The sequence below is a fragment of the Alloscardovia theropitheci genome (genome assembly GCF_004332295.1).
Taxonomy (GTDB): domain Bacteria; phylum Actinomycetota; class Actinomycetes; order Actinomycetales; family Bifidobacteriaceae; genus Alloscardovia; species Alloscardovia theropitheci.
Genome location: NZ_RXLP01000002.1, coordinates 1 through 57,671, shown reverse-complemented (window position 1 = coordinate 57,671; position 57,671 = coordinate 1). Strand labels below are relative to the sequence as shown.

Sequence of the window (57,671 nt, the reverse complement as noted above, 5' to 3'; positions counted from 1 at the left end):
TAAGTTTAATTCTTTAAAAAGAATCGAAAAATGGCACTCACGTGCAAAATAGTATTTTTTATACGAATTTTTTCGGTTTTGCTGAGCTCAGCATCAGGAGCAAATACGAACTAGGAGCGCTAGCCCCTATCTATCTGCTTAATCGATAACAGTAAACCCCTCGAAAGTAAAACCAGGCGAAACTACGCATGACACCAACGCATCGCCTTCAGTTGGTAGAGTTCGCTGCCATTGGCCAGCTTTTACGAGACATTGAGTTACAGTAGAATTTGGCTGAGATGGGTCTAAATTCAAGCGTGTCCGTGTGCATTGTTCTGTGAGCTGATCTTCACTTAAGGTACGAGGATCGCTATCGCATACTTCAATCTCTACAGCTGCTGGTCCATGCCACAACCACAGCTCATCAGCATCGACGAGATGCCAGTCGCTGTAATCACCTTGTGGCAAGAGGAAGTAGATAAGCGAAGCAAGTGGACGATTTGAATCGCCATGCTCGATAGGGCTTTGCCACGTTCGGCGATACCACCCGCCTTCAGGGTGCGCAGCGAGTTCAAGATGCTCAATTGTTTGCTGAGCATAGTTGCTTAATTCAGGAATAACATCTGCATGAACTGCTGTTGTTGGGTTTAAATCGCGCATTGTTGCCTCCAATTCATAATCCGATGTGAAACGACACAAGCTATTATCATCTTACGATAATAATGCTGTTCACCATGAATACTAGTCTTCCATTTCAAATGCGTCGTTGTTATAGGCAACGCGTCCAGAGATAACTGTTGCCCGATTTGTACCAGAACCTTCTCTCACAATTCGTTCGAGAGTGTGCTCATATGCTTCGTTAGAGCTTAAATCAACAGGAACATCAAGGAATGCAAAATCAGCTAAAGCTCCGGCATTGATTTGTCCGATACGTTTTGGTCCGATATTAAGTCCCATAACTTCGGCACCGCCCAGAGTCATCATACGAATCAAACGGTGGCTAAGATCGTGCCCTGTGTATCCTTGCTCGCGTGCTAGATCGTAGAGCATTGACACATCATCAAGAACGTCTAGACTTGGGCTAGATGATAGGGAATCGGTACCAACAGAAACGAGATTTCCCTCGCGAAGATACTGGGCGACAGGTGCATCCTTTTGCGTGCATGTAATACGATTACTGCGAGGGCACAAAGCTACTCCAACACCTCGCTGGCGGAGAATGCGACGATCTTCAGCATTGGCGTACACTCCATGCGCGATATGAATATCGGGTCCAAGGCTTCCTAGCTGATCGACGAATTGAATAGATGATACATGCTCACCAGAGGATTTGAGTTGAGGATAGCTATCCCAATGATGTGAGCGCCATGAACGCGAGACAGGTGAATACAAGTCATTTGCATGCGAATCATCGCCATCAATCTCAGAAGCAGATTCACTAGGTGTTTCGCCCAAGTGAATATGCAAGCGCATGCCTAGAGATCGTGCGATATCCGGCAAATCGAGTAGCGGTGCAGAATCTAACGAATATGGCGCATGTGGACTAATACCAATTTCGGCAGCTTCATCTTCTTGGGAAGCTTGTGCGAGCAAATCGCGCAACCATTCTGGGCCGCTTGCATGCCAGTTGTCATTTTCCCAACCCATAACCTCGAGATAGGTAATACCATGCATTCGCTGAGAATATAAAGCTCCGGCAGCCTCAAGATCTGTTGTAATATCTGCAGCGGCGGTGGTTCCGTATTTTACGAGTTGTCGTGCGCCATCGTATGCCCATTCTTTCCATGGTTTCTCGATAGAATCATCGTCATAAATTTCGTCGAATGCATCGCTCCATTCCTGGAAACTATTGTAATTTTTCTCGCCAACAGAAGCCATGCCCGTGTATTGAAGATGAGTATGGGCGTTAACGAGGCCAGGAAGGAGGACTCCATCCCAATGCTTTTCAACTATTCGTTTGGATCTCAAAGGCCCCTCGTTAAGAGCCTTGAGTACCCAAGATCGTGTACCGACGTGAACGACACGATTGAGATACACCGCAACAGCGCCATCAGGAATAACTGGTGCTGTTACCGGGATAACTAAAGCTGCAGAATAGACAACAACAGGATTGAGATCATGCATGAGAATTTTCTTCCTGTGACTTTGTAGATGAATGAGATGACGTACTAAAACGAGTTTTGGTCCAATCGGTTACTAATGTTTGTGACTCGTCGATTTCTGCTCCTCGAGCAGCTAGAGCTGAACGTGCAATTTGCTCATCAATATCCTTATTCATCCGAATGACGCGATGCTCAAGCTCACCATCGTTTTCAATAAGCATACGAATCGCATTAAGCTGTACAGCGAAACTCAAATCCATGATTTCGATTGGATTGCCGCTACTAACCGTATAATTCATGCCATCTGCGCTCGCTATAAGTCGAGCAGATTTGCCATTTCCTAAATCAAGCTGGGTCAATGGTACAGCCGGAGAAATATCTTGGTGTGTGATAGCAGTTAAATCATCAAGAGCTATTTCGTTTGCTATTCCGCCAATGACACCAAGAACGGTTCCGTCTTCAATCTTCTGCAAAACGGGCAAATCAATAGTGTGATACACTCCGGTGGCGCTGATAAGGCAATCGCATTCGAGAGCAGCTTGAGATAAAGGCATGACTTCGAAGCCTTCATACTGAGCTTTCAGAGCTGCAGTAGCACTTTGTTCCACTATGACGACACGTGCTCCTAATGAGCGCATGCGCCGAGCAAAGCCACGTCCCACAGGACCAAAACCGATGACCGCCATCGTGCCTGATTCGAGCGGGTAATTATCGTCCATTATCTGCAAAAAGGTAGTGGCACATGATTCGCCGGTTCCATGAACATTGTCGAAGCCGGTCTTAAGTTGAGAATCATTGGAGGCAATAACCGGATAGGGAAGTGCTTGAGAGGCTTCCATTGCCTCGAATGCACGCACACCTGAGGTTGTTTCTTCAGCGACACCACGTATTGCTGGTACTAAGTTTGGGCGTTCTAACTGAGCAAGCCGTGCAAAGCTTGCTCCATCATCGATAATAATAGTCGGTTTCATATCATCGAGAAGTTGCAATGCCGCTGCATGTTCTTGGCTTGGAGTCCATTGTGAATCCGCATATACGCCAATTCCACGTTCTTTGAGCTCATCAGCTACAGCTTGATGTACTTCTGCTGCCGTCGCATACACAGCTACTTGAGCTCCTGCTCTTTGAAGTTCAAGAAGGAGAACTGCCGTTTTAGGTTCAATAATAAGGCTAACCGCTATACGTTCGTCCTGCAATACACCCGACTTCACGTATTCGTCAGTAATATGACGTACCACAGGCATGCCATCGTATGCTAAATTGATTTTCTCTGCGGCAGATTTATCTTCAGTGCGTAAACTCTGCAAGGAGTCACACAGGCAGTCATGCGAGTAGGTAACTTTTTCTCCATCAACAGTAGCAAAGGTATCATGAAGTTCAATTGCGCATAACGAACGGTCTGAATCATTAAAGAATAACCGCATTCCCCATTCGTTGGCTGCTTCCTCAAAATTATGCGGTCGAACGGATTGGAAATCAGGCGCTACCCATATGCGTGCGCCAGCTAAACTACGATTTGTTGTCTGCGAAATTGAGCGGACAAGAGAAGAGAATTCAATCTGGTTCATATATATCCTTTACACCTAGTGCAATTTTACACAGAAGCTATCTATTTTCTTTCTTTATTGATTTTGCATGAGTACAGAGGAGTTAAAGAAGTAAAGTGAAATAGATATCGCCCTGCTATGATGGGGCGCATGACTACAATTGCAATATTGAGCGCTCTTCCACGCGAAATCGCGCTGATTCAAGAAACGTATCCTGGTGAAGTACTTCACGAGGGTGGATTAGATATAGTTCACCATATAAGTGAGAATACCAAAACGCATATTTTTAGCGCTTTCGGTGGGATGGGAACGACCAATATAGCAGCTGCTACGCAAACGTTAATTACGGTTGCAAGGTATATTACACATAGTGCCGTGGATGCGCTCTTCTTTAATGGTATTGCTGGAAATCTCAATGCTCATCTTGGCTTTGGAGATATTCTTTTATGCGAGAAATTGGTATACGAAGAAACAGATTCCGATATTATTGCTGAAGATAAGCCGTATATGAAGACATTTGCATCTACACCGAAGCTTCTTGCGCTCGCTGAAGAATTCTTAATCGAACAAGGAACAACGAAAATTCGCAATAATGCAAGTATTCATAATGCGGCTCAACTCATGTACACTGAGCAAGGTATCCGCTTAGCTCCGGCTGAAATTGACAATCACACGGATAATTTAAGCACTCATCGTTTTACCGTGGGAACCGTGGCTACAAGTAATCTGTTTAGCACCGAGCCTGATATCTTGACTCAGATTATTACACGTGATCACGCTGACGCAGAGGAGATGGAAGGCGCGGCTGTATCGCATGTATGCCATAAAAATGGTGTACCACATCTCGTTATTCGCTCAATGAGTAATGATTGTGGAGAGCCATATGAACAGCTCGATAGTAGGGAAGATGATCTCAATACTTCTGCTCGTTTGGCGGCGAAAGTGACGATTGGAGTGGTTGAGAAGATACTGAACTAGTCGTGATAGAGAAGTAAATAAATTTCTCTCCTGTATCTACTCAAAAAATGATAAAATATTGGTGTAATCGCGAAGTGGCGATTACACCACAAGAAAGCAGGAGAGAGAAATGAAAACAAATATTTTACTATACGGTTTCTCCAGCGGAACTTGCGAATTCGACAGATATCATATTACACAGGCAAGCATAATGCGAAGAATACTGAAAAGTTCTGTACTAGCAATGGCTTTGTGTATTCTCAGTAGCTGTGCTATTGCTGAGAATACACAAAGTTATACCATCTCGCCAGAAACAGAGTATGTCCTTGTGCAATCCGATCTCCTTAGCTCTCAGCAAGGAAGAATTTCTTCGTTCGATAAGAACGGTAAAGAAATTCAACATGCCAACATAACATTTCAAGATGGCGGATATATCGCTGTTGACAAGAATCGCGATTTTTATGTTGCAGGCGAACGTGGTAATGATAACGTAATTTTTACGCGAGGGAAGGCGCAATTCTTCCATCAGCTTGATGAACGCGACCGCAGTGGAGCAACTGCTATTTATCTTGACGAGACTACCTCATATGCATCTATGAATGGGACATTCTCACAAGAGGACGGTTACTACACGTTATTTGTCGCCCGCGATAGAAAAACTAACAAAACGTTGTACCAAACGCGAATCCCACTATACGCGTATTCCATACTTGAATATCACAATGATATTTATACACTAGGAGATAATCAAAGTGCGATTACAAATAACGCTGTAGTATCCATTCTTGATAAAAAAACCGGGAAAATCAAGAAAACGCATCACTTTAAGGAATATACCGGTATAACGGATGCTTATGTATACAAGAATATGCTTTTTGTAGTTGTTCAGCGAAATTATGATCCATTCGAGTATGAAATTATGAGATGGAACGAGGGAAATTTGGTTCCGTTAGATGAGACATATATCAGTCATGCGGATGAGGGGATAAAGATTAATGTCGCAGACGATATTATCTATGGAATGGAAGAATCTCGAATTTTGCCATGACTCTGGACGGCCACATCATCAAGGAATCGAATAATGCCAAGAAAGATTTCGAAAATACATATATGGAAATGATTGGTAATACCTTGTATGTAGTTAGTCGGAAGAATAAGGATAAAACGAGTTACGAGGTTATTCAAAAATTTGATCATGAGCTGAACAAAATTGAGCATGATGTAACTCTTGAAGTTCCGTGGATAGGTCAACACATGCTTGCGATTAAACCTAATACAGCCAGGAAGGGCGAAAGTTGAAATTGGATGAAATGCAAAAAGTTAGAGGCACGTGAAATCACGTGCCTCTAACTTTATCAATCGCAGAGCTTTAGTTGAATACTCGACGAATCGAATATCCACGTCCACCAAACGAGGACAGTGTAGTGACCTGAGTTCCAAGTCCTGGAGCTAAAGCGTTTACAATCTTTCCGTCGCCCAGATAAATTGCAGCATGAATTCCATTTGCAATGATGTCACCAGGCTTTGCTTCAGCAAGAGAAGCAACTGCTGTACCAACTGTTGCTTGAGCGCCAGAAGTGCGAGGAAGGCTTACGCCAAATTGTGAATAGACATACTGTACGAAGCCTGAGCAATCCCAGCCAGATGGCGAAGATCCACCCCATACATATGGTGTGCCGAGGTACTTCAAACCAAGATTTGCTACATCGGTACCAGAGCCTGATCCAGAAACTGTAATCGCAGTAGATGAACTTGAAGAGCTGCTAGATGAAGTACGTGATGACTGTGTAGCGGAAGCTGCGCTCGCCTTTACCTTGGACACTGCATCCTTCAAAGAATTGATATCAGAATTATAAGTATCAACTGAGTTAGTGGTATCAGACAAATGGGCAGAAGCATTATTTAATGCATCGCTTAAAGTCTTGAGGGTGGCCGATGATGCTGAACCATTCGAACCGTATGCTGCCTGAGCGGTGTTGTATTCCTGCACTAAAGAATCGCGGGCAGATGTCTGCTCTGGTGTCATCTCATATTTAACCGTAACTGCAGAGCTATCAGAATTCAAATTCCATTCCGAACCTTGTACATAGCTCACAGTTGCTGTTTCAGCAGTCAAATTTACACGATCAGAGCTACGAGAGACACTCAGGGTATTGCCGGCGTTGGCATTTCCTGAAGCAGTTGCGACAACTGGTGTAGCTGATTGTGCTAAAGCGATTACAAGAAGTGAAGAAACAGCGATAGTGCCAATCTTCACAGCTTTCATGTTCTCGTTCAAAGCGCGTGTCACCTTCACGAAGGCGCTGCGCGTGTTAAAAGGTGTAATTGGTGCAGCAGCTGAGCTAACTCGATGCTTTCCTGTACTCAAAGTAGTCTTCCCCTTAGGACGACATTCCTGCCCGGTATTTCCGAACATTCCAGCCGTTGGTCGGTTTAGGTGTGTAATGATTAATCGGTATATACATATCTGCATAAAGTCGCGCAGTTACATGTGTAACCGCGATGCAATACGTATATATGCAATCGATGCAAATACACAAAGTGTAATTTTAGCACATGGTGGATAGAAATATTTCTGAGAGTGTAAAAAGCAATATGATGTATGCAACGTGAACGATGAGCCAACACGGCTTTCGAATTCGGTTAAGCCCCTATGGCATAATAAATAAGATTTATGTTTATTGTTCGCAGTAACAACAGTAAAACTAATTTGTGAATAGGTGATTTTAAGTGGCACAGACTTCAAATGATATTAAGAACGGTTCTGTTATTAACCTCGACGGAAAGCTTTGGACCGTTATCGAATTCCAGCATGTAAAGCCAGGTAAGGGTCCTGCTTTCGTACGTACTAAGATCAAGGAAGTTTTGACCGGCAAGATTGTTGACAAGACTTTCAACGCAGGTATGAAGATGGAATTCGAAACTGTAGATAACCGTACCTTGCAGTACTCCTACAAGGATGGCGACAACTTCGTATTCATGGATATGACTACCTATGATCAGGTATTCATCCCAGAAACTCTTATCGGCGACTCCGAAAAGTTCCTCCTTGAAGGCACTGACTGCATCGTTTCCTTCCATGAGGGAAATCCTTTGTCTGTAGAGCTTCCAGCTTCTGTAATCTTGACCGTTGCTCATACCGAACCAGGTTTGCAGGGCAATCGTTCTTCGGCTGGTACTAAGCCTGCAACTATGGAGACTGGTGCTGAGATTCAGGTGCCTTTGTTCATCAACGAAGGTGAGCGCTTGAAGGTAGATACCCGCACAGGTGACTACCTCGGTCGCGAAAACTAAGATAAGTAGGAACATAAGGACCACACTTAAATATGGCACGTTCCACTGCTCGTAAGCGCGCATTCAATACGCTTTTTGAAGCCGACATCAGAGGTCAGGAAATTACTGACCTCTTAGATGCGCGCATTGTGCACCCGGGTGCACAGACACCACTTCCTGTGTATGCGATAGAAATTGTGCGCGGTGTAGCTTCGCATCGTCGTACTATTGATAAAGCTCTTGATGAATCTCTTAATACATGGGAAGTGTCTCGCATGCCAGCCGTAGACCGTAATTTGGGTCGCATGGCTGCATGGGAAATTATCTATAATGATGATGTTGCTTCAGGCATTGCAATTGATGAAGCAATTTCATTAGCAAAAACATATGCAGGTGATGAAACTCCTGATTTGCTTTACGGTGTGCTGAGCACTATCGAAAAGAAAGTTCAGGAAATTCGTCAAGAAGAAATTGAATGGCAAAATCAGCGTGCGGCTCTTGCTGCTGCGAATGATGCGCAGCACGATGCTTACGAATCGCATGAAGATAATGCCGAAATTTCTCAGAGTACAAAGAATTTTAACGATATTGCGTTGTCTGATTTTGATAATGAAAATACAGATAATGCTATATCCGAACAATCATCGACTGTTTCTGTAGAGGAGTCTGAAAAGAGCCGTACGGAGCAGAACATCGATAACACCGATAATATAGATAATTCTGAGCCGACGTACTTTACGCCGGCTGATGAGTTATCACCTGAATTATCACCCAGCCCGCAAGGGAATTAGACGACCTAGAATTCTCGTATAGAAAGCCAGGAGGCGCGTGTGAATCCTCAAGAATCAGTAACAATAACACCACTTAACTATTCTGTCCACAGTGCCTTATTAGTGCTTGAAGACGGAAATATTTATGTAGGTCAGCCATATGGGGCACAAGGTGCAACTACCGGGGAAATTGTTTTCTCCACGGCGATGACTGGATATCAGGAAACTCTTACTGATCCTTCGTATGATCGTCAGATAGTTGTGCAGACCTTCCCGCATATTGGCAATACTGGTGTCAATGATGAGGATGTCGAGTCTTCAAAGATTTGGGTAGCTGGATACGTAGTTCGTGATCCAGCTACCCAAATTTCTAATTGGCGTGCGCAGCGCAGTCTTGATGACGATTTATATAAATATGGAATCGTCGGAATTGCTGATATTGATACCCGAAAGCTTGTACGTCATTTGCGCTCAGCCGGTGTAATGCGTGCAGGAATTTTCTCAGGCGATGCTTTGCTTGATAACGATGGTCGTCTCAAGCGAGTTGAAGATTTGCTTGACATCGTGAAAAATTCTCCTTTTATGAGCGGGGCAAATCTTTCTCAAGAGGTATCAACTGATAGTGGCTATATCGTTGAGCCACAAGGCGAGTTTGAAGGAAAAGAACCACTCTATACCGTTGTCAGTGTTGATTTGGGCGTGAAAGCGATGAGCCCATATCGTATGGCTGAACGAGGCTGTCGAGTGCATGTATTGCCAGCATCATCTACCTACGATGATATTAAGGCACTTAATCCTGACGGCGTATTCTTCTCAAATGGTCCAGGAGACCCATCTACCGCCGATTTTGAAGTTGAACAGCTACGCAAAGTGCTTGATGCAAAGATTCCATTCTTTGGAATTTGCTTCGGAAATCAGCTTCTCGGACGGGCGCTTGGTTTCGGAACATATAAGTTAAAGTTCGGTCATCGCGGAGTGAACCAGCCTGTTCAAGATTTGACCACAGGCAAGGTCGAAATTACGGCGCATAACCACGGCTTTGCAGTTGACGCTCCTAAGGGAGAACCAGTACCGAGCCCATTTGGTAACGGACATTATGGAAGAGTTCAAGTAAGCCACATTGATTTAAATGATGACGTTGTAGAAGGCTTACAATGCCTCGATATTCCAGCGTTCTCGGTGCAGTATCATCCAGAAGCAGCTGCCGGACCTCATGATGCAGCGTATTTGTTTGATCGTTTCATTAACCAGATGGAGCAGTCAAAGCAGTTACGCGGATAGTTGAAGCAAGCCGATACATCTGATGCGCTTACCATAAAAAGTACAGGCACATCGTATAACTAAGGCTGCAATAGAAAGTACATCTTAGTTTATCGGCTGTTTACCACCACCCGATTGTCAGCAATCACATTTACACAACTTAGAATTACGAAAAAAGTACGCATATAACATTACAAAGGAAGTTCCATGCCAAAGCGCTCCGACATCACATCTGTCATGGTTATCGGTTCTGGTCCAATCGTCATCGGTCAAGCCGCTGAATTTGATTATTCAGGAACACAGGCTTGCCGAGTTCTGCGAGAAGAAGGAGTACGAGTTATCCTCGTGAACTCGAATCCTGCAACCATTATGACAGACCCTGAAATGGCAGATGCAACATATATTGAGCCACTTTCTGTACCAATCTTGGAACGCATTATTGCGAAAGAACGTCCTGATGCATTACTCCCAACCTTGGGTGGACAGACAGCTCTCAATGCTGCTATTGCTTTAGGTAATGCTGGAGTATTGGAAAAGTACAATGTCGAACTTATCGGCGCATCTTTGGAAGCAATTGATCGTGGCGAAGATCGAGAGCTCTTTAAGAAGGTTGTGGAAGAAGCCGGAGGCGATTCAGCTCGCTCATTCATTGCTCACTCGATGGAAGAAGTTGAGCATATCGTCAACGATGAATTGGGATACCCTGTAGTTGTTCGTCCAAGCTTTACTATGGGCGGTTTGGGCTCCGGAATTGCGCGTAATGTTGAAGATTTGCATCGCATTGCAGGCGCTGGTTTGCATTACTCGCCAACCAATGAGGTCCTGATTGAAGAAGGTCTTGAGGGCTGGAAAGAATATGAGCTCGAGCTCATGCGAGACCGCAAAGATAATGTGGTCGTTGTATGCCCAATTGAAAATGTTGACCCAGTGGGTGTTCATACAGGCGACTCGATTACCGTAGCTCCAGTATTTACCCTTACTGATCGCGAATATCAAAAACTTCGTGACATTGGTATCGCTATTATTCGTGGTGTTGGTGTCGATACGGGTGGCTGCAATATTCAGTTTGCGATCAATCCTCGAAATGGACGTATCGTAGTTATCGAAATGAACCCGCGCGTATCTCGTTCGTCTGCTTTGGCTTCGAAAGCTACAGGGTATCCAATTGCTAAAATCGCTGCGAAGCTTGCTCTCGGCTATACTCTCGACGAAATTCACAATGATATTACAGAGACAACGCCTGCTAGCTTCGAGCCAACAATCGATTATGTTGTTACTAAGATTCCTCGCTTTGCATTTGAGAAATTCCCAGGTGCTGATGAAACTTTGACAACATCCATGAAATCAGTAGGCGAGGCGATGGCTCTTGCTGGTAATTTCCAAGAGTCGCTTGGTAAAGCGATGCGTTCTATTGATAAACGTCATGCTGGTTTTAATTGGGATGGACCAATTCCAAGTACAGATGAAGTTGCTTCACTGCTTGAGACTATTAAGATTCCTACAGAACATCGCTACTTGCAGCTTATGCGAGCAATTTGGGGCGGCGCGACTGCTGAGCAGATTTTCGATGCGACAAAAATTGATCCATGGTTTATTGATCAACTTATGCAGATTAATGCGACTGCGCTTGAAATTCGTGCAGCAGAAGCCTTGAGTCCACAGCTACTTCGTAAGGCAAAGAAGGCAGGGCTGTCTGATGTCCAGATTTCACATTTGCGAGGTCTTGGCGATCAGGGTGAGGACGTTATCCGCGAGCTGCGAAAGAACTATGGAATTCGCCCAGTCTATAAGACAGTTGACACCTGCGCAGCTGAGTTCGATGCAATTACACCATACTATTACTCGACATATGCTGATGAAACTGAACTGAAGAAACGCGACCGTGAGGCCGTTATTATTCTTGGTTCTGGTCCAAATCGTATCGGCCAAGGAATTGAATTTGACTACACATGCGTTCATGCTGTACAAGAGCTTGGAAAAACGTATGACACTATCATGGTCAACTGCAATCCGGAGACCGTATCAACCGATTATGATATTTCAGATCGTCTGTATTTCGAGCCACTGACCTTTGAGGACGTTCTCGAAATCTATCAGGCTGAGCTCAAGCTTGGACCTGTTAAAGGTGTTATCGTCCAGCTTGGCGGACAAACTCCGTTGTCGTTGGCAGCACGTTTGAAGGCAGCTGGTGTCCCGATTTTGGGTACGACTCCTGAGTCAATTGATTTGGCAGAAAACCGTGAACTTTTCGGCGAAATTCTTGAAGAGAAGGGCTTAAACGCTCCTCGCTATGGCACTGCACTTTCGTACGATGAAGCTTTGAAAGCTGCACAATCGATTGGTTATCCAGTACTTGTACGCCCATCGTACGTACTCGGCGGACGCGGTATGGAAATCGTCCTAGAAGACTCTCAGCTTAAGGAATATGTAGGACGTGCTCTTAAGGAAGCACAGGCAGATCGAGTAGTTTCCGGTCGTCTTCCTTCGCCGTTGCTTATCGATAAGTTCCTCTCTGATGCTATCGAAGTAGATGTGGATGCCCTTTATGATGGCAAAGAGCTCTATATCGGTGGAATTATGGAACATATCGAGGAAGCAGGTGTCCATTCTGGTGATGCTGCGTGCGTTCTTCCTCCAAATACTCTGTCTGATTCGCAAATTAAGCGTTTGCGCGATGCAACCCTTGCCATTGCTGAAGGTGTAGGAGTACAGGGCCTGATCAACGTGCAGTTTGCTTTCATGAGCAATACGTTGTACGTTATTGAGGCAAATCCACGCGCTTCTCGCACGGTTCCATTTGCTTCTAAGGCGACTGGAACAGCACTTGCTAAAGCTGCTGCTCGCATTATGGCTGGGGAGACCATTGCTGAGTCTCGCCGTTTAGGGTTGCTCTTGCCTGAAGGAGATGGTGGAGATATTCGCCCAGGACAGCCTGTGGCAGTAAAAGAAGCCGTACTTCCATTTAAGCGTTTCCGTACAGAAGCAGGTCGAACTGTGGACGTAATTCTTGGACCTGAAATGCGCTCGACTGGTGAAGTCATGGGCTTCGATCGTGACTTCCCGCATGCATTTGCTAAGAGTCAAATTGCTGCATACGAAACCGGTCTTCCTACTGGCGGCAGCTGCTTCATCTCAGTGAATGATACAGATAAGCGTCAGCTTCCACTTATGGCAGCTCGTTTAATCGAACTTGGATTTAATTTGTATGCTACAGAAGGAACTGCATCTGTTTTGCGCCGCTATGGAATTGATGTACAGGTTGTAGACAAGCTTACTCGTGCATCAAGCGATAGCGATGATATGAAGGTTGTCGAGGGACACGGAAGCATCGGAAAGAATGTGGTCGATCTCATCGAAGAAGGAGCTATTGACTTGATTCTCAATACTCCAAGCTCACGCACATCGCGTTCCGATGGTTATTCGATTCGAGCTGCTGCAATTGCTGCTGACTTGCCACAGTTTACGACAGCAACGGAATTCCTTGCAGCTTTGATGGCAATTGAAGCGGTTAAGAGCAATGATTACGAGATCGCGTCTATTCAGGAGCATGCGCAGCGTTTGCATGAATTGGATGCACGTGAGTAGATAAAATTAATAAAAATCTATGGAAATGTTTGAGGGCTGGTTCACTTATGTTCAGTGAACCAGCCCTCAAACATTCCAATTATGGTGTGATAATGCAATCCGGTAGCAATTACATGTTTATGATACCTTGAGCGAACGCATTTTCTTGATAGTTACCGCCAAAATGAGCATAACGACATAAATAATTGCGGTACCAAGAATGACTATGGATTCGTGCGTTAAATGCGGGAAAACAGGAAGCGAGTAAATGAATTCCCATAACGCATAACTAACGGCACCGATAGCTGCAACAACTGAAACGAAAACGGAAATTACTTGGCTAACTAACGATTCATCGACTGCACGAACGAGAATTGCCTGGAATGAAGGACTAATTATCGCTTGTGAGAAGGAGAAGCAGAAACCGAAAAGAATAGCAATAAGTCCATTAGGTGATAGGGCCATACCAATTAGCGAGAAAATAATGAGTATATACGAGAGTGTGAGCATAGCCCAAAAACTCATTTTCTCTGCTAAACGTGGAGCTAACGCATAACTTATTGCATATCCGAGTGACATTGCACTCAAACACCAACCATAGCTTTGCGTGTCATGGAGCACATTGCTAAAGAAAAGAATAACAGCAAAACCAATACCAGACGATGCAATCGCCTCAAAGATTGCAAATGGAAAGAGCAGTCGATACGTCGAAGTTTTTGCAAAAATCTTGAGTCCAGCAAACCAATCTGCAAAGAATTCGGTGAAAGCGTTTTTGGTTGATTGAGGGGTATCTGCAGTCGTTGCTTTGTCATCGGTATCGGTGAGACTTACTGCACTCGAATTCTTGGAAACTATTAAAATCAAAACTATCGTAATGATCAAAGAGATTGTTTCTGTAAACAGAATTGAAATATACGCGTTTTTGCTACTGGCAAATCCCGCAATAGCAGGACCGACGAGAGTTCCTAAAAGGCTTATGAGACGCATCAATGAAAGGACATCTATTAATTTTTCAGCATCTGTAACCTTATTGATAAAAGACGTAAGCGCTGGGGAATAGAAAGTATCGGAACCAGTAGTAATCAAAACTAGAACGGTGAGAACCCAAAACGCGACATTATGCGATGCGATAAGAGAATTATTCGTCGCATAAATAGTGCCTATAATGCATAAACCAGCAACCATACGGGTAGCACAGGCTCCCATAATTGTCTTTAATACGCCAAAACGTTCGGCAAGAGCTCCGAAGAATAATCCTGTAATGAGAGCACTAATTGAGCACAGCGTGAGATAAACAGTTAAGTAGCGACTCGAATCTGCGAAACCGACAAGGAGCGAATTAAGTAGCCACAACTGAATTGTCGTTTCAGCAACGCTCGTAGCATAAACAGAGAAGAAATCGCTTATAGCGAGACGCCAATAGCCTCGAAAAATTTTAAATAGTTGCATCGAGATTGGCCTTTCTTGCAAAATTGCACCGTTGCTAAAATTCAATATATATATACGCTGGGAGGTTGATTGTAGCAAGCTAATATCCCGAATAGTGAGTGTGGGGCGGGAAGGTGCTGTGGGGAGTGTTTGTGAGGGTGTTATTGATGGCGTAGGAAGGGCGGTTATCGTGGAAAACTCGCATATGCCTGCAGAAAGAGTGAGCAAGAGCGGTAACAGATGAAATTTGATTGAAAATCTTATTACGTGAGGATAACAAATTGTAATCATAAATGAAACTGTATAAGGATTAGCGTTAGTAAGCAGATGCTGAATAGACGAGAGATGAAATATGTATAATGATGCGGAAGTTGGTTGTTCTCCTATAACAGGTAAAGTAGCTTGTATGGAAAAGCAACGTAATCGTCTCGTAGTATTAGCTGGGCCAACGGCAGTCGGCAAAGGAACCGTAGAAAAGAAGCTATTCGAAGCTCATCCTGATATCTGGCTCAGTATTTCCGCAACTACCCGTGACCCGCGCCCTGGTGAAGTAGACGGAGTTAATTATTTCTTCAAAACCGAGCAGGAGTTCCTTGATATGGAAGCGCGCGGCGAGTTTCTGGAGACGGCTACCGTACATGGAACTCATCATTACGGTACGCCAGTTGCTCCTGTGCTGGAGCATTTGGAGGCGGGGGATCCATCAATGCTCGAAATTGATGTGCAGGGTGTGCACAAGGTTCGGGCTCGTGCTCAGGAATTGGGGCTCAATCCAGTATTCGTATTTCTGGCTCCGCCAAGCTTCGAGGAGCTTGAATCACGCTTGAAGGGACGCGGTACGGAGACTGAGGAGCAGCAGCAGCGACGATTGCAAACGGCGCGTCATGAGCTTGAGCTTGAAGGCGAGTTTGATGTGGTGATTGTGAACGATCAGGTGGAGCGCGCGGCGCAGGAGCTGTGGCGGGTGTTCGAAGATGCGATGGGAGACGGGGAGTAAGCCTAGGGATTTATGCGAATCAGAGGCTTGTAAGCTGGCTTGGTCAGATAATTTCGGATAATTTGTGCTCGGAGGCTTACTCCGAGCGCTTTTTATTTGTGCGGATATATCTATTTTGCAAGTGAGTGCTATTTTTTTCTTATTTAATCGAAAGACCGCGCGAAAATGGTATTCAGTTGCAAAAGAGTTTTTGCTCACCTCACACTAGTTCCTCTTAACACTCCTAGTTATCTGTCGCACTCATAAAAACTGCTTTCATCCCTGACGGTTTTCCACATCCGTTCACAATGATTCTTGGATATAAGTATTTGGATTCATTTGCGCCATAATCGGCTTATGAGCGATTTTAAGCAACCGTTAATTAAGCCGTCGGATTCGAACATGCGCAGACGTTTGCAACGTCGTGAGCGTAGGGGAAAGGTTATGCGGCCATTATGGGGTCTATACGCATTCGCTGACGATTGGAATCGTCTCAATCCGTGGCAAAAGCAGCTATCGAAAATCTGCATGGTTGCTGGGATGCATCTTCATTGGCCGCTTGCGAATGTTTCTGCAGCAGCAGTTTTAGGTGCGACCTGTGACGGTCGAAACGGTCCAAAATATTTGGAACATGTTCATTTTGTAGCAGACGATAAAACTTCCACGGCTCATCGAAAGCGTCTCCCGGTTCGTTTTCACTATGCCAAGTTTTCAAGGCCTAAAGAAATTTTCGCGATGATTAAAACACAGAGAATTTATGCGAATGCAATTATCTCGCAAGATGAACGTTCAATTGCAAAATCATATACACCGATAAACAGTTATATTGGTATTGCGCACGGAATTTTAGTTACCTCACCGTTGCAAACGATTTTTGATTGTATGCGAAGACTTCCGTTCGAAGATGCGCTTAAAATTTGCGACCGGCTCGCGGCAATTTATCACATTACATACCACGATTTAGTTGAATTTATTTTCCTTCGACATGGTTGCTGGTTCAACATCCCAACGCTTTTTAAGATGAAATTCGTTGATAGACGTTCAGATAATGGTGGAGAATCGTTCTGTCGTGGGCGGATGATTCGTGGTGGTTTACAAGCACCAATAGTTCAGAAAGAATTTAAAAATTGCTTACTGAGGTTACCAGCGGATGCAGGTGCCACGTTGCAACGAACAGACACTATACGACCTGATTTTGCATGGGGAGTAAGCTCATCGGATGGTGGATTTCGCTATATCGCTGCGGAATTGGATGGTCGAGCAAAATATGTGAATAGAGCTATGATTTCGCAAGTTGGTGCGACGGATTCTATTGATGTTCTCATGCGGGAAAAAGATAGAGAAAATATCTTTGCGTTCCTTGGAATCCCCGTAGTTCGGTTCCAATTTAGGGAAGCGTACATGAATAACGGAGAAAATATGCTCATGAAGTTGCGAATGATTGGAGTACCTGAAGCGAGCGAGGGTGAGAAACAAAACCGTCGGGGGTTACTAGCGGATTGTCTGGGGCATCCTACGCTTATGATGCTGTGAGATTGCTGTTCGGTTGTTGTGAGACTGTGATTGTGCGGCTTTGGTTTGCGGGCTGTGTTTTAAAAACTTTTTTGCAGGTGAGTGCTATTAATACTAACGAAATACTTTGATTGGTCATTAAAATGGATCGCAGTTGCAAAATAGTTTTTGCTTCTCCCATCTTACGCAGGCATATCTGTAAATAGTCAAACGGCTTGAGCGGAGATGAGGGCGATAGGCCGTTTTATTCGCTCATAAGCTATATTTCCGTATGTTTGGCATGCGAAAATCCGAGAAAACCCTAAATGAGTTCCTAGGACCCTAGGGTTACTCAATCCCTAAAATCCCGAATCTCTAAACCTCTAAGAATTTCGACTCTTTCGCAGATGCCCATTTAGCTCACGTACCTGTTGGCGTCGGATAATAAAAGAGATAATCCAAATAATAAGGTACACAACTGCAAAAATGATTATAAATCCCCCCAGCTGCCGTGCGTCCCATTCAATCCATCCCGCAGCTGTCCCAATAATTATTGCAGAAGACAGCGTTACAATGAAATGCAGTGCGGTAGATTGAGTGAGACCAAGTTCCAATGGGTTCTCGTTATAAATTAAGTAGCTCGAAGTTCCAGAAACTGCTCCCATTAGCATCCATAAGCAAACACTTACGATAAAAGCTAATGTTATGGACGGAAATTGGGCTGTCCACGAAGGAGTGCTCGGTATGAAGACCTTAGATGAGAAAGATGCGTTAAAAAATATGGCCATCCATATCCCGATAAAGGCTCCGATGATTGAGCTTGTGGCTGTCACTTTGAGTGTACTAAGAATTGGTTTTTTCATGGTAAATCCTTGAGTAAATCTGTGGGACTTAAATGAATCCTTAAAAGAATCCTTAAATAAATCCTTGAGCAATTCCTTAAATAATTCCCTGATTTAAGTCTGTTTCATAATCCTCATACAAACTTTATGTATGAGAGATGAGTCGTGATTTAATCGTTGAAATGTAACGAGCAGATACTTTTACGGTTGAACCGTCTTGCAGTATTGCAAGGTAGTTTCCGGCCAAATTGAGGTCAAATCGTACAAGAGCATGCATGTTGATGATTGCGCTGTTGCTTACTCGCACGAAGTGAGAAGAACTTAGCTGCGCGGCTAACATTTTTAGAGTGAGATTGATCTGCCAATCACGTTTGCCGTAGCGTGCGAAAACTTTCTTATCAGCCGCGTAGAAGAATGAGATGCTTGATACGGGGATAAGAGAATTTTGCTTGCCGTAAACTCCAGAAATCATATCGAGATTCGCATTATTGCTAGTAGATTCGTCCTGCAAATTTTCGAGGAGATGTATGGCTGAATCTACTATCGCAGTACGTTCTTGCGCAATGATGAGCGCGAACGGTTCAATCGGCTCATTTGCTTGTTGAAAACTAGCTTTCATATGATCTCCCTTCTGCAGGCCTTTCTGCATTTTTGCGGGTAAATTCAGATATTTTCTTTAATAAAATAATACGAAAATACAGCGGTAACTTCTACTTGAATGCGACGGATTATGTAAAAGTGATGATAACTGCATCGAATTCATGGATAGAAACAAAATATCATTGAATATTCGTATCAACGAGCAACGCGTTAATCGCTTAAGAATGGTAAAAATTCAAAAACGTGGTACTCTCTAACTGTCGGAAAGAATGGGAGTTTATGCATGGTTGCAAGACAAGCAGGCCGGACAAAGCGAGCGACACTCAAAGACGTCGCGCAAGCCGCAGGTGTATCATCTACCGCGGTTTCGTTGGTATTGAATGATAAGCCCAACCGTTTTACCGAAGAAACGCGTGCGCAGATTCGAAAAATTGCTGAAGATTTGAACTATGTTCCTAATCAGTCCGCGCGTAGTCTTGCTACGAGGGCATCAAGTCTTTTAGCGTTGTTCATTCCTGATATTGAAAATTTATTTTTTGTTTCTCTTGCGAAACATCTGGAAGATGAATGCAAGAAGCAAGGATATTCGCTACTTATTGTGGATACACGCGAGGATTTGCGTGAACAAGAAAATGCTCTCAAACGAATGATCCAGCTTAATATTGATGGCTTATTTATTGTCCCTGTACGTGGCGATAAGAATGGGATTAAGAGCGAGGATAAGAACAAAAGCAGCAAAGAAAGCACAGGTGGAGATAAGGCATTTATGCGCAGTCTTGCTGAAGCTGATTTTCCTGTTGTTTTTGTCGATCGTATTCCTGACGATTTAACTGAAGAAGATATGGAAGATTCTTGGCGTGCGCTAGCTTATGATCATCGTGCTGGTGGTCGACTCGCTGCGAAACTTTTTGCAGATAGAGGCCATACGAAAATAGGTATTATTGGGCCAGTGGAATCTAAGAACAGTGAGTTTATTGGGAATATTGCGCGTTTTGAGGGTTTTGTAGATGAGCTCGGCTTGCAAAAAATTAGTCTTGATAGTAACTGCATACGTAATGGTGATTTTAACGTGTCTGTTGGGAGGGACAATGCGGATGCGTTAATTGATGCAGGAGTGACAGCTGTTTTTTGTGGGAATGATCTTATTGCAATTGGATTTACGCGTCGTGCGCGTGAACGAGGAAAACGGGTGCCGCAAGATATTTCTGTAATTGGGTATGATGACGTGATGACTGCATTTGGGCTTGATTTTGACTTTACAACAATTCGCCAGGATGTGCATGAACTGGCCGTGCGTAGTTGTGAAGCGATGCTCAATGGTACTCACTTGCAAAAAAATAATAAGGCTACGCAGATTTCAAAAATTACTATGCTTCAACCTCAATTGGTTGAACGCGATACCGTTGCAGTCGCGGTGAAATAAAGCGAATGCGTTGTGCGCTGCCTGCTGGATACAGGTACATCGTACGCAAAGAACCAAGGGTGTTCTAGGTGACTAGCTGAGACTTTCATTTTCTGTCGCAACCATAAAACGCAGTATATTCCATTACGCTCCATGAGCGACACGCTCTTGACTACTCCGTGTTTTCAAATCGACAGAAAACTGCTAAATTATATATGGTTAAGCGTTTAACCACGAAGGTCACAATGGTATCTGGTATCTTCAGATAATCAGGGCCTGAAAGGTATGAGCGTGAAAAAATGAATGGCATAACTAGAAAAATGCGCATCAAGAAACTGGTAGCGCTAAGGATTTAGTTGTGTGAATTGAACGGATTAAGTAATGTACACATGCTGTGTACATGCGAGATACGAACAAGGAATGAGCGGAATCAAAGGAGACTTCGATGGCCAAGAAGATTATTTTGGATTGTGACCCAGGTCATGATGATGCAGTTGCTATTTTGCTGGCTGTGGGCAATCCAGAGATTGATTTATTGGGCGTAACAACTGTTGGTGGAAATCAGAGCATTGAAAAGGTGACATACAATGCTCGTGCTGTTCTCGAAAAAGCGCATGCGACAGATATTCCAGTGTATCGTGGTGCTGGTCGCCCGATTGTTCGTCCAGCTCAGGCAGCTGCTTCAATTCACGGTGAAACCGGTCTTGACGGTGTAGAGCTTCCTGAGCCTACAAGGCCTCTTGAAGATGAAGGTGCAGTTCAGTTCATTATTGACACAATTATGCGTGAAGAACCAGGTACAGTTACCCTCGTGCCAACTGGCCCATTGACTAATATCGCTTTGGCCGCACGAATCGAGCCACGAATTGTTGAACGCGTCAAGGAAGTCGTTCTTATGGGCGGTGGCTACCACGTAGGAAACTGGAGCGCGGTTGCTGAGTTCAACATTATGGTTGATCCTGAAGCAGCACATATCGTATTTAATGAGCCATGGAAAGTAACAATGGTTGGTCTTGATTTAACTCACCAAGCATTGTGCACACCTGAAATCCAAAAGAAGATTGAAGGCGTTGGTACCGATTTGGCGATGTTCGTTTCGGGTTTGATGGACTTCTTCCGTTTAGCATATAGTCAAAATCAAGATTTTGTGGATCCTCCAGTACATGATCCTTGCACGGTCGCATATCTCATCGATCCTTCCGTAGTCCAGACGCGTCGTTGCCCAGTTGATGTAGAACTTACTGGAACTTTGACATTGGGCATGACTGTTGCTGATTTGCGAGGCCCTGAACCAAGTGAAGAGGAATGCCATACTCAAGTTGCTACAAAGCTTGACTTCGATAAGTTCTGGAACTTGGTAGAGGATGCAATTACTCGAATCGGCTAATAGCTTCAAGCCATTCATAAGTAATTACAGTAAATCCAAGAAAATAAACGTATACAAAGCATAGCAAGGCATGATACACATGGAAAAGAATACTGTTCTCGATATGCTCGCCCAACTTAATGGTGCTGTAGCGGTTGTCGGTTCTATGAATGCGGACTATACGGTTCGCGTTCCTCGTTTCCTTCTACCGGGGGAGACGCTTGAGGGTGGAGCTTTGGAAATTCTTCCTGGCGGTAAATCGTCAAATCAGGCTGCGACCGCAGCCAAGCTCGGAGCGAAAGTGACGATGTTTGGGGCACTCGGAACTGACTCAAATGCTGACTTCTTAGCTGGTAAACTCGAGGAAGCTGGGGTAGATACTAACCGTATCGCTCGTCTTGACGGTCCTTCAGGAACGACTGTAATTACAGTTTCCGAGGCCGACGGAGAAAATACAATTGTGTATTCTGCCGGCTCGAATCGTAAAGTTACACCTGAATATATCCGGGAAAATGCGCAGGCATTAACCGATGCAAAGGTACTCGGGTTATGCCTTGAGTCTCCTATGGAAACTGTGATTGAGGCAGCGCGTATTGCTCACGAAGCAGATATGCCTGTATTGCTCAATAATTCTCCATTTATGGCAAATCTTCCACAGGAGCTTATTGATAATACTGATATCTTGCTTGCCAATGAACATGAAACTGCTCAGATCATTGGGATGGATGATGACGGCATCGATTGGTCTACTTTCGATTGGGAAAGTATGCGCGTTCGTCTAGCTGAAATGGGCTTCCATAAGGTCATTATTACGTTAGGCGCTTTGGGATCATGTGTCATTGATGGCGAAACAATTACCCGCGTTGATGGTGTTCGCATCAATCCTGTTGATACAACGGGTTGTGGTGATTCCTATATGGGTACTGTTCTTGCAGGACTTGCTAGCGGTTTCGATTTGACTGATAGCGCACGTATGGCAGCGTATGTGGCAGCGTATGCAGCATGCGGTTATGGTGCGCAAGCGTCATATGGAACCGTAGCACAAATTCGTGAGGCCTTTTCTCTCTAACTCAATTTCTCTAGAAGGTCTCCCACTATTAGGGTTCTTTCGTTGTGTTTCCATGTGTACAACGAAAGAACCCTTTTTATGCGAATTTAGTAGATTATCGTAATAGCTTAGAATCTCTTCTAACCGCAAGAAAATATGTAATAGTACATAATGCTAAGTTGAAAATCGCGATGAAACAGTTCATATACTGACCAGTATGAGCGGTAGTAAAACCTTCAGTTATGTGATTTATGTCAGTTAGTGAATCGCTGAATAATACTGCGATACAATTTACAATCAGGAGAAGAATTCCACACAGAATCAACAGGATCCTAGACATGTGAGCATTGAAATTCCTTGCATACCATAGAAGCAATAATGAGGGTAACATACCCCCACAAAGAAGCGCGACGAGGGAATACTGCCAACTGCCAGACTCAAAAATTACAGTGCGAATGCTCAGTGATACCGTTAAAAGACTGAGAAAGAGTATTAAGCTTGCAAAACCGGCATGGACGTTATCGTCATGAGTTGTGCATTGGGTAATGATGAAAGCACATACAAGCAGAAGAACTGACGCGACTATAGATACAATTGGGGTAATTCGCGTCCCATCGGTTCCAGCATAATCAATATCGAATAATGTTGCTCCGGAATGGACAAACAAATCCACACTTTCAATAATTGTCATCGCGCATACTGAGAATAGTGACAAGTATCGTAAAAGTTATCTGAATCGTGCGCTGAGTGATATGCGATGAATATATAAGCAGTATGAGCGGTACGCAGAGGCTGCATATAAATGGTGCTATAAATGACGGGATACGTATGTAAAAAGTAGTGTTTGCATTTAGCTGATTAACGGATAGAACAATTGCTACTAGGAGCAGCGCTGCAGATATAGCAAAAGTGAAGGCCGGTATAGAAGTCAGGCTGTTTTTTTCTGGTGTGAGATATGTGACGACATAGGTCTTCACTTTCTTTTTAATTGTTGAATATAGGAAGAAGATTTATGCCATATGTGAGATACCGATAGATTGCCATGTGCTTCATCTGCTAGCAATATAGAATACTAGCAATATGGAATATGATGGCGGTGAAGCACATGGTATATTTCAGATATTCGGAAATCAAAAATCAAGAATCAAATATCAAGCATCAGGCTGTGTAGAAGGAAGCGTAGCAGAAGGTGAGATAGTTTCACCTTGAACAGGAGCTGGTGCCGGAATCGGGGCAGACGCTGGCACTGGATTTAGATTGGGAGTATGAACAACCTCTTCAGTTTTTCTCAATCGAGCAATAGCTATAGTGACAAGTACCGAACCGATGCACATTAATATTGTCACGGTTGCGTAGAGAGGACGCCATATGAAAGAGCCATAATCGTAGCGGGGGCAACCGAATGTGTTACATAATGTTTCGGAGAAGAGAAAAACGGTGACGGAAGCGATAATAAAAACGACGTTCGTAAGAGCTAACCATACTTGAGTGTTACCAGAACATACTCGAATCGCATATCCAAGAAGAATAAATGGCACTACGATTCCGCTGATGAACAGAGCGAATCCCGTGATATCGCTTTCAGTAAACGAACGCACAACCATCAGCAAAGATGCTGCGACTCCGATGATGGAGAAACATATCATACGAATAATTTGATTGCGAAGTTTCATAGTTCTCACCTTCCTCTTTAGGCATAGCGACAATCATCGGATGATTTGTTCTAACGTGTCCGTACACGAATCGTGTGATTGCGGCTATGCAATTGTTGATTTCAAAATCATCTTTATCGTGATTCTAAAATCATTTCATACACTGCTGAGTATATGAAATTGCCTCTATTGTACTAGTAAAGAACAATAGAGGCAATGAATGAGAGCTGGCCAAGTTGCGAGAATGCTCTCACACTCTGTGATAGCCGTATATCTCAGAGTGTTTTTCTTTTATAGTCTCGCGAGCAACGTTGAATATTAATCCGCCTGATGAGCCAAACGGTTAATGAGTTCAGGGTCTCGTGTAGCGCCCTTGTCGGCAGAGCGTGCGAATGCTGCATAGGCCTTGAGAGCAAGAGAAACTTGACGATCGCGATGTGGTCGGTAACCATAGCCATTTTCAATTTTCTCTCGGCGTTCAGCAAGTACGTCGTCTGGAACATCTACATTAATCGTTCGATTCGGAATATCAATAACGATTTTGTCGCCATTTTCTACTAAAGCGATTGGGCCACCGGCTGCTGCTTCAGGTGCGATATGGCCAATAGATAGACCAGATGATCCGCCAGAATATCGACCATCGGTGAGCAGAGCTACTTCCTTACCAATGCCTTTTCCCTTAACAAAGGAAGTAGGGTAAAGCATTTCCTGCATACCAGGTCCACCCTTTGGGCCTTCATAACGAATAATAAGAGCTTGACCAGGCTTTAAGGTGTCATTCAAAATGACTTCTACAGCCTGTTCCTGAGACTCGACGACAAGTGCTTCGCCTGTAAACTTCCAAATGGATGGATCTACGCCTGCGGTTTTAACAACGCAACCATCAGGAGCGATATTTCCACGAAGTACTGCAAGTCCACCTTCAGTCACAGATGGATGCTCAATATCATGAACGGCACCATTAATATAATCACGATCGAGATCATCGAAACGAGCATCTTGGCTTAAACCTTCATGCGTGCGAACTCCGCTAGGGGCAGCTGTAAAGAGATCTAATGCCTCATCAATAACAGTGTCGCGGCGGATGTCCCAATCATTGAGCTTCGCCTCAAGAGTTGGATAATCCACGGAGTGTACATCGCGATGGAGTTTACCTCCGCGATCCAATTCGCCCAAGATTCGGGTGATGCCACCAGCACGATGAACATCAGAAATTTCCCATGGTCCAGATGGGCTTGCTTTACAAATGCAAGGAACTGTATGGGAGATACGTTCAATGTCTTCCAAAGTGAAATCGACATCTGCACTTTGAGCAGCCGCAAGAATATGCAAAACGGTATTTGTAGAACCGCCCATAGCAACGTCCATAGTCATAGCATTTTCAAAAGCATGCTTTGTCACAATGGAACGTGGTAAGACGGATTCATCATCCTCATGATAGTAACGATTAGCAAGCTCAACGATTTTCGCTCCGGCTTTTTCAAACAATGCCGTACGAGCCTTATGATCTGCCAAAGTCGTTCCGTTACCTGGAAGAGCTAAACCAAGAGCCTCCATCAGACAGTTCATAGAATTAGCAGTAAACATACCTGCGCATGATCCGCATGTTGGGCATGCAGTACGTTCGTAGGCAAGCAAATCTTCATCAGAAACATTATCGTCTGCTGATGCATACATAACGTCAATCAGATCAGTACTCTTTGTCGTACCGTCTGACAGAGTAGTAGTACCTGATTCCATTGGGCCGCCAGAAACAAAAATCGTAGGAATATTCAGACGAAGGGCAGCCATAAGCATACCCGGGCTGATCTTGTCACAATTAGAAATGCAAATTAATGCATCAGCGCAATGCGCATTAACGGAATACTCCACTGCATCGGCGATGATGTCTCGGCTTGGCAAAGAGTAGAGCATGCCAGTGTGGCCCATAGCGATACCATCGTCAACAGCAATAGTATTGAACTCGCGAGGAATGCCGCCCGCCTGTTTAATTGCTTCGGAGACGATGCGTCCAACCTTATTAAGGTGCACATGTCCTGGAACGAACTCAGAGAAAGAATTCGCAACAGCAATAATTGGTTTGCCGAAATCCTTTTCATCGACGCCTGCAGCGCGGTAGAGCGCGCGTGCTCCGGCAAACATACGACCGTTCATAATTGTTTCTGATCTCATCTTCATACTTCCATAGTAATAGGTAGAGGTGTCCTTCGCGCGTTTCGTTCACGTAGTGGAAAATTAAGATTATGATTTTCGTCACAACGATGGGGAAGTCGATTGGAAGAGGATCACAACATTCGAGTAGATTAATAGAGTAAGCAATGGATAAGTAAGTGAGATGCGTGATTGCGCGGTTTTATTAAAATTCAGATGAGATTCCAATATTATTTCAGCGACGGTGCAGATGGAATTCAGGTAAAATCCACAGTGAATGCATGCGGGCACTCTGTAATAGTAAGCATTGTCTGATAACGGCGCTACCTGATAACTACAACTAACGCAGCATAACTAAGCAACGTAATAACTACGCTTACCGAATAGTTGTGTTTATACAGTGGTATGAGTACACTTATAAAGACTTGAGATAGACTATTTCGTGTATTGGAGAAAAATGGCACTGGGAACTAACCCTGAACCACAGGGACTTGTAAATCCACCATTGGATGAGCTTACTGAGCACGCAGATTCAAAGTATGCATTGGCGATGTTTGCAGCTCGTCGCGCTCGCCAGATTAATTCTTACTTTACTCAGCTTAATGAAGGCTTGTTGCAAAACGTTGGTCCTCTTGTAGAGTATCAGAATAATGAAAAGCCATTGTCGATTGCTTTCCGCGAGATTAATGAAGGATTGCTCGAAGAGACTTTGGGTGAGGACGAGTAAACTGACGAATACGCTGTCGCTTATGAACTCTGTATCGCTTACGATATTCGGGTTTGCGAACAGCAAGTAATTGGTTGAAAACTATACTTTATCCCGCGTTGGCGTTTAACAAGCTGATGCGGGATTTCTTATCGAAGAAAGGACTTCGAAAGTATGACAAAGCATGATGATTGCCAGCACGCTCAACACATTAAGCACAACGATAATCAAGATATTCACCTCTTTACATCCGAATCTGTAACTGAAGGTCACCCTGATAAGGTGTGCGATCAGATTTCGGATGCGATTTTGGATGCTTATTTAGCTGCAGACTCACATGCACACGTAGCTGTTGAAACTTGTGCAACAGCGGGGCAATTTGTTATTTTTGGCGAGGTGTCGTCTAGCGCACATATCAATGTATCGGCCGTTGCTCGAAACGTTCTAGAACGTATAGGTTATACTGATTCTCGCATCGGAGTTGATGCGGCTACTGTGGGAATTATGGAATCAATTGTGGCGCAGTCATCAGAAATTAACCAAGGGGTTAGTGCTGAAGCTAGAGCACAGATGACAGGTGCAGGCTCTGTTTCGTCGAATGAACAACGATATGAGTTACAAGGTGCGGGCGATCAAGGGCTCATGTTTGGATATGCGACGGATGAAACTGATGTATTAATGCCGCTACCCATTCTCCTTGCGCATAAGCTTGCTGCACGTTTAGCATCCGTACGACATAATGATATTGTTGCACACCTTCGTCCTGATGGTAAAACGCAAGTGACGGTTGCTTACGATAGCGATGAGAAACCGCTATACGTGGATACAATTGTGGTGTCAACGCAGCATGATCCTGAAGTTACACAAGAGTGGATTCATGAGCAGATTCGTATCCATGTAGTTGAGCCTGTTTTGAAACAGATTTGTGGCGATACAATCTCGCATGATAATTTCAGGCTACTCGTAAATCCTACGGGCTCATTCGTTAAAGGTGGTCCTTCGGCTGATGCGGGTCTTACTGGTCGCAAAATCATAGTTGATACCTATGGCGGTGCGGGACATCACGGTGGTGGTGCATTCTCAGGCAAAGATCCAAGTAAAGTAGACCGCTCTGCTGCCTACGCGGCTAGGTGGGTAGCTAAGAATATCGTTGCTGCTGGGCTGGCTCATCGCGCGGAAGTACAGGTAGCGTATGCTATTGGTGTAGCTGATCCGGTGTCGATTTATGTGAATACATTTGATACAGAGAATGTATCTCGCTCTATTATCGAAGCAGCTGTTAAGAAGGTGTTCGATTTAAGGCCAGCAGCAATTATCGATGAATTGGGTTTGCTCTCGCCGATATATTCGAGAACTGCTGCTTATGGACATTTTGGACGACCTGAGTTTAGCTGGGAGAATACAGATTACGCTGAGCAACTTCAAGATGTAGTATCTGAGTTAACACAAGAAAATACTGAAGGAAAGTAACACAGAAAGCCTAACTCGCTGAGTTTGCAGTTAATTCCGTGACGAGTTTTGAAGTTATTTATGTGCTAGGTTCAATCTCGTTCTTGAGAGGAAGAAAAATTCATGGATGATAACGCACGCTTGATTCAACAGCCTGCCTTAGATGGTTTGGCTGTTAAGACGCGTGCATCGTCAAAGAAACACACTGATGAACGCACTATCGCTCAAAACGCTCCAGCAACGCAGCTGCCTATAGCACGCGTAGTTCTTGATGTACAAACTGCTCATTTAGGACAATTTTTTGATTATATTGTTCCTCAGAAATTTTCTGAAATCGCGCAACCAGGAACTCTTATCCGTGCACGTTTTGGGAATCGACGCTGTACGGGTGTTATTTGGGAAAGAGTTCAATCGAGTAACGCTCCTCAATCTGCCTTAAAAAGTATTGAAAAAGTACTATCGCCGCATACGCATATTAGTGCTCATATGCGAGCGGATATTGAAGCGATTGCAACGTTTTTTGGTGGAAGTCGTGCAAATATCGTTCGTTTAGCTGTGCCTCCACGTGTTGCAAAGGTGGAGCAGGAAATATCGATTGCATCACGATCGGGAGCATTGGTTGATGAACTTTCTGAGGGGGTACGTTCTTTTGCACGTAACACCGAAGAAGAACTTGTTCAGTTATACAGTGGAATAACTCAAGTAAGCCGAGCGATGAGCATGACTAGCATGAGTTCACATATCATATGGGACACTTTGCCAGGGGTATCTCAGTGGGAACGCGATTTGGCGTGGATTGCTAGTACAGCCCGTATCCAGGGTAGACAAGTAGTTATGGTTCTTCCTGATATGCGACATGTGGAGCAGATATCGCGTGCTTTAGACGTGGCCGGTTTTAAACAATTCACTTCCGACAACGCTTTAGGAAAATGGCAGGGGAATTACGTCATTCTTAATGCATCTCTTCCAGCAGCAGATAGATATCGCTCATACCTTGCAGTTGCTCAGGGACTCGTTGGATGTGTAATCGGTACTCGCGCTGCAATGTATGCTCCTGTGGGAGCAAATGCTGTGTTCATTTCATTTCATGACAGCGTATATCAAAATTGGGATGGTTTTACCCCTTATCCCAATGTTCGTGATGTGCTAAGCATTCGAGCTAAGAGAAGTAACGGAATAGTGATAAATGCTGGGTACGTGCGAAGTATCGAAAATCAATGGCAGGCTGAGCATAATGAGAAGTCAGTTATCGAAGTTCATGGATTGAATGCAATTATTTCTCAAAGATGTGCATGGATACGCCACTTGAATAAAGAGGAGCTGGAGAGAATCGCTGATCCTGCAATTGGTGCACGCGTACCGTCTGTTGCAGTAAAAGTCCTACGTGATGCAGCTGAAAGAGGGCCAGTCCTTTTATCCATACCAGCGAGATCGCAATCAGCTGTATTATGCTGCTCATCATGTAGAAAAGTGGCTCAATGTCGTCGCTGTCTTGGACCGCTTATGCCAGGAAACACATCATCGAATGGACGTCCAGTATGCCAGTGGTGCGCCTCGGTTGCTATGCAATGGTCGTGTAGACACTGTGGTAATGAAACCATACGTTTGCTGCATGTAGGAACCGAAGGAACTGCTCAGGAACTGTCCACATTGGTCCCTGGAATCCCAATAGTAATATCGACTCCACATATGGCTCGTGGCATCGTGAACGAAATCAGTGATAAACCTGCTTTAGTTATTGCTACACCTGGAGCGGAACCAATAATTCGCAATCGTGAAAATGGGCAAGCAATGGGGTATCAAGCTATTGCCATTATCGATGCGTGGACGAGTTTATATGGCTCATCTCTTGATCAAAGAATTGATACACTTACCACATGGAGCCAAGTGGCTGCAATGTGCGTTCCTCGAACTCAAAATGGGCAGGTTCTTATTCTTGGAGAGGCTGACCGCAGTATCTCACAAGCATTGATGGTGTGGGATAGTCGAATACTGTCTCATAGAGAAGTTGAGCAGGCTAAGCAAACAGGCTTGCCGCCATCGACAAGTGCGGCGCTTGTCTGGGGAGAACGAGATAGCGTCAATCGTATGGTAAGCGCAGTCGAATCTGATTTTGGCGGACTTCCGCTTATAAAGACAGCAATGGGAGAATTGCCATCTGTCCTCGGTCCTGTGCCAAAGGCTGTACCGCAAACATTAAAGCAGCAGTATATCGATGGTTTGTATCAACGAGTGCAATGTGTAATCCGTGTTAGTCGTGAAAATTTGCCGCACTTAGTGCGTTCTTTGCATCAAGCACAAGCGCGTCATACTGCTGGGCGTAACGCACCAGAATTACATTTCCAAATTAATCCGAAGAATCTCATGTAGGATGATAAGAGAAATATTCTTACAGGATAATGGATGGACGGATATATTGGAAGTAGCGGTAGAAGTAACGGAACGGATAAAAAACTGAGAAATTACGAGAAATTGCGTAAAATGCTCCATCGCGGAATTGAGAAATACGGATTGAAATAATCTATATTACGATGAAAACGATGAGAGTAATGATAGATTGTGAAAACTTTCAAACGAATGAGAGACTTGAGAATAAACTTGAGAATACTGAGGAGTTATTATGACACGAATTCTTTTTGCAGGAACACCGGAGGTTGCGGTTCAGCCACTACATGCATTATGTGAAGCTGGCGGCGATATTGAGGTTGTGGGTGTATTGACTCGTCCAGATGCGCCACAAGGACGTGGGCGAAAACTTACCCCAAGCCCAGTGAAAAAGGCTGCTCTCGAATTAGGATTGCCAGTGATAGAGCATAAGCCGACATCTCCTGAGTTCTTTGAGTCACTTGACGAGCTCAAACCAGATATGGCAGCTGTAGTGGCATACGGAAATCTTCTCAAACAAGAAGCTCTCGACGCGATTGCCGGTGGATGGTACAACTTACATTTTTCCTTACTGCCATTGTGGCGTGGGGCTGCTCCTGTCCAACGAGCTATTTGGGCTGGCGATGAAATTACGGGAGCAACAGTATTTCGAATTGGGCCGGGTCTTGATGACGGGCCAATTTTAGCGCAGTCGACAGTGACTATTGGCGAACATGAAACGTCCGGACAACTTCTTGAACGCTTATCCAATGATGGCGCTTTGCTCCTTCGGTCAGCCCTTCAAGGCTTGATAAGTGGTCACATTACTCCACGCGAACAAGAGGACGGAGTGTACGAGCATGCAGCAAAAATTCATCCTGTAGATGCTCGCATACGTTTCGATGTCCCAGCGTTTGCAACTGACCGTCAGATTCGTGCGTGCACGCCTGAGCCGGGAGCATGGACAGTTCTTCATAATGGGGATGAAGAGACAATTAAGCTACACGTTATTGAGGCTCAGATTGATGCGGATGCGCAACAATTAGAACCGGGAGTACTTGCTGTAACTAAAAAGCATGTATGGGTCGGTACTGCCACATATCCGCTGGAACTTTTAGCTGTTAAGGCACAGGGCAAGAAGCAAATGTCTGCAGCAGATTGGGCACGTGGAGCTCGTTTACAAGCAGGAGCATATTGTGAGTAAAGCTAAAACTATCGCGAAATTAAAACGTCGCGGAAAAATGCCTGCCCAGCCAGCTAACGCGCGTTCAATAGCATATTCGGTCTTAACTAAGCTCGATGAGAATGACAGTTATGCAAATTTGCTCTTACCTAAAACCTTGAGCTCGGTCAATTTAAGCGATTCCGATAAAAGCTTTGTTACAGATGCAGTTTATGGGACATTACGGTGGAGACTTTTCTTAGACAGTGTTATAGAAGCTGCTCACAAGAAACCGTTGCGAACGATTAATGCAAAGTTGATTAATGTAGTGCGTCTCGGCGCATATCAATGGCTATTCATGAATATCGCAGAGTATGCGTGTGTCAATGAAACTGTTAATTTAGCCCGTAAACGTGTGGGGGCTCAAACGAGTGGCTTTGTAAATTCGTTGATGCGTAAAATCGTCTCGTACGATCATCATCAATGGGAAGTTAATATAACCTCGCGTATCCGTAAAGCTGAAGGCATGAGTGACGAAGACCTTAGAATTGCTCGCCAAGCTGTTCGCTTTTCGCATCCTCAATGGGTGGTGCGCGAACTTAAAGATGCATGGGATGCAGCTGGTTATGCGGATAATAATATTACGGATAATGCGGATGATGGCGTTGGTACATTAGGAAATCAAGAATCAGCGCGGGCATGTGAGAATCCAATTGATGCGATGCTTCGAGTGGATAATCAACCTCCAGCAGTGACTCTATGTGTGAGGCCGTCATTGGCAGATATAGATGAAGTCTATGACGATGTAGAGGAAAATCTGCATGGTAGTGCGCAACAGGGAAGTTTATCTCCTTATGCATTACGTATCCGAGGTGTAAATCCACAAAATATACAAAGCGTACGGGAAGGGCGTACAGGAGTTGAAGATGAGGGTAGTCAGATTGCGGCATTAGCATTAACTCTTGCGACGGTAGAATCCTCCACAAGCGGCGCTAATGAGCAATGGTTAGATATGTGTGCTGGGCCTGGCGGGAAAACTGCTCTTCTCGCTTCGATTGCATCTCAAAAAGGTGCGAAGATTAGTGCGAATGAACCACACGAGCATCGTCGAGAATTGGTTAAGGATAATCTCAAAGCTATAAATACGTCAACAATTGGTGAGATTACAGGAATCAATGGTGTGAAATTTGGTGAGCTTAAGCCACAATATTTTGACCGAATTCTCGTAGATGCACCTTGCTCGGGACTTGGAGCTTTGCGTCGCAGGCCAGAAGCTAGATGGCGGAAAAGTCCGGATAGTATTGGTCAGTTGTCACAATTACAGCACGACCTTCTGGGCAGTGCGCTTGATGCTTTGAAACCTGGAGGAGTTGTAGCATACGTTACCTGCTCGCCAGTTTTAGCAGAGACTAGACATGTAATTGACGCAATTCTTTCTGAGAGACCAGATGTCAGTAGGGTAGATGTGCCGTCTATTATGGCGAAGTTGAATGCGAATATTCCTCTTCCGGCAGCGAAGATAGACGACCAACCTCGCGATATGCAGCTCTTTGAACATATTCATGATACGGATCAGATGTTTATTTCAATTTTGAAGAAGAATAAGTGAGTAGATAGATAACAGCAAAGGCTGTGGAGTGCTACAGTAAGTAAACGCAGTTATCGCAATGCGGAAGCTTGGAAGCTCGGAAACGAGGAATATCTAAGCACGGAAGCACGAAATGCAGGACTTCACAGCTCATGTGCATACGTTGGATGTAAAGAGCATAAATACGAGCATTTAGCAAATGCTCGTTATGAGATGCTAGCTATGAAACCAACTACGTATCATAGAACAGCTTGCGTATCGATAATGCGCAAGGCAAGGGATAAATCCCGCTCATCAATATGAAACGGAGCGGCCTGACGGGTTATTGGTTTCGCGCAGAATGCAATTCCGATACCAGCTTCTGTAATCATAGGAATATCGTTAGCGCCGTCACCAATAGCAATCGTATTTCTCATATCTATATCGTTAAGAGCTGCCCATTCTTTCAGCTTGCGAAGTTTGGTTTCTTTGGTAACAACATCTGAAGCTAAGGTGCCATCCAATACTACGCGACCATCAACGCTCATCGTGCCTAATGAATGCGCGTAGCAATAATCAATAGATAACTCCTCAACGAGTTTATCCGCAACTTCATGGAAACCGCCTGATACAACGCCTACTTTCCAACCACGATGGTGAGCGGTGTCAATAAGTTCCCGGGCGCCATTCGTTATGTGCAGAGTGTTAAAAACATCGTCGAAGATGCTCGTAGTCAATCCTCGAAGAAGATGAACTCTTTGAGCGATAGCCTGTCGAAAATCAATTTCACCGTTCATCGCACGTGCAGTAATAGCGCTAATCTGATCACCTAAGCCGCATGTTTTGCCCAGCTCGTCAATGACCTCTTCTTCAATAAGGGTAGAGTCGATATCCATAACGAGCAGGCGTTTCATGTCATGAGAAGCGTTCGAGATGGGATTGCGTGTAATCAGTGCCATGACTCGATATTAGCTTAAACAAAGGCGAGATGGTGAGTAATTCCACATTGCGATAATCTTTTAAGAAGATAATGCGTGTACGCAGTTGTCTCTGTATAGTTAGCGTATAGTTACATATATCTAACTGGAGTTGTGATATAGCTTTACTGGAGCGGCTATGACGAGTAATTCCATGCAGTGAAATTTTACTGTGAAATCTGACTATGTAAATTTCACTGCGAGATTTTACTGTGAGACGAAACATCATGGCATGTCATAAAGCGTAAAATGGCATAGAACATTTGCCAGTATTGGAACGGCATTCCAACGAAGAAGCAGATATGCCCATCTGAAGAATCGGGAAGCTTGTACAGTGGATATGCGCATAGGAGGAATTATGCAAGCAGAAGATCAGATTAACGAGATGACCACACATATGGATCAGCTGCGTCAGCGTAATCATTCATTGGCTCAGGCGTTACGGAAGGCAACCGAGCAATTACAAGAAGCCCGTGAAAAGATGAGTGCACTGAGTAATCCACCTATGACTCGTGCTACTTTCGTACGAATTGATTCTCAGCGTACGGTGAAGGGTACTTCACTAGTTACCGCAGAGGTAATATCTAATCATAGACATCTCGTGGTTAATGTCGCGCCTCAGGTTAATGCGATGCAACTTCGAGCAGGACAAAGTGTCCTCTTAGATGAGAACATGCGTGTTGTGCGAGCTGATGATTTTCTAGCCATAGGACGTGTCGTAACAGTTGTGCAAGTCCTGGAAGGTATGCGCTTACTGATTCGTGATGTGAGTGGTAATACGAGCATAGTTCGTCGAGCATATACTTTAATGAACGAGGTAGTCGAACGCGATGATACAGTGATGCTCGATGACAGCACTGAATTCGCTGTCCAATTGATGGAATCAAATAAGGCAGAAGAGCTTCTTCTTGAAGAATATCCACAGACTAGTTTTGAGGATATCGGCGGATTGGATAAGCAAATTAGCCAAATCCAAGATGCAGTACAACTACCGTTTGCACATCGAGATTTATATGCATTTTATGGGTTACAAGGAGCTAAAGGAATTTTGCTCTATGGTCCTCCGGGCAATGGAAAGACGTTACTTGCAAAAGCTGTAGCGCATTCGCTGGCTCAGGATTCTCGCGGAGCATTCCTTTCAGTCAAGGGTCCAGAAGTTTTGAGTAAGTTTGTGGGTGAGGCAGAGCATATGATTCGTATGGTCTTTGCTCGCGCTCGCGAATTGGCTTCTCAAGGACAGCCAGTAGTTATATTCATTGATGAAATGGATTCATTATTGCGTACCCGTGGTTCTGGCGTTTCCTCTGATGTCGAGACGACTGTGGTTCCTCAATTCTTGGCAGAACTTGATGGCTTAGAAGATCTGAAGAATGTTATTATTATTGGCGCATCTAATCGCTTAGATATGCTCGATCCTGCTGTTTTACGACCGGGACGATTGGATATTAAAATTCCAATTGGCTCACCAAATAAAGTGGCATCTCGAGCTATTATTTCCCATTATATTGATGCACGCATGACAGTTGATTCTAATGTGGATTCACTGGTAGATTCAGTAATTGAGGATATCTTTGATCCTACGCGAGTCATTGCGCATTTGCACTGCGACGATGTAGTAATGCAAATTCATATGTGTGATCTGATCTCGGGAGCGCATTTAAAGAATATTATTGATCGTGCAAAAATGAAAGCAATCAAAAAATCCCTCGTTCACGATGATATGAATTCGAACATGGCGGGCTTGAGCGACACAATTGATAATTCGAAAGATAAGTTAATAGATAAGTCGAATTCCGCAGAACCATCAGAAACTTTAGACTCGCATCAACGTGTGCTTCTCGACACTCAGATTATGCATTCCGCAGTTCAAGACGAATTCGTGGACATATACAATACGTGCGCGCATACTACAACTCAAGGATGGGGAATGCTCCTTGACCTAGGAGGACGTTCGATTCGTGCTGTAAGCATGGAGGAGCTGTAAGGATGGGGGAATTAGCGTGACAGTAAAACGCATTATGGGCATAGAAACGGAATATGGAATCAGTTGTACAAGCAATTCGGCCGCTCACGAAAATCATGCCTTGCTATCTTTTGAACAGATTCAGGCAGTGGCGAAACGTAACCCACATCTTCGTCACGTCATGTGGGATTACGGTTTTGAAGATCCGGTTCATGATGCTCGCGGTTTTCATATGCCACGAGCGCATGTGAATTCTGATTTACTGACTGACCGCGAAAATTTTCGATCGACAAATGTGCCTCAACCAAATGGAGCAAGAATTTACGTTGATCACGCTCATCCTGAATATTCATCGCCCGAGGTACTGACTCCGCAACAGGCATTAATATATGACCGCGCAGGCGATGCAATTATGCATGAAGCAGCGCAATCTACGCATGACGATTCAAACGCACAATTACCGCTTACCCTTTATCGAAATAACGTAGATGGTAAAGGATCGAGCTGGGGAAGTCATGAAAATTATCAAGTTAAACGTGCTGTTAGCTTTAATCATTTGGCAACGATTTTTACGACTCATGCGGTTACGCGGCAAATCTATACGGGCACGGGGCGAGTAGGAATTGGGGAGAAAAGCGAAAAAGCTGGTTTCCAAATAAGTCAACGAGCTGATTATTTTAAGACAGACATTGGCTTGCAAACGACATATGATAGGCCAATCGTTAATACCCGCGATGAATCGCATTCGACTAGCGAATATCGTCGTTTTCATGTCATTACAGGCGATGCGAATAGAATGGATGTACCTGAAATTCTTAAATTAGGAACGACTAGTCTTCTTCTGTGGGCACTTGAAGAATGCGTGCAGCGTGAAATAAGCTATGATGATTTTTTGCAATCTATGACTTTGAAACATCCAGTGAATGCTATGCATGAGGTGTCACATGATTTAGCTCTAACCCACGCACTTGAAATGTATGGCGGTGAAGATCTTACAGCTTTTCAATGCCAATTACGATTGCGTTCGTGGATTTATAGCATTGCTGCAGCTGTGTATGAAACAGACTCGCGTGGAGAGCCATTGTGGCCAGATGATGAAACGAAAGAAATTATGGATTTGTGGGCTCAGGCCCTTAAAGATATAGCGCAACTCATTCATGCTGATGACAATGAAAGACTTACTCTTAAAGAATCTGCTGCGCGTTTAGAATGGTTCGCTAAATGGCAAATTCTAGAATCGATGCGCCGTCGAAAGGAATGTGCTTGGGATAATCCTCTTATGCAAGCAATGGATATCTCCTGGGCGCAAATGGGTACCAATTCATTATGGAATAAAATTTCATCTCGTACGCAAAAAATCGCTTCGGATGCAGCTATTTCTTATGCTATGGGAAATCCGCCGGATAATACTCGTGCATATACACGTGGTATGTGCTTGCAAAAATATGCACCTTATCTCACAGCGATTTCTTGGGATTCAGCTATTTTTTCGAATAACGAAGCCGACAAGCCAATCGTGATATCGTTAGCAAATCCGGCACAACACACGCGTGAAGAAATGACAGACACGTTTACGGCTGAGCATAAAATAGAAGAAGTTTTATCGCGACTAGCGTAGGGGATGCGCAGACTTTCAGGGAGGAATTTATGGATTTGCAGCAGATTGCTATGCAGGTAGCTAAGATTGCTCAAGATGCTGGACGCCATGCCGCACAAGATCAGCTTACTCCTCATGTTTTAAAAGCTGCGTCAGCAGATGACGAGGAATCTCAAAAGAAAAAGTATTCTTCTGATATTGACGAGACAGTTGTCCGTTATTTGCGCGAGAAAATTACTGAGATTAATCCACTTGATGGTTTTTGGGAAGAAGTTGGCTCTGAGCGTGTACCAGGACAGTATTACTGGTGCATCGGTCATATTGACGGGTCTATTAACTACATGCGGAATATGCCAGAATGGACTATTACTGTTTCTGTCTTTGAGATTGGCGACGATGCTCAGGCTACGCCAATACTTGGTGTAGTGCATGCCCCTGCATTACATGTCACATATGTAGCTGCAAAAGGATATGGTGCTATTCGTATCCGTCAATCAGCTCTCGGCGACAAGCGAGAAGCGATTATGCCAACGACGACAGCAAGTTTGAAGGATTCCGTGTTGTGCTTTGGTATGTCATATTTCCCGAGCGAGTCGATGCGCGCCTTAAAAACTGTTTCGGCACTTGCAGGGCTACCATCAGATATTAAGCGTATGGGTCCTGCATCACTGGACTTATGCAAGGTAGCTGATGGCACATATGACGCATACTTTGAGCCATCTCTTCATTCTTGGGATGTGCCGGCTGTTTCAGCTGCTGCAGTCATAGTGTGGGAGGCGCAAGGGTATTTGAGGCAGTGGGATGGTTCTCCAATTAGTTGGTATCAAACTAATGATGTCATCGCTTCTAATGGACTCGTAATCAACGAATTGCAAGATTATTTGCTTCCACAGTCATGACAGTCATGACCGTTATGACAGTCATGATGCGAGAGAAGTGATCACTAATCAATGATTGCGAATTGTGCGGTTATCATATCGAGTGCGATGATAACGCGATAGTGATCATGATGGTGAGTGCAATGGTAAAAGTAGCGAGAACGAGAAGTTAGATTATTGAGCATATGAATTAGTACATATGCGAGTCATTGTATCAACGTGGAATTGAGGGGAAGACAATGCCTGAATCTTATCAGTCAACGAATGATTTTACACATAATTCTGGTAGCGCGCAGTCTCAGAATATGTATACATCTCATCAAGAGAACAATGAATTTAATATGGACAATGAACAGATTGCTACTCAAGGTAGTGATCAATTTTCTGAAGCAATTTCAGATCTAGATTCCGTTCTTGATGACATAGAAGCAAGTCTTGAAGAAAATGCCGAGGAATACGTCAATAGTTTTGTACAAAAAGGTGGACAGTAGTGCCTCAACTTCGAGATAGTACCCATAGCCTAGAAGAGCCGACGTCTAACGAGCTAGTCGGCTCACGTGACATTACCGGTATTAATGATGGCGCCAGCGATGTGAATGCCAGCACCGTAGATGATACAGATAGTGCTAACGATGATAATGAATTAAGTAATCGCGCTCATGGTCTGCCGTTTGAGCGCATTTTCGGTATCGAAACCGAATATGGTGTAAGTGTTACTGGGCAGAGGCCTGACAGTGATATGCTTGATGCTTCCCATGTCGCATCAGTTATCTTCGAGCCAATTGTTAGTCAGTCACGCTCTACGAATACATATATTGAAAATGGTTCAAGGCTCTATCTTGATGTAGGGGCTCACCCAGAATATGCAACTGCAGAAGCTCGTACAGTTACTGATGCTGTCCGATTAGATGCAGCTGGAGAAAACCTTATGGCCGCTTTGGCACATCAAGCAGAACGTGCGCTTCGCGAACGAACAGGCAATGAAAAATTGCGTGTTCATATGTATAAAAATAATACCGACTCGCAAGGTAATTCCTTTGGCTGCCATGAAAATTATCTTGTACGGCGACATGTACGACTCAACGATTTGGAACAAAGCTTCATTCCATTTCTGGTTACTCGGCAGATTTTCGCTGGAACTGGTGTAATTCGCGCTGGTCAATTCCAGATTTCGCAACGTGCGGATTTTCTTGAAGATACTATCTCTTCGGCAACAACTCGTGCTCGCCCTATGATTAATACTCGTGATGAGCCTCATGCTGATTCGCGAATGTATCGAAGACTTCATGTCATAGTGGGGGACTCTAATAGAAGTCAGAAAGCATCATGGATGAAGATGATGTGTGCTCATCTTGTTCTATGCATGATTGAAGCTCAAGCGCGCGGAGAAGATTATCGGTTAACTCGATTTGCTATGCAAAAACCGGGTGAATGTGCGCGCTCTATTTCGCGTGATACAAGTCTTTCAGCTCAGATGACTTTGATATCTGGGATGCAAGTTACCGCAATCGATATTCAACAAGGATATTGTGATGCTGCAGGACGATTTATCGCAAGACATTACAATGATTTAGCCCAAGATATGCGAAACGATATGATTGCTTGCGTGGAATTATGGCATCAAACTCTCGAATCCTTGCGTCAAGGCAACTTTAGTGAATTATCGAGCTGGGTTGATTGGGTAGCGAAATATCAATTGATTCAATCAATAAAAAAGAGAAGTGAAAATACTCAGAAACTGAATGCAAACGATGCTACACAGGGCACGTCCGAGGGCGATGGTGAGACGAGTAGTACTTCCTCGGCAAATAATTCTCAGGTAAATAAGTCTCAGACAGATGAATCTCAGACAATTAAATCTCAGACAGGTAAGAGTGCAGTTGATGCCCGAATCTCTCAAATCGATTTCGCATATCATGATATAGCACATGATGATGTTATCGGTGCGTTACAAAAAAATGGGAAAATAACCCCTATATTTACCTTGACGGAGATACGTGCTGCTCGGCATAATCCACCGAGCGATACGCGCGCATGGTTGAGAGGAAATTTTATTCAGCAGGCGCGTAAGAATTCTGTTCAGTGGTCTGCTGATTGGACGAGCATCACGATGCTTGGCAATCGAGAACGTCAGGCGATGACAGTTCACCTGATTGATCCTTTTGAGCATTCGCCAAATGAAGAATACGATGAATTTATGGGAGAAATTTTGACTTCTCGCAAGGATGATCCAATGCTTCCGTTGATTTAATCTGAACTGAGTTGATCTGAAATAGTTTGAACTATTTTGAACCGAGTCGGACTGATTTATTTTTTGCTGTAAGAAGCTATCACGTGATATAGCCCACGTACAACACAAACTTCTACGTTTTTGTGGGCTCTTATAAAACCTTAGTGATATTATTGTATATGATTCATTTTTTAGACAACGCCTATGCTGTCTAAAGGTTTCGTATCCAGTTTCTTCTTGGTAAAGTGGACTTGGATATGACATGCCTATCGTGATGCAGAAATGCGTGGTGAGCGTCATCTGTATTGCAGAAGACATGCGGTTTGTAATAGGTTTATAGAGAGAAAGTGGGATGATGAAAGTATCGTCCATAGGGAAAAAGATTTCATTGCTTGTGGCAACTTTGGTTATGAGTGCTTTGGTACTTGTTCCTGGAGTGCGATCAGCGCATGCGGCAGAAATCAACGAGCCAATTATTACTAGTGCTTCCGTTGCAAGCACACCATTATATAGTGTTGCAGGCGCGACAGTTAAGCTCACAATGGATTTCCAACTGCCAAATAACATCATTCATGAGGGAGATACTTCGACACTTACTCTTCCATCAGGTTTTACGTTTGCGTGGACCATGGACTTCAATGTTGAAGATAACTCTGGAAATGTAGTAGCGCGTGGACATGCTAATACCACGAACCGCACGCTTGTATTGACATATACGAATTATCCAGAGACTCACTCTGATATTCGTGGTTCTATCGAAGCAGCTATGCGCCGTGAAGATGAGACAAGTAATGATTACGGTATGAAAACACTGACTATCAATGATGGTAACCATACTGTCAATGTGAATGGTCAAGTGGACTATCGTCAGTGGACAGGCGATAATCCAAATGAGCGACTTGCTAAGTGGACAACGATTGATCCTGTAAATAAGCAAATCATTTATCATGTTCGTGTCAATGCACACGGTGATAATTTGAGCAACGTAGTTCTCGAAGATACTTTGAGCACTCCAGACGCGAGGTATGCTGGACCAACTCCTAGTGGAGACGAAATGATTTCCATTCAGCGCGGAACATTCGCTCGTGATGCCGTTGGTAATTTCTACATTACGAACGAGCTGGCTAGCAATAGTCCAGAAATCACAGCCGCACGCGCAAGCATTGCCGTTAATGCTCAGCGTAATCATTTCACTATCAACCTCGGCAATCTTGGTACGGATGGTGTGGTTCTTACCTATGCCGTAGTCTTTGGTCATGAGCCAGTTCAGAGCGAAGCGATTAATAATGATGTAAAGATTACATATGGAACTCCAGGACAGGAAGAAAGCTACCATAGCAGAGTTATGTGGCAAACTGTATCTGGTCGCGCAAATGGTTACAATTACACAATTGGCATTAAGAAGACCGACAAGAATGGTAATGCTCTCAAAGGTGCAGAATTTACCGTAACACGTGATCGCTCTGGCGAAGTCGTTGGAACAGTAACCACTGATGACAACGGTGAAGCTACTATTAATGGATTGCTGCGTGATGATTACACCATCACTGAAACCAAGGCTCCTGAAGGATACACTGTTGCAGCTCCAGTTAAGATAAATGGTGCACAGTTCGACCGTAGCTCGCTTTCTGCTTATGTGAATGTTGAGGATGAGAAGGTTCCAACCTCTCCAGTTCCACCAACTGAAGTCTCCACCAAGCCAAAGAAGAAGCAACAATTGAGTAATACTGGTAGTGATGTGACAGCTCTTATTACAGGTGTAGCTATTACCGCTTCTATTGCTCTTGCGGTCTTAGTTACTCGTAAAAAGCTCGCATGATTATTTGAATAATTTATCAGCGTAAATTATTCAAATTGCGCATCGCATGGGGAAACTTATTTGAGGTTTCCCCATTTTTTGTATTAATTTATATTAGGCTGGTGGCTGGTGGCTGGTGGCTGGTGAGGGGTGAGGGGTGGTGAGGCAAGATAGGATGATGAATTAGAATAAAACTCTAGATTAAGAGCGGACGATAGAGTATTAGTATAGGCGAATTAAGAATATATATAACCTTTTTGCAAGTGCGTACCATTTTTCTGGTAAATAACTGGATCGAGCAAATAAAAGTGGTATTTAATTGCAAAAAATATTTTTTACGGTAAATAATTCGATTGGCAGTTTCATAAGCACAGATAGTTTGTGCTTGGGTAATCTAAATATAATTTTGCAAGTGAGTGCTATTTTCCTAAGAAACGGATACTGCGAACAGGTAAAATGGTATGCACTTGCAAAAGAGTTTTTAAAAATATTAAGTTAGTGCAGCCGGATAAGCATATAATTTTGGGGAAGTCTTTCCATCCGGAAATTCTCCCCCAAAACTATATCTATTATTCTACTTAGGAGTAGTGAAGACTAGTTCTCCTGTGCAGCCTTCTTCAACAAAGAACCAGCAGTGAGCTTTACACCCTTGCTTGCTGGAATCTCGATGGTTTCACCAGTACGTGGGTTACGACCGGTGCGTGCTGCGCGCTCTACGCGTGCTACGGAAAGAACACCAGTGAGGCGCAGACCTTCGCCTGTCTGAAGGGACTCTGCGAGTACTTCCTGGAATGCATTAACAGCAGCTTCTGCCTGTACCTTGGTGAGGTTGGTCTTCTTTGCAATCTTTGCAACGAGGTCAGACTTGTTATATGCCATGATATGAACATCCTTCTTGTAAGGGGCTCCAGTGAGGAGCCGTTTTCACACTCTCGATAATACCCGATTTCCTACCCAAAACCGCGTAAATAAGCCAAAAAAGTCGTAATTTTTTTAATTTTTTTACTTAAAAACAAGGTTTTCATCAATTTTTCCATATTTTTTACCCGTTTACCCAATAGAAGTGGAGAAATGAAGGAGAAAATCGGAGCAGATTATTGATTATATGGTGAAGTTAACCAATTTCACTTAAGGACGTGTTATTAACTTAAGCATGAAGCAATCTAACGTGTAGATAGCTGAGTTAATAGCTAAAAAGAATCGCTACGCGGGTCACCTTTACCTACGTAGCGAATTAATCTTGTAAAAGGGGCCCCTCGAGATAGCCCGTGCGCTACAAACCGCTATATCAAGTTCTTTTTGCCCATCCAGCTCATGGCAATTGCACCCATAGGAATACGAATCCAATATGTCATGACTCTAAAGAGCAGCGTTGCAGAAAGAGCAAGTGCAGACGGTACGCCTACGCCACTGAAAGCTACCGTTAACGAAGTTTCTACGCCGCCTAAACCACCTGGGGTTGGAGCAGCAGAACCAATTGTATTAGCAACGAGGAAGAGGAAAGTAGTTTCAATATAGTTAGCTGGCACGTTAAAAGCTTGAAGAGCGGACCAGAAACTCAAACCGAGCATCAGATTTTGGAAGATCGAGCCAGTCGCTCCCAACGCTAGTTTTCCAGGTTGATACAATAATAAAGCTAGTTGGCGTGCAAAATTTTTGATTGGGGGCAGCAATCTTGTGACGATTTGCTTTCTTACAGGTGGAATAAGCATACTTAATGCAATGACAAGTGCAAGAACTCCAAGAACTATAGCAAGAGTTCCAGTTGGCAAGAGTCTGCTTAAACCGTTATTACCAGTGAATAATCCAAGTAAGACCATTACGATAAAAGTTGTTGCAAATTGCACAGCAACGACTGCACTCATAGCTGCGGTGGCTTCAGTATTACGATGACCAGTTTTACGCAAAAAACGTAGATTGACGAAAGCTGGGCCTACTCCAGCAGGCATACTTACAGCAGCAAAACTTTGTGCAATTTGTGAGACGAAAATTCCCACGTAGTTGCGCTTATCGCGATTAGTGTAAGTGCCAAGTGTGAGTGCTGATCCTAACCATGAAGCACATCCAGCGATAAGGCTAAGAACTGCAAACATGGGATTTGCGTGTTGAACGCTTTCTATGACAGCGCGCAAATTAAGTTGAGTGAGGATAACAGACAGAGCAACGACAACGAGGAATGCAGTTATGAAGGTACGAAGATTAAAACGAGATAGTGTGACCAATTCGATATTATCGCCGTCGTCTTCAGTTTTGAGAGATGCCAAACTATTACGTAGAGTCTTCATCAGATTCCGATTCCACGTGGATGATTCGCGAACTGATGAGGGAATAAGCACTTTCTGAATGAACGGTGCGATGGCAGTTAATTTATCGTCATCCCAGGTTTGTCGAGCAGCTTCAACTGTCTCTTCTGCTCCCAAAATAGTAGAAAGCAAAGTTAAAATTTGCACTCGATCTGCAGCAATATTCGATGCATTACTTGCTACGTCACCATTCTCCCAGCCAGCCACAATTAATTCTCCGCGCGCATTGCGTGCTAACGAATTGAGCGAAATATGACGGTGGGTGATACCTCTCGCATGAACTGCATCCAAGAAAGATAAGACATTAGCCACATCATCTTTCTCGATAGTTTGCGGGTCTGCAGGTGTAAGTGCAGTATTTTCCTCAAGAAAAAGAACGGATGAACCGTTGTAATCAGTTACAGCATAAGGGGTAACTGCATCGCGATTGGCGTTGCGCACAGCTAAAAGCATCATCATATGATGATGAGTTATATCGCTTGCAGATCGATCGTGACGAAGAGACAGGCCAGATAATTGTATCCATTGCCACAATTGACGAAAATAACTTACGCCATGGCGTTGTGCGTCAGCAATGGAAACGGTGAAGTGGGAATTATTAGTTGTTGTGAGAACATACCGACGCGAATTAAACGTGACGTCGTCATCGACACTGTATTGATTTAATCGAGTTGAAGTATCTCCAGCATAGATAATACTTTGTGGCTCAAGTCCCACAGATCGTGAAGCCTCGACAATCTTATCCCCCCAAATGCCGATATTAGGTGAACCAATAAAATAGCGGATGATGAGACCAACCATTCGACCGAGAAGTAAGGAGATGACCATTCCTACTAGGGAATTAGCGGAAAGCATGACGAGAATAGCAGCGATAATAATAAGAGCATTCCAACTCCAGCTTAGAGAAGAACGTATCCGGCGAGGGCCTGCACATGTGAGGAATGCTGTTAGACCGGCAAATAATTCCGGCAAAAGAGTTTGCACATTACTTGCTGAACGCAGTGCATCAATGAGTGGCGCGTAACCAGCGCTGGTGATGATTAAAGAAACTAAAACAGCTCCCGTAATTCCTAGCAAAAAGCCTACAATCGAGACGACCGTTTGGAACCATTCTTTATTAATCAACAATTGGGCAACAACGCTGACAATAATGATAGCCATCATTGTCTGTTGGATGAAAGTCAGAGGTAGCGCAAAGAGCCAATCATCAAGGACAGAGCCAACGGTATGAGCGTCTTGCTCGACTCCGCTGGTAACTCCATGAAGATAAATTGACACGACTGCTAGAACAATTGCACCGATTAGCGCGATGGCTGCATTCGCCAAATCCGAAATATCATGTGCTCTGCGCGGTTGTACATCAGTAACGTGTACGTTTTTTGCGTCCATATCGCCCTTCTGCTGCGTCGATTGGTAGGTTCAAGAGTACTTGAACCGTAAAGGCTGTGAAAACCTATCGTCTATGCTCGCGTATGAGCATGAGTACTCATTCACGCTTCGCTCGCACAAGTACGCATAACGTAATGAGTGAGATAAGTCAATTGTAGCCACAGCACTAAATTAGTTCTACTTTAGTTTTCATTACAGAATTCGCTTTCCCAAAACAGTCCGTGAAAATCCACATTTGGTATTTAAAACTATCGAAGGATATTCAGCTAAATTACAGTTCCAAGTTATAGCAAATGTTCTAAGTCTTGCTTGTCCAGTGAAGTGTTTTGTATGTCATAGAAATCGTTGGTATGTTGCCGAACTTATCCATTTTAGGAAAGAACTTGGGGATATAAGTGTATGGCAAATATGTCGAAGAGGCATATGCCTTATGCAATACGTGGTCTTAGAATTATTGAGGGTGATGGCTGTGTGCCATCACCCTCAATAAAAGTGCCAACGAAAAATCCGAGTTCTTGCTTACTGTTCGATGAAATCAACAAGCGTATCAGCTAGGCCGATATACGTTGCGGGGGTTAGGTGTGAGAGTCTATCCGCAGTTTGTTCATCGAAATTCAACGTTGCGATAAATTGCTTAACATCATCAGCTGAGATTGAATGACCGCGCATGAGTTCTTTGACACGCTCGTATGGGTTATCCATACCGTCAATTCCCTTAAGAGCTTGTGCGCGCATTGCTGTTTGAATTGGTTCACCAAGAACTTCCCAATTGTTATCGAGCTCTTGCTCAATTACAGTCTTATTTGGGTGAATCGACTCAAGACCGCCAGAGAGGTTATATAAAGCAAGCATGCCGTAGCCGAACGCTGAACCGACATTTCTCTGTGTTGTGGAATCTGTGAGGTCTCTTTGCCAACGTGATTCTACGAGAGTAGCACTCAGTGAATCAAGAAGAGCACAGGAAAGTTCGAGATTTGCTTCAGCATTTTCAAAGCGAATTGGATTTACCTTATGAGGCATAGTTGAAGATCCGGTAGCGCCCTTGACTGGTACTTGGGCGAAAACTCCACGTGAGATATACATCCAAATATCTTGAGCAAGATTATGTGCGATACGATTGAAGTGGCTCATCGCACTGTATAGCTCTGCTTGCCAATCATGATTCTCAATTTGGGTGGTCAAAGGATTCCACGTTAATCCTAGACGTTGAGTAACAAAACGATGTGACACACTTGTCCAGTCAACATCAGGCAATGCAGCTGTGTGAGCACCAAAGGTACCTGTGGCACCGTTAATCTTACCCAAGTATTCTTGGTTTTCGATAGCGCGAATTTGGCGGCTAAGACGATATACCCATACAGCATACTCTTTACCTAGAGTTGTTGGCGTGGCAGGTTGCCCATGAGTGAGACTGAGCATAGGCAAATCGCGGTTCTCTTCTGCAAGAGTAGCCAAACGGTCAACCAAACGACGTGCTGCTGGAAGCCATACATTTTCAACTGCGCCTTTAATGCACAAAGCGTAAGAAAGATTATTAATATCTTCGCTCGTGCACGCGAAGTGGACAAGAGGCTTCAAATTACCTAGCTGCGTCTCATCAAGCACTTCATGTGCCCCGTCTAAACGACGATCAATGTAGTATTCAACTGCTTTTACATCGTGACGTGTTACCGCCTCAATTTCTGCAAGCTCTTCGATGCTTTTGTTATCAAAGTCAGTGACTATAGAACGCAAGTAATCGATTTCTTCATGAGAAAATGGGCGAACGCCTGGGATATTAGACTCGCCACCCATGCCATTAGCAAGCTCAATCATCCATTCAACTTCAACGTGGATGCGTTCTCTATTAAGAGCTGGCTCGCTCAGATATTCGACAAGGGGAGCAGTAGCCGCCTTGTAACGGCCATCGAGAGGACTTAATGGAATATGAGGGGTGATATCAGTTAAGTTCATATTCCTAGCCTACGTCATGCCATAAACGCTTACAACATAAATTTATTCATAAATTCGACATGTGAAATACAAATTCTCATCCATTTTCCCTTCTGTAAACTTGCGAAAGTGCTCATTATGCTCGTTCAGCCCATCACTATCGAGCTCAAGTGCGTTCCGATATGTGGCTACGTGATAGTTCATACCATGAGACAGTTCATGTTTAGGTGTTGAAAATGGAACATGACTGGATTGCGCAGCCGATGGTGAATCTGTTATTTTCCCACGAATTGTTAACCAATGCGGATGGGAAGGATTATTCTTTCCATCTAAGTTAGATACTAATTCATGGTCAGTTTCGATACTTGTAACCCAAGTTTTCTGTGTATCGATTGGGTGATTAGCTACCGGCGACCCCGCTGTAACCACATGAGAAATCTTATAGGGGACAGTCTTATCGCTTGCGATAGAAGCTGCGACGATTCCTCCTTGTGAATGGCCGATGAGTGCGACCTCATCGGTTTCTTTAATTCCAGCTTGAGTCATGGCTTGAAGCACTGCTTGTTGACTTTCTGCCTGAGCCCGAGTGGAGGCATGTGATGCCATGAGATTAATGTTTTGCGCCCAACCAAAAGGCGAATCTTTATGCCCATCGGTTCCCGGGATGGTGACTATCCATGAATGAGTATTATCACTATGGGTATAGCGTTGGATAGAAATAGTGGCGTAACTGTTACCGGGCTGTCCTATGGAAAGACGTTCAAGATTACTGAGACTGTCGGAAAGACTGTGCGATTGGGGGAGTGGCTTATGCACAGTAATTGGATTGACTTCTAGACTTTTACCCTGATACACAGTGCGTGCCATACGTGCGACGGGAGAAAGTGCTTGAGCTGCTCCGGGGATACCGTTTCCCTGGGAAACGTTATCGCCAATTCCTTGAAGAACGCTTTGCTGAGCTTGTGCATTATTCGTAAGAAAGCCTTGAAAAGAGCCCCTATTCGAACTAGCTTCTTGTGATATGCTCCAACCGCTGAGAGCTAAAGCCATGGGGAGTGGAGAAATCCCCATGGCAAGGGTGACAAGCGATTGAAGTATCCGAGATGTCTCAGCTTCGGCATGAGAGTATATATCAAGACTCCTCTCAAGATTGTCGGTAATATTGCGGGTCCTATCTGCGATATCTGTCAAGACAGTGCGCAATTGGTCGCTATCTTGAAGTAGACGTGCTGTTTTTATATCGTAAGTGTGTATGTGAGTGGGAGCTACGCAGTTAGACAATACAGCGAGCTGATTATGTGCATAGGAATAACACTGCGCATAAGCACTAGCCGCATCAATGAGCTTTTCTGAGAAACTGGTCAGTATACATGCTAACTCATTAATTTCTTCAGGGTCTTCAATGTGAGTCACGCCACCGTATATGTATGCTGACGTAAATGTGTGTGAATCCATACGAACACTTCCATTTTGTAATGCGAATGGGGGGAGTAATGAGAAGACATGAGGAAGGATGAGAAGACATGCGTTCAGACGTTTTGCGCGGTACGCATGGAAACCAACGAAATAAGTTCTGAAATCAAACAGTCCAAGGAAACACAAACTGTATGAGTTTTGCTGTATTTTACCCATCCGTTATATAACGAGATTGAATAGATTGAATTTCTTCACTGCAATGAATAGCTAAGCTTGCGATTTCTCTACACTTATTTTTGAAATTTTCACCAGCAATTCCATCCCAATGCACTGCTATACATCGTTGCAGCGCATTATTGATATCAGAAAGAGTTGATAACGCAAGACAGTGTGCGCTTAATGTAACGTAGCGAGTTTGCTCGTATAATTGCGCGCATGTACATGTATTTTCCATGTGTAATTGTCCAGTAGTTTGAAGGATTAGACGAAATTTATCTTTCTCAAACTGATCCAATGTACGCGCACTAGAAGCATCGTCCCCATTATTAGCTACGCAAGCTTGGTTGCTATCAATCGTAAGCGGAAATTGTGGTGAAATTCCTAAAGATCTTTCGAAATATGTACGAGTCATGTTTTTATTGTTACACGGATAATCTGTATGGAACGAACTAAAAAATTAATGTGAACGAATGTGGAAAAACTCCGGTTTGTCTAGTGACTACGCAATATGAAAGATGGGTGTTTTATTGCGAATGCCGTAATAAAACACCCATCTAAGAAGAGTACGAGCAAGAAGAGTATGAGTAACTACCATGGCTTTCGTGTAGTTGTCTTAGGCTGTTGCGGATTGTACTCTTGCTGGTTCGTCGAATTATTATCCGTTAAGGTCTTCATTCTTTCTTGAACATCCGCATCAAGGCTATTCGAATTATCTGACGACTGCGAGTTTGAAGAACTTGAAGAATTAGAAGATTGCGAAGATGCGTTAGTCGAATCTGAAGAATTACCGTTGGAATCATTACCCGCATTGAGGTCGTCATTAATCTGTTTAGTTAACGCCTCTGACACGGATTTATTATGTCTGACGGCATCGCGAAGAGAGGGAATCTGCAGCCACTGCAATGAAGCAGCATCGGAAAATTGTGAGTCAGTTTGAGCTTGATTCGCAGCTAGAAGCTCTAGATCAGGATTGCTCTGAGAATACTGAGAGATTGCAGTATTAAGCTGCTCAGTTGCCTGGTTATATGTACTTGCTATGAGTACATTGACTATTACAATGATTCCAGCGCAACTAAGGAGAATTGCTGCAATAATTGTGCTAACGCGGGACAGAAGCGAGCCGCGGCATTTCTGTGCATGGGCTGGATTCTCTTTACTGTTCGGATGAACAGTAGCAGAGGTCGAAGTTTTAGATAAAGTCATAATGTCAGCAACTTTCGTGAAGTGAACATCCAAGCAAACAATTCCCATAATCCGATAATGGTAAAGATAATCGCCACTGACCATATAAGAGAAACCGGTCGTGTAGTTTGACGAGTAGTCGTAATGAGGCGATATCTATCAGAAGAGTCCTCAGAGAGTGCATTCTTAAGAGTTGTCGTGCTATCCGTATGCACATATGTTCCCGATACTTGATCAGCAATTGTTTGCAAATTACTTTCACTCATCTGAGAAATTCCATCACTGCCTGTGTCTGGATCTTGTACCCAACTATTAGCCTGGCTAATCTCAGAAACTGTATCGGAGACAGAAATACCTGAAGAAGATTGAGGAATGCGGCCACCTTCTTGAGATCCTACGCCAATAATAACGGCGTTTTTTGTATACGCACGCAGCCCGGAAAAACTCTTAACTGCTTCACCAGTGGTTTGCTCACCATCAGTAATAATATACAAAATAATCGTATCTTCAGGATGGCTCTTTTGCGTCTGACTCATAGTTGTAGTCAAAAGATTTAAAGGTGAATCAAGACTTGAACCAGTAGAAACATTAGTCGGCTCAGTTCGTAAAGTATCTGCCCAAGTTTGGATTGCACGTGAATCTGGCGTAAGCGGAACAGAGACGGTTGAACTAGCTCCAAAAGTAATAGCTGAGAAATTCGCGTCAGGATAGTGATCCGTAATATCGTGTACCGCATCACGCGCAGCGCGAATTCGCGTAATAGATTGTCTAGAGCCATACTGAGCATCGGCGACCGCCATCGATCCTGTTACATCGACAGCAATAAAAACGTCCGTTGCATTGACTGCGCGTATTGTTGAAGATGTATACGTGCTTGGCCCCAGAATCATCACAATAGCCACAACAGCTAATATCCAGCGACGTGCAAGCATCCATACAGTTGCATCGTTATAGACGCGTGAGCGCGTAAATTTTACGGTATGCCAAGTAATCGTAGCCAGTATGACAATGATGACAATTGATGAGAGCACCCATCCGAATACAGGAATAAAAACTAGTGACATTATCGACGTATCCTTCCTGCAGCAATCACGAATACTAATAGCGCAATGATAGAGATGAGAACGATTAAGCCTGGTGCGTCAATAAGGCTGCTGGAATCGTCGTGAAGCTGCGGTCCAGATTTGGTAGAAGTGATATCACGAACTATGTCTTCGACGGTGTCGTTGGCATTTAGATCGACATAAGTGCCACCATTAGCTTCAATAGCGGTTCTCATGTCTTGTGCTTCTTGAGAGTTACTTGTTTGGTTTGAACCGACGTATAAAGCGTCCACATTAATTCGTGCCTGATGAGCGATTTGTAATGCTTCATCAAGTGTAAATGTTTGTTTACCTGATGGCACATTATCCGTGGCTAAAACGATTGAGGCGCTTCGAGCATTGCGTGCTGACGAATTTTCTAATTGAGGTAGCATCATAGTGCAGGAAACTAATCCATCGCCAATTAAGGATGTTGAATTTTCAACGTTTTGCGTTCCATGAAGCCAATCATTTACTTCTTGATATTGCTCGTCGCTCATAGCGTCAATAGACTCTTGAGTTTGCACTCTACTGAGCAAATCATACGCATGATTGAGCTGATTCGAAATAACAGAATAATCATCTGTAAGAGGGAAAACAGTTTTAGAAGTAGAGTTAAAGATACTCAGCCCGATGCGTTCGCCGTGAAGATTATTTACGAGTTGTGAGTAGGCAGCAATAATTTGCCGATCATACGCCAATGCTGACCCTGAGACGTCCAGGCATAGAATGATATCGCGAGACGAATTATTTGCTTGCTGAGGATTAATTGTTGAAGGGCGTGATACGAGCAAACTCGCGCAAAGAATGCTTACCACAAGAGTTATAACAGCAATGATGCTTCCTCGTTTATATCGTGATACAAAGCGTGAGGCATCTGATCCGAGGTAATCATTTTCGATGTTGAAGACAAAAGCGTCACGTGCGGAATCGGCTCTAGGCCTTTGAATATCAGTATCAGTAGCTATATCAGTATCAGTAGATTCGGAGCTTTCCAATTCTTCATCACGATGTTCTAAACGTGTAACAATGTAGCGAGCAATGATGATAGCGAGAAGAATGACAAAGGTAAATAGTAGACCGGCAATAGGCCAGGTAAGCCGTGTCGGTAAGAATGTCTGTAGTGAGGTGAGGAATGTATTCATTAATCGTCCCACCTTTCGATAAGTGCATCAACCCAGCCACAAGCTTCTATTACTGTGGTGCTGGCACTGCGCGTGTGAGTTGCTTCGAAAGCAAATTCGGGTGGATATAATGCCTCAATAGTTGTGCGCAAGAGATTTAATCCATGAGAATTCTTGAGAGCGGGTGAAATCTGAGATGATTGTGCCAAATCGGTGAGCGTGTGTGATGTGACATCAATTCCAAGTCGATCAGAAGCAAATTGACGTGCGATTTCAGCAAGTCGTCGGTAAGCTTCTTGTTTACTAATATCGCCTGCAGTATACTCGGTCTCGACATCGCGTACCTGTGCCTTATAAGTGGCATTGTCATGTCGTGATGATTGAACAACTTTACGTTCTTTCGCACGAGCAGGAAGAAATAGAATAACAGCAATGATAATGCAAGCAATTGCAAGAGCAAGAACAATTCCAAGAACGATAAGGAGCATAGACGTATTAAATACGCTGGACGGTGTCTGGTTAAATGTGGCAGCTTGAGGGATGCCATGAAAACTAAGTTCACGAATATTCAAACTACGTAGCGGAAGTATAGTGACATTTTGCGCGAAAGATGGTAAATGAATCATTATGCAGCAACCTCGTTTCCTGCATTTATTGAGTTCGCTGTGCTTGCCAAGCTTGCTGTGTTAGCCGAAACTTTAGCAACAGAAAGAGCGCGTGTAGAGGAAGAATGAGCTAACGAAATGCGGTGGACGAATTCATTAAACATAGATTCGCTCGAATCAGCGTTAAAGAGAGTCGCACCCTTAGACGTTAACTGGTGATCTAATTCATGTACTGTCATATGCCGGGATACGTTAATTTCATCTCTCACTACGGTATTTCTCATAAAAGCTGGCACTCTTTTACCCGTAAGACCATCATAAACAGCATCGAAGCGCGTAAAACTTTCAGCGGGATTGACCGATGTCACATTTATGACGACAATCGGATGAGTTTGTGCTAAAAGACCTACGGTTTCTAAAGATGTATCATTCCATGATGTATCTGAAGTGACCATGATAATGAGGGAATATTTATCGCGAATATGCCGCGCATAATCAAGCATTGACTCCCAATCGCTTGCATAAGGCATGGGATGGTGTGCAATATTATCAAGCAGTGCATCGCATTCGAGATATCCGCCCGAAAATGGCATTCGGGTTATCGAATGCGAATTACCAACAACAAAATTCACATTGTCCGCGCGCTTTAGAGAGAGCATCGCGAACATGCGCAGCGCATTCATCGCTACATCAATTTGTCGCTCTGCTGATGGAGTGCTCCCTGTTAATTCTCTACCGGTATCAATAAGCATCCACACGTTGCTCGTAGCGTTGTGTTCTTTTGACGCAACAATTGGAAGACCTGCGCGTGCACTCGCTTTCCAATCAATTGCACGCGATTCGTCACCAATCACATACGGACGCAGATCGAGGAAATCGTAGCCTGAACCGCGACGATTGCTGTGATGCTCTCCCTCGACGATTCCCATAGCTTTTCTCACAATTGGAAGAGTCAATCGAGGTCCTAATGCCTCAATCTTTCTGCGAATGGGATCGGATGTCGTATGTGCTACCACTAAATATCCTTTGGCTGTGTGTTATGTGCTTTGTGCTGTGTCGGTGCGTATTTATGACGGAATATGCAATATGACCAATGATGTATCGTTCATGCGGTCAGTTCTCATAATGTGCGCTCTGTTGTAAGGAAACCGAGGCAATCTAGACGAATCATGCCCAACGCTCATTATGAGTTGCGGTACGCGAAGTTATGGGTTTTATGGAACTGGAACGGTCGATACGATAGTGTCAATTACCTGATCTGCGCTAATACCATCAGCGAGTGCTTCAAAAGTCATAAGAATACGGTGTCGCAATACGTCATGAACATGTGATTTCACATCCTCAGGGATGACGTAGTCGCGACCACTCATCAAAGCTTGTGCTTGTGCTACTCGAACTAAGCTAATGGAAGCACGAGGAGATGCGCCTAATCGAACGAGCGAGGAGAGACCCTTGATAGGATGAAAGCCTGCACCACGCGAGGTTGAGATAAGATCAACGACATACTTTTTAATATCGTCACTGACGTGAACACTTCGAGCAGCGCTTCGCAAGTATGTTACATCGCTTAAAGAAATTGTATGAGTTGGATCATTATCGAATGACATGCTATCGCTGGTCTGATTGCTCAGCATAGAGAGCATATTTACTTCTTGGGCGGCTGTCGGATACGTCATAACTGTCTTCATCATGAATCGATCCATCTGAGCTTCAGGAAGATTATATGTTCCCTCTTCTTCAACCGGGTTTTGTGTAGCAATAACCATGAAAGGTTGTGGAAGAGCGATACGCTCGCCGCCGATAGTGGTTGCTCCTTCTGCCATGGCCTCGAGCATCGCTGATTGGGTTTTTGCACTTGAGCGGTTAATTTCATCAAGAAGGACAATATTGGCATGAACAGGGCCAATTTGAGTAATCATCTTTTGAGTTGCGAAATCAAAAACCTGTGTGCCGACGAGGTCAGCAGGCATGAGATCGGGAGTGCATTGGATACGCTTGAATGTTCCTGAAACGCATGAAGCCAGAAGACGTGCAGCAGTAGTCTTTGCTAATCCTGGAACGGATTCGATAAGGATGTGTCCGCCCGCTATCAAAGTAACGATTAAGGATTCACGTAAATTTTCTTGTCCTACAAGGCCTTGTGAAAAACGTTCGCGCATACGTTGAGCTAATTGCATAGCGCGCTTCGGATTTTCAGGTGTGCTAGGAGTTGACAGTGTGCTTCCAGCAGTATGAGCGCTGGTACCTGTACGGGGTACAGGGGGAATTGAATTGAGCGAATTTTGCGGTGTATCTGAAAAAAGTGCCATAGTTCAACCTTAGGGTATAACGTGCATATGTACGAATTTTTGCGCTAACTGCAAAGCAATCTGCACACTATATCTGCAATATCTACATATGTATACCAATATATAAGCAATTCGCAAATGATTTCTGGACAATTTTTAGAGTGGTAAATCGTTGTGTAATGTACTCAAACGAAGAGATCCAAACGAATAGTATTAAGGTAGTTGCCAATTAATAGGTGTGGCGCCTTGTTTGATAAGTGCTTCATTGGCCCGTGAGAATGGGCGAGAACCGAAGAAACCTCGATATGCGGATAACGGACTTGGATGAGCTGACTCAATAATAGTCGCGTTAGTGAGAAGCGGCTTGAGACTGCGAGCATTACTTCCCCATAAGATCGCAACGAGGGGAAGAGGTTTACCTGTTGCGTCCGTTCTTGAGTTAAGTGCTGTAATTGCTGCTTCGGTAATAATTTCCCATCCCTTACCTTGATGCGAATTTGCGCTTCCAGCTCTCACGCTTAGTGATCGGTTGAGCAGCATTACGCCTTGATCAGCCCATGGCGTTAAATCACCATTGGATGGTGTGGGTACATGGAGGTCATCTACTAGTTCTTTATAAATGTTGATAAGGCTCTTCGGTATTGGAGAAACCTCAGGAGAAACGGAAAAACTTAGACCTACAGCATGTCCTGGAGTTGGGTACGGATCTTGACCAACAATGAGGACCTTTATGGAGTTAAGAGGGTATGTGAAAGCTCGAAGAATCATTGACGCCGGTGGAAGGGTTTGAACTCCATGAGAGTGCTCGGCTCGCAAGAAATTCCCCATATCGTGAATACGTGTCTCGACATGAGCGAGTGCTTGTGCCCATGAAGGGTCGATGATGTCACTGAGAGGTGCGGTTTTTGGATTTAGTAGTTGTTCGCTCACAGTAAATATTCTAACTGACGTTACAGAATACCCTAGAAAAATGGCTAAAAATAGCCTCTGTTTCGCACAAAAGAATTACTGAATGGTTAAAAATTGACCAGC

General features: G+C 44.0%; 45 protein-coding genes and 1 pseudogene. 24 read left to right on the top strand and 22 right to left on the bottom strand.

Annotation, left to right across the window (positions count from 1 at the left end):
* Positions 1-138: 138 nt before the first annotated feature.
* From EJ419_RS00605 to EJ419_RS00595, 3 genes are all read right to left on the bottom strand, one after another.
* Positions 139-639 (bottom strand): cupin domain-containing protein, encoded by a 501-nt coding sequence (locus EJ419_RS00605; RefSeq protein ID WP_131282988.1) that lies wholly within the window; start codon positions 637-639, stop codon positions 139-141.
* A gap of 81 nt (positions 640-720) precedes the next feature.
* On the bottom strand, positions 721-2,103 hold the full coding sequence (locus tag EJ419_RS00600) for an amidohydrolase family protein (protein WP_131282987.1): 1,383 nt from the start codon (positions 2,101-2,103) through the stop codon (positions 721-723).
* Positions 2,096-3,649 (bottom strand): adenosylhomocysteinase, encoded by a 1,554-nt coding sequence (locus tag EJ419_RS00595; protein WP_131282986.1) that lies wholly within the window; start codon positions 3,647-3,649, stop codon positions 2,096-2,098. The genes EJ419_RS00600 and EJ419_RS00595 overlap by 8 nt, the downstream gene beginning before the upstream one ends.
* A 129-nt stretch (positions 3,650-3,778) precedes the next feature.
* On the opposite strand from EJ419_RS00595, the gene EJ419_RS00590 reads away from it, so the two are divergent.
* From EJ419_RS00590 to EJ419_RS00580, 3 genes are all read left to right on the top strand, one after another.
* Positions 3,779-4,606 (top strand): 5'-methylthioadenosine/S-adenosylhomocysteine nucleosidase, encoded by an 828-nt coding sequence (locus tag EJ419_RS00590; RefSeq protein ID WP_165496180.1) that lies wholly within the window; start codon positions 3,779-3,781, stop codon positions 4,604-4,606.
* A 223-nt stretch (positions 4,607-4,829) separates the two neighbouring features.
* The gene (locus EJ419_RS00585; protein WP_131282984.1) at positions 4,830-5,633 is read left to right on the top strand and encodes a hypothetical protein; all 804 of its coding nucleotides are present in this window, start codon (positions 4,830-4,832) and stop codon (positions 5,631-5,633) included.
* Positions 5,630-5,884 carry a hypothetical protein gene (locus EJ419_RS00580; RefSeq protein WP_131282983.1) on the top strand — a complete coding sequence of 85 codons (255 nt, stop codon included), beginning with the start codon at positions 5,630-5,632 and terminating at the stop codon, positions 5,882-5,884. The genes EJ419_RS00585 and EJ419_RS00580 overlap by 4 nt, the downstream gene beginning before the upstream one ends.
* A 70-nt stretch (positions 5,885-5,954) precedes the next feature.
* On the opposite strand, the gene EJ419_RS08530 is transcribed toward EJ419_RS00580, so the two are convergent.
* Positions 5,955-6,953, bottom strand: a complete 999-nt coding sequence (locus EJ419_RS08530) for a C40 family peptidase (protein WP_420836902.1) — start codon at positions 6,951-6,953, stop codon at positions 5,955-5,957.
* A 362-nt stretch (positions 6,954-7,315) separates the two neighbouring features.
* On the opposite strand from EJ419_RS08530, the gene efp reads away from it, so the two are divergent.
* The 4 genes and pseudogenes from efp to carB all read left to right on the top strand — a co-directional run bounded on the left by efp (position 7,316) and on the right by carB (position 13,473).
* Positions 7,316-7,879 (top strand): elongation factor P, encoded by a 564-nt coding sequence (efp, locus tag EJ419_RS00570; protein ID WP_131282982.1) that lies wholly within the window; start codon positions 7,316-7,318, stop codon positions 7,877-7,879.
* 32 nt (positions 7,880-7,911) lie between these two features.
* Positions 7,912-8,409 (top strand): annotated as a pseudogene (gene nusB / locus EJ419_RS08425) (transcription antitermination factor NusB); the annotation flags it as partial.
* 279 nt (positions 8,410-8,688) lie between these two features.
* Positions 8,689-9,909, top strand: coding sequence for a glutamine-hydrolyzing carbamoyl-phosphate synthase small subunit (carA, locus tag EJ419_RS00560; protein WP_131282980.1), 1,221 nt, complete (start codon positions 8,689-8,691; stop codon positions 9,907-9,909).
* Positions 9,910-10,095: 186 nt separating this feature from the next.
* A complete protein-coding gene (gene carB, locus EJ419_RS00555; protein WP_131282979.1) occupies positions 10,096-13,473 on the top strand; it encodes a carbamoyl-phosphate synthase large subunit in 3,378 nt (1,125 codons plus the stop codon).
* Positions 13,474-13,590: 117 nt separating this feature from the next.
* On the opposite strand, the gene EJ419_RS00550 is transcribed toward carB, so the two are convergent.
* Positions 13,591-14,901, bottom strand: a complete 1,311-nt coding sequence (locus EJ419_RS00550) for an MFS transporter (protein ID WP_131282978.1) — start codon at positions 14,899-14,901, stop codon at positions 13,591-13,593.
* Between the two features lie 385 nt (positions 14,902-15,286).
* Between EJ419_RS00550 and gmk the strand changes: the two genes are divergently transcribed.
* Positions 15,287-15,877 (top strand): guanylate kinase, encoded by a 591-nt coding sequence (gene gmk, locus EJ419_RS00545; protein ID WP_131282977.1) that lies wholly within the window; start codon positions 15,287-15,289, stop codon positions 15,875-15,877.
* A 336-nt stretch (positions 15,878-16,213) separates the two neighbouring features.
* Positions 16,214-17,389 carry a hypothetical protein gene (locus tag EJ419_RS00540; protein WP_131282976.1) on the top strand — a complete coding sequence of 392 codons (1,176 nt, stop codon included), beginning with the start codon at positions 16,214-16,216 and terminating at the stop codon, positions 17,387-17,389.
* A 341-nt stretch (positions 17,390-17,730) separates the two neighbouring features.
* Here EJ419_RS00540 and EJ419_RS00535 read toward each other — a convergent pair whose 3' ends face one another.
* Entirely contained in the window at positions 17,731-18,135 is a 405-nt protein-coding gene (locus EJ419_RS00535) for a DUF3021 domain-containing protein (RefSeq protein ID WP_240680288.1), read from the bottom strand.
* Between EJ419_RS00535 and EJ419_RS08420 the strand changes: the two genes are divergently transcribed.
* Complete coding sequence (locus tag EJ419_RS08420; RefSeq protein ID WP_240680291.1) at positions 18,053-18,223, top strand: hypothetical protein; 171 nt, start codon at positions 18,053-18,055, stop codon at positions 18,221-18,223. The genes EJ419_RS00535 and EJ419_RS08420 overlap by 83 nt on opposite strands.
* Positions 18,224-18,334: 111 nt before the next feature.
* On the opposite strand, the gene EJ419_RS00530 is transcribed toward EJ419_RS08420, so the two are convergent.
* Positions 18,335-18,808: a LytTR family DNA-binding domain-containing protein gene (locus EJ419_RS00530; RefSeq protein ID WP_165496179.1), complete on the bottom strand. Its 474-nt coding sequence runs from the start codon at positions 18,806-18,808 to the stop codon at positions 18,335-18,337.
* A gap of 264 nt (positions 18,809-19,072) precedes the next feature.
* Here EJ419_RS00530 and EJ419_RS00525 point away from each other — a divergent pair, with 264 nt between their 5' ends.
* From EJ419_RS00525 to EJ419_RS00515, 3 genes are all read left to right on the top strand, one after another.
* Positions 19,073-20,212, top strand: coding sequence for a LacI family DNA-binding transcriptional regulator (locus EJ419_RS00525; RefSeq protein WP_131282973.1), 1,140 nt, complete (start codon positions 19,073-19,075; stop codon positions 20,210-20,212).
* A gap of 424 nt (positions 20,213-20,636) precedes the next feature.
* Positions 20,637-21,578: a uridine-preferring nucleoside hydrolase UriH gene (gene uriH / locus EJ419_RS00520; protein WP_131282972.1), complete on the top strand. Its 942-nt coding sequence runs from the start codon at positions 20,637-20,639 to the stop codon at positions 21,576-21,578.
* Positions 21,579-21,657: 79 nt separating this feature from the next.
* Positions 21,658-22,626, top strand: a complete 969-nt coding sequence (locus EJ419_RS00515; protein ID WP_131282971.1) for a ribokinase — start codon at positions 21,658-21,660, stop codon at positions 22,624-22,626.
* A 1,130-nt stretch (positions 22,627-23,756) separates the two neighbouring features.
* On the opposite strand, the gene EJ419_RS00510 is transcribed toward EJ419_RS00515, so the two are convergent.
* Both EJ419_RS00510 and ilvD read right to left on the bottom strand, forming a co-directional pair.
* Entirely contained in the window at positions 23,757-24,278 is a 522-nt protein-coding gene (locus tag EJ419_RS00510; RefSeq protein ID WP_131282970.1) for a hypothetical protein, read from the bottom strand.
* Between the two features lie 297 nt (positions 24,279-24,575).
* A complete protein-coding gene (gene ilvD, locus EJ419_RS00505; RefSeq protein ID WP_131282969.1) occupies positions 24,576-26,435 on the bottom strand; it encodes a dihydroxy-acid dehydratase in 1,860 nt (619 codons plus the stop codon).
* Between the two features lie 430 nt (positions 26,436-26,865).
* Here ilvD and rpoZ point away from each other — a divergent pair, with 430 nt between their 5' ends.
* The 5 genes from rpoZ to EJ419_RS00480 all read left to right on the top strand — a co-directional run bounded on the left by rpoZ (position 26,866) and on the right by EJ419_RS00480 (position 33,698).
* Positions 26,866-27,135, top strand: a complete 270-nt coding sequence (gene rpoZ, locus EJ419_RS00500) for a DNA-directed RNA polymerase subunit omega (protein WP_131282968.1) — start codon at positions 26,866-26,868, stop codon at positions 27,133-27,135.
* A 153-nt stretch (positions 27,136-27,288) separates the two neighbouring features.
* Positions 27,289-28,584 (top strand): methionine adenosyltransferase, encoded by a 1,296-nt coding sequence (metK, locus tag EJ419_RS00495; RefSeq protein ID WP_131282967.1) that lies wholly within the window; start codon positions 27,289-27,291, stop codon positions 28,582-28,584.
* A gap of 102 nt (positions 28,585-28,686) precedes the next feature.
* Complete coding sequence (locus tag EJ419_RS00490; RefSeq protein WP_131282966.1) at positions 28,687-30,933, top strand: primosomal protein N' family DNA-binding protein; 2,247 nt, start codon at positions 28,687-28,689, stop codon at positions 30,931-30,933.
* Between the two features lie 250 nt (positions 30,934-31,183).
* Positions 31,184-32,131, top strand: coding sequence for a methionyl-tRNA formyltransferase (fmt, locus tag EJ419_RS00485; protein ID WP_131282965.1), 948 nt, complete (start codon positions 31,184-31,186; stop codon positions 32,129-32,131).
* Positions 32,124-33,698, top strand: coding sequence for an RsmB/NOP family class I SAM-dependent RNA methyltransferase (locus EJ419_RS00480; protein ID WP_240680283.1), 1,575 nt, complete (start codon positions 32,124-32,126; stop codon positions 33,696-33,698). The genes fmt and EJ419_RS00480 overlap by 8 nt, the downstream gene beginning before the upstream one ends.
* Positions 33,699-33,916: 218 nt before the next feature.
* Here EJ419_RS00480 and serB read toward each other — a convergent pair whose 3' ends face one another.
* Positions 33,917-34,615, bottom strand: a complete 699-nt coding sequence (gene serB, locus EJ419_RS00475) for a phosphoserine phosphatase SerB (RefSeq protein WP_240680282.1) — start codon at positions 34,613-34,615, stop codon at positions 33,917-33,919.
* A 376-nt stretch (positions 34,616-34,991) separates the two neighbouring features.
* Between serB and arc the strand changes: the two genes are divergently transcribed.
* The 6 genes from arc (at position 34,992) to EJ419_RS00445 (ending at position 43,120) form a co-directional block, all read left to right on the top strand.
* Entirely contained in the window at positions 34,992-36,617 is a 1,626-nt protein-coding gene (gene arc / locus EJ419_RS00470; protein WP_165496178.1) for a proteasome ATPase, read from the top strand.
* 16 nt (positions 36,618-36,633) lie between these two features.
* Positions 36,634-38,214 (top strand): depupylase/deamidase Dop, encoded by a 1,581-nt coding sequence (dop, locus tag EJ419_RS00465; RefSeq protein ID WP_131282963.1) that lies wholly within the window; start codon positions 36,634-36,636, stop codon positions 38,212-38,214.
* A 29-nt stretch (positions 38,215-38,243) separates the two neighbouring features.
* Entirely contained in the window at positions 38,244-39,092 is an 849-nt protein-coding gene (locus EJ419_RS00460) for an inositol monophosphatase family protein (RefSeq protein ID WP_131282962.1), read from the top strand.
* A 218-nt stretch (positions 39,093-39,310) separates the two neighbouring features.
* Positions 39,311-39,562 carry a ubiquitin-like protein Pup gene (locus tag EJ419_RS00455; RefSeq protein ID WP_240680281.1) on the top strand — a complete coding sequence of 84 codons (252 nt, stop codon included), beginning with the start codon at positions 39,311-39,313 and terminating at the stop codon, positions 39,560-39,562.
* Positions 39,562-41,322 (top strand): proteasome accessory factor PafA2 family protein, encoded by a 1,761-nt coding sequence (locus EJ419_RS00450; protein WP_131282961.1) that lies wholly within the window; start codon positions 39,562-39,564, stop codon positions 41,320-41,322. Before EJ419_RS00455 ends, EJ419_RS00450 begins: the two co-directional genes overlap by 1 nt.
* A gap of 331 nt (positions 41,323-41,653) precedes the next feature.
* Positions 41,654-43,120, top strand: a complete 1,467-nt coding sequence (locus EJ419_RS00445; RefSeq protein WP_131282960.1) for an Ig-like domain-containing protein — start codon at positions 41,654-41,656, stop codon at positions 43,118-43,120.
* Between the two features lie 573 nt (positions 43,121-43,693).
* Here the strand turns inward: EJ419_RS00445 and EJ419_RS00440 are convergent.
* The 12 genes from EJ419_RS00440 to EJ419_RS00385 all read right to left on the bottom strand — a co-directional run bounded on the left by EJ419_RS00440 (position 43,694) and on the right by EJ419_RS00385 (position 57,569).
* Positions 43,694-43,978: an HU family DNA-binding protein gene (locus tag EJ419_RS00440; RefSeq protein ID WP_131282959.1), complete on the bottom strand. Its 285-nt coding sequence runs from the start codon at positions 43,976-43,978 to the stop codon at positions 43,694-43,696.
* Between the two features lie 404 nt (positions 43,979-44,382).
* Entirely contained in the window at positions 44,383-46,791 is a 2,409-nt protein-coding gene (locus tag EJ419_RS00435; protein WP_131282958.1) for a lysylphosphatidylglycerol synthase transmembrane domain-containing protein, read from the bottom strand.
* Positions 46,792-47,310: 519 nt separating this feature from the next.
* Positions 47,311-48,744, bottom strand: coding sequence for an adenylosuccinate lyase (gene purB / locus EJ419_RS00430; protein ID WP_131282957.1), 1,434 nt, complete (start codon positions 48,742-48,744; stop codon positions 47,311-47,313).
* Between the two features lie 42 nt (positions 48,745-48,786).
* Positions 48,787-50,178: a PGAP1-like alpha/beta domain-containing protein gene (locus tag EJ419_RS00425; RefSeq protein WP_165496177.1), complete on the bottom strand. Its 1,392-nt coding sequence runs from the start codon at positions 50,176-50,178 to the stop codon at positions 48,787-48,789.
* A gap of 169 nt (positions 50,179-50,347) precedes the next feature.
* Positions 50,348-50,770 (bottom strand): hypothetical protein, encoded by a 423-nt coding sequence (locus tag EJ419_RS00420; RefSeq protein ID WP_131282955.1) that lies wholly within the window; start codon positions 50,768-50,770, stop codon positions 50,348-50,350.
* Between the two features lie 176 nt (positions 50,771-50,946).
* The gene (locus tag EJ419_RS00415) at positions 50,947-51,561 is read right to left on the bottom strand and encodes a DUF6466 family protein (protein WP_131282954.1); all 615 of its coding nucleotides are present in this window, start codon (positions 51,559-51,561) and stop codon (positions 50,947-50,949) included.
* On the bottom strand, positions 51,558-52,604 hold the full coding sequence (locus EJ419_RS00410) for a vWA domain-containing protein (RefSeq protein WP_131282953.1): 1,047 nt from the start codon (positions 52,602-52,604) through the stop codon (positions 51,558-51,560). The genes EJ419_RS00415 and EJ419_RS00410 overlap by 4 nt, the downstream gene beginning before the upstream one ends.
* Entirely contained in the window at positions 52,604-53,767 is a 1,164-nt protein-coding gene (locus EJ419_RS00405; RefSeq protein ID WP_131282952.1) for a vWA domain-containing protein, read from the bottom strand. The genes EJ419_RS00410 and EJ419_RS00405 overlap by 1 nt, the downstream gene beginning before the upstream one ends.
* On the bottom strand, positions 53,767-54,372 hold the full coding sequence (gene ccmI / locus EJ419_RS00400; RefSeq protein ID WP_131282951.1) for a c-type cytochrome biogenesis protein CcmI: 606 nt from the start codon (positions 54,370-54,372) through the stop codon (positions 53,767-53,769). Before ccmI ends, EJ419_RS00405 begins: the two co-directional genes overlap by 1 nt.
* Positions 54,372-55,367, bottom strand: coding sequence for a DUF58 domain-containing protein (locus EJ419_RS00395; RefSeq protein WP_131282950.1), 996 nt, complete (start codon positions 55,365-55,367; stop codon positions 54,372-54,374). The genes ccmI and EJ419_RS00395 overlap by 1 nt, the downstream gene beginning before the upstream one ends.
* 198 nt (positions 55,368-55,565) lie before the next feature.
* A complete protein-coding gene (locus EJ419_RS00390) occupies positions 55,566-56,660 on the bottom strand; it encodes an AAA family ATPase (protein ID WP_131282949.1) in 1,095 nt (364 codons plus the stop codon).
* A 192-nt stretch (positions 56,661-56,852) separates the two neighbouring features.
* Positions 56,853-57,569 carry a uracil-DNA glycosylase gene (locus tag EJ419_RS00385; RefSeq protein WP_131282948.1) on the bottom strand — a complete coding sequence of 239 codons (717 nt, stop codon included), beginning with the start codon at positions 57,567-57,569 and terminating at the stop codon, positions 56,853-56,855.
* Between the last annotated feature and the right edge of the window lie 102 nt (positions 57,570-57,671).

Excerpts from the sequence above, each read along its gene's own strand:
- EJ419_RS00445 (WP_131282960.1), top strand. The coding sequence starts at position 41,654 with ATGATGAAAGTATCGTCCATAGGGAAAAAGATTTCATTGCTTGTGGCA.
- EJ419_RS00440 (WP_131282959.1), bottom strand. The coding sequence starts at position 43,978 with ATGGCATATAACAAGTCTGACCTCGTTGCAAAGATTGCAAAGAAGACC.
- EJ419_RS00405 (WP_131282952.1), bottom strand. The coding sequence starts at position 53,767 with ATGAATACATTCCTCACCTCACTACAGACATTCTTACCGACACGGCTT.
- arc (WP_165496178.1), top strand. The coding sequence starts at position 34,992 with ATGCAAGCAGAAGATCAGATTAACGAGATGACCACACATATGGATCAG.
- EJ419_RS00530 (WP_165496179.1), bottom strand. The coding sequence starts at position 18,808 with ATGAAAGCTAGTTTTCAACAAGCAAATGAGCCGATTGAACCGTTCGCG.
- EJ419_RS00415 (WP_131282954.1), bottom strand. The coding sequence starts at position 51,561 with ATGACTTTATCTAAAACTTCGACCTCTGCTACTGTTCATCCGAACAGT.
- EJ419_RS00580 (WP_131282983.1), top strand. The coding sequence starts at position 5,630 with ATGACTCTGGACGGCCACATCATCAAGGAATCGAATAATGCCAAGAAA.
- EJ419_RS00420 (WP_131282955.1), bottom strand. The coding sequence starts at position 50,770 with ATGACTCGTACATATTTCGAAAGATCTTTAGGAATTTCACCACAATTT.
- carB (WP_131282979.1), top strand. The coding sequence starts at position 10,096 with ATGCCAAAGCGCTCCGACATCACATCTGTCATGGTTATCGGTTCTGGT.
- EJ419_RS00585 (WP_131282984.1), top strand. The coding sequence starts at position 4,830 with ATGGCTTTGTGTATTCTCAGTAGCTGTGCTATTGCTGAGAATACACAA.
- purB (WP_131282957.1), bottom strand. The coding sequence starts at position 48,744 with ATGAACTTAACTGATATCACCCCTCATATTCCATTAAGTCCTCTCGAT.
- EJ419_RS00525 (WP_131282973.1), top strand. The coding sequence starts at position 19,073 with ATGGTTGCAAGACAAGCAGGCCGGACAAAGCGAGCGACACTCAAAGAC.
- uriH (WP_131282972.1), top strand. The coding sequence starts at position 20,637 with ATGGCCAAGAAGATTATTTTGGATTGTGACCCAGGTCATGATGATGCA.
- ccmI (WP_131282951.1), bottom strand. The coding sequence starts at position 54,372 with ATGATTCATTTACCATCTTTCGCGCAAAATGTCACTATACTTCCGCTA.
- fmt (WP_131282965.1), top strand. The coding sequence starts at position 31,184 with ATGACACGAATTCTTTTTGCAGGAACACCGGAGGTTGCGGTTCAGCCA.
- EJ419_RS00490 (WP_131282966.1), top strand. The coding sequence starts at position 28,687 with ATGGATGATAACGCACGCTTGATTCAACAGCCTGCCTTAGATGGTTTG.
- EJ419_RS00410 (WP_131282953.1), bottom strand. The coding sequence starts at position 52,604 with ATGTCACTAGTTTTTATTCCTGTATTCGGATGGGTGCTCTCATCAATT.
- EJ419_RS00455 (WP_240680281.1), top strand. The coding sequence starts at position 39,311 with ATGCCTGAATCTTATCAGTCAACGAATGATTTTACACATAATTCTGGT.
- EJ419_RS00600 (WP_131282987.1), bottom strand. The coding sequence starts at position 2,103 with ATGCATGATCTCAATCCTGTTGTTGTCTATTCTGCAGCTTTAGTTATC.
- gmk (WP_131282977.1), top strand. The coding sequence starts at position 15,287 with ATGGAAAAGCAACGTAATCGTCTCGTAGTATTAGCTGGGCCAACGGCA.
- EJ419_RS00460 (WP_131282962.1), top strand. The coding sequence starts at position 38,244 with ATGGATTTGCAGCAGATTGCTATGCAGGTAGCTAAGATTGCTCAAGAT.
- EJ419_RS00535 (WP_240680288.1), bottom strand. The coding sequence starts at position 18,135 with ATGGCCATATTTTTTAACGCATCTTTCTCATCTAAGGTCTTCATACCG.
- serB (WP_240680282.1), bottom strand. The coding sequence starts at position 34,615 with ATGGCACTGATTACACGCAATCCCATCTCGAACGCTTCTCATGACATG.
- EJ419_RS00425 (WP_165496177.1), bottom strand. The coding sequence starts at position 50,178 with ATGGATTCACACACATTTACGTCAGCATACATATACGGTGGCGTGACT.
- metK (WP_131282967.1), top strand. The coding sequence starts at position 27,289 with ATGACAAAGCATGATGATTGCCAGCACGCTCAACACATTAAGCACAAC.
- EJ419_RS00390 (WP_131282949.1), bottom strand. The coding sequence starts at position 56,660 with ATGGCACTTTTTTCAGATACACCGCAAAATTCGCTCAATTCAATTCCC.
- EJ419_RS00515 (WP_131282971.1), top strand. The coding sequence starts at position 21,658 with ATGGAAAAGAATACTGTTCTCGATATGCTCGCCCAACTTAATGGTGCT.
- EJ419_RS00605 (WP_131282988.1), bottom strand. The coding sequence starts at position 639 with ATGCGCGATTTAAACCCAACAACAGCAGTTCATGCAGATGTTATTCCT.
- EJ419_RS00435 (WP_131282958.1), bottom strand. The coding sequence starts at position 46,791 with ATGGACGCAAAAAACGTACACGTTACTGATGTACAACCGCGCAGAGCA.
- ilvD (WP_131282969.1), bottom strand. The coding sequence starts at position 26,435 with ATGAAGATGAGATCAGAAACAATTATGAACGGTCGTATGTTTGCCGGA.
- EJ419_RS00510 (WP_131282970.1), bottom strand. The coding sequence starts at position 24,278 with ATGAAACTTCGCAATCAAATTATTCGTATGATATGTTTCTCCATCATC.
- EJ419_RS00550 (WP_131282978.1), bottom strand. The coding sequence starts at position 14,901 with ATGCAACTATTTAAAATTTTTCGAGGCTATTGGCGTCTCGCTATAAGC.
- EJ419_RS00540 (WP_131282976.1), top strand. The coding sequence starts at position 16,214 with ATGAGCGATTTTAAGCAACCGTTAATTAAGCCGTCGGATTCGAACATG.
- EJ419_RS00590 (WP_165496180.1), top strand. The coding sequence starts at position 3,779 with ATGACTACAATTGCAATATTGAGCGCTCTTCCACGCGAAATCGCGCTG.
- EJ419_RS08420 (WP_240680291.1), top strand. The coding sequence starts at position 18,053 with ATGGACGGAAATTGGGCTGTCCACGAAGGAGTGCTCGGTATGAAGACC.
- EJ419_RS00595 (WP_131282986.1), bottom strand. The coding sequence starts at position 3,649 with ATGAACCAGATTGAATTCTCTTCTCTTGTCCGCTCAATTTCGCAGACA.
- rpoZ (WP_131282968.1), top strand. The coding sequence starts at position 26,866 with ATGGCACTGGGAACTAACCCTGAACCACAGGGACTTGTAAATCCACCA.